At 57.3% G+C, this 54,926-nt stretch carries 58 protein-coding genes, 1 tRNA gene and 2 pseudogenes (1 of these 61 running past the window's edge); 16 read left to right on the top strand and 45 right to left on the bottom strand.

Annotated features, from left to right (window positions below; all coding sequences use genetic code 11):
* Positions 1-709, top strand: partial view of a DODA-type extradiol aromatic ring-opening family dioxygenase gene (locus ACIQYF_RS17845; protein WP_402864473.1) — the 3' portion only. Its footprint begins 59 nt before the window's first position; the window shows 709 of its 768 coding nt (coding positions 60-768); its start codon lies beyond the left edge, outside the window; the stop codon is at positions 707-709.
* A gap of 197 nt (positions 710-906) precedes the next feature.
* Here ACIQYF_RS17845 and ACIQYF_RS17840 read toward each other — a convergent pair whose 3' ends face one another.
* Together ACIQYF_RS17840 and ACIQYF_RS17835 are read right to left on the bottom strand one after the other, a co-directional pair.
* Positions 907-2,580: a DEAD/DEAH box helicase gene (locus tag ACIQYF_RS17840; protein ID WP_019409291.1), complete on the bottom strand. Its 1,674-nt coding sequence runs from the start codon at positions 2,578-2,580 to the stop codon at positions 907-909.
* 370 nt (positions 2,581-2,950) lie between these two features.
* Positions 2,951-3,706: a spermidine synthase gene (locus ACIQYF_RS17835; RefSeq protein WP_402864470.1), complete on the bottom strand. Its 756-nt coding sequence runs from the start codon at positions 3,704-3,706 to the stop codon at positions 2,951-2,953.
* A 160-nt stretch (positions 3,707-3,866) separates the two neighbouring features.
* On the opposite strand from ACIQYF_RS17835, the gene ACIQYF_RS17830 reads away from it, so the two are divergent.
* Positions 3,867-5,213 (top strand): class II 3-deoxy-7-phosphoheptulonate synthase, encoded by a 1,347-nt coding sequence (locus ACIQYF_RS17830; protein WP_402864468.1) that lies wholly within the window; start codon positions 3,867-3,869, stop codon positions 5,211-5,213.
* Positions 5,214-5,330: 117 nt separating this feature from the next.
* Here ACIQYF_RS17830 and ACIQYF_RS17825 read toward each other — a convergent pair whose 3' ends face one another.
* Positions 5,331-5,510: a DUF1127 domain-containing protein gene (locus ACIQYF_RS17825; RefSeq protein WP_402864466.1), complete on the bottom strand. Its 180-nt coding sequence runs from the start codon at positions 5,508-5,510 to the stop codon at positions 5,331-5,333.
* Positions 5,511-5,606: 96 nt separating this feature from the next.
* On the opposite strand from ACIQYF_RS17825, the gene ACIQYF_RS17820 reads away from it, so the two are divergent.
* The gene (locus ACIQYF_RS17820; RefSeq protein WP_402864464.1) at positions 5,607-6,464 is read left to right on the top strand and encodes a LysR substrate-binding domain-containing protein; all 858 of its coding nucleotides are present in this window, start codon (positions 5,607-5,609) and stop codon (positions 6,462-6,464) included.
* On the opposite strand, the gene ACIQYF_RS17815 is transcribed toward ACIQYF_RS17820, so the two are convergent.
* From ACIQYF_RS17815 to earP, 3 genes are all read right to left on the bottom strand, one after another.
* Positions 6,454-7,206 (bottom strand): sulfite exporter TauE/SafE family protein, encoded by a 753-nt coding sequence (locus ACIQYF_RS17815; protein WP_402864462.1) that lies wholly within the window; start codon positions 7,204-7,206, stop codon positions 6,454-6,456. The genes ACIQYF_RS17820 and ACIQYF_RS17815 overlap by 11 nt on opposite strands.
* A 142-nt stretch (positions 7,207-7,348) precedes the next feature.
* Positions 7,349-7,921, bottom strand: coding sequence for an elongation factor P (locus tag ACIQYF_RS17810; RefSeq protein WP_003446557.1), 573 nt, complete (start codon positions 7,919-7,921; stop codon positions 7,349-7,351).
* Between the two features lie 49 nt (positions 7,922-7,970).
* Positions 7,971-9,104 (bottom strand): elongation factor P maturation arginine rhamnosyltransferase EarP, encoded by a 1,134-nt coding sequence (earP, locus tag ACIQYF_RS17805; protein ID WP_402864459.1) that lies wholly within the window; start codon positions 9,102-9,104, stop codon positions 7,971-7,973.
* A 126-nt stretch (positions 9,105-9,230) separates the two neighbouring features.
* Between earP and ACIQYF_RS17800 the strand changes: the two genes are divergently transcribed.
* Positions 9,231-9,713 carry a transcription elongation factor GreAB gene (locus ACIQYF_RS17800; RefSeq protein WP_402864457.1) on the top strand — a complete coding sequence of 161 codons (483 nt, stop codon included), beginning with the start codon at positions 9,231-9,233 and terminating at the stop codon, positions 9,711-9,713.
* Between the two features lie 52 nt (positions 9,714-9,765).
* On the opposite strand, the gene ACIQYF_RS17795 is transcribed toward ACIQYF_RS17800, so the two are convergent.
* A complete protein-coding gene (locus ACIQYF_RS17795) occupies positions 9,766-10,017 on the bottom strand; it encodes a hypothetical protein (RefSeq protein ID WP_402864455.1) in 252 nt (83 codons plus the stop codon).
* Between the two features lie 178 nt (positions 10,018-10,195).
* Here ACIQYF_RS17795 and ACIQYF_RS17790 point away from each other — a divergent pair, with 178 nt between their 5' ends.
* The 4 genes from ACIQYF_RS17790 (at position 10,196) to ACIQYF_RS17775 (ending at position 12,702) form a co-directional block, all read left to right on the top strand.
* Positions 10,196-10,516, top strand: coding sequence for a YqjD family protein (locus tag ACIQYF_RS17790; protein WP_402864453.1), 321 nt, complete (start codon positions 10,196-10,198; stop codon positions 10,514-10,516).
* 151 nt (positions 10,517-10,667) lie between these two features.
* A complete protein-coding gene (locus ACIQYF_RS17785; protein ID WP_402864451.1) occupies positions 10,668-11,870 on the top strand; it encodes an MFS transporter in 1,203 nt (400 codons plus the stop codon).
* Positions 11,871-11,974: 104 nt separating this feature from the next.
* Positions 11,975-12,271 (top strand): DUF6388 family protein, encoded by a 297-nt coding sequence (locus ACIQYF_RS17780; RefSeq protein WP_402864449.1) that lies wholly within the window; start codon positions 11,975-11,977, stop codon positions 12,269-12,271.
* A gap of 122 nt (positions 12,272-12,393) precedes the next feature.
* Complete coding sequence (locus tag ACIQYF_RS17775) at positions 12,394-12,702, top strand: hypothetical protein (RefSeq protein WP_402864447.1); 309 nt, start codon at positions 12,394-12,396, stop codon at positions 12,700-12,702.
* A gap of 161 nt (positions 12,703-12,863) precedes the next feature.
* Here the strand turns inward: ACIQYF_RS17775 and ACIQYF_RS17770 are convergent, their stop codons facing one another.
* From ACIQYF_RS17770 to ACIQYF_RS17760, 3 genes are all read right to left on the bottom strand, one after another.
* Complete coding sequence (locus ACIQYF_RS17770; RefSeq protein WP_402864445.1) at positions 12,864-13,382, bottom strand: DUF4142 domain-containing protein; 519 nt, start codon at positions 13,380-13,382, stop codon at positions 12,864-12,866.
* A gap of 212 nt (positions 13,383-13,594) precedes the next feature.
* Positions 13,595-15,811 (bottom strand): OsmC domain/YcaO domain-containing protein, encoded by a 2,217-nt coding sequence (locus tag ACIQYF_RS17765; protein WP_402864443.1) that lies wholly within the window; start codon positions 15,809-15,811, stop codon positions 13,595-13,597.
* 295 nt (positions 15,812-16,106) lie between these two features.
* Positions 16,107-16,235 carry a hypothetical protein gene (locus ACIQYF_RS17760; RefSeq protein ID WP_402864597.1) on the bottom strand — a complete coding sequence of 43 codons (129 nt, stop codon included), beginning with the start codon at positions 16,233-16,235 and terminating at the stop codon, positions 16,107-16,109.
* Between ACIQYF_RS17760 and ACIQYF_RS17755 the strand changes: the two are divergent.
* Positions 16,182-16,337, top strand: a pseudogene (locus ACIQYF_RS17755) (integrase); the annotation flags it as partial. The gene ACIQYF_RS17760 and the pseudogene ACIQYF_RS17755 sit on opposite strands and share 54 nt — an antisense overlap.
* A 139-nt stretch (positions 16,338-16,476) precedes the next feature.
* Here ACIQYF_RS17755 and ACIQYF_RS17750 read toward each other — a convergent pair.
* Positions 16,477-16,566: transfer RNA gene (locus ACIQYF_RS17750), tRNA-Ser, on the bottom strand.
* 307 nt (positions 16,567-16,873) lie between these two features.
* On the opposite strand from ACIQYF_RS17750, the gene ACIQYF_RS17745 reads away from it, so the two are divergent.
* The 3 genes and pseudogenes from ACIQYF_RS17745 (at position 16,874) to ACIQYF_RS17735 (ending at position 19,607) form a co-directional block, all read left to right on the top strand.
* Positions 16,874-17,563 carry a crotonase/enoyl-CoA hydratase family protein gene (locus ACIQYF_RS17745; protein WP_402864441.1) on the top strand — a complete coding sequence of 230 codons (690 nt, stop codon included), beginning with the start codon at positions 16,874-16,876 and terminating at the stop codon, positions 17,561-17,563.
* A gap of 207 nt (positions 17,564-17,770) precedes the next feature.
* A pseudogene (locus ACIQYF_RS17740) lies at positions 17,771-18,552 on the top strand (lysophospholipid acyltransferase family protein).
* An 83-nt stretch (positions 18,553-18,635) separates the two neighbouring features.
* Positions 18,636-19,607, top strand: coding sequence for a magnesium and cobalt transport protein CorA (locus ACIQYF_RS17735; RefSeq protein WP_402864439.1), 972 nt, complete (start codon positions 18,636-18,638; stop codon positions 19,605-19,607).
* A 106-nt stretch (positions 19,608-19,713) separates the two neighbouring features.
* Here the strand turns inward: ACIQYF_RS17735 and ACIQYF_RS17730 are convergent, their stop codons facing one another.
* Positions 19,714-20,442 (bottom strand): amidotransferase, encoded by a 729-nt coding sequence (locus tag ACIQYF_RS17730; protein ID WP_402864437.1) that lies wholly within the window; start codon positions 20,440-20,442, stop codon positions 19,714-19,716.
* 742 nt (positions 20,443-21,184) lie between these two features.
* Here ACIQYF_RS17730 and ACIQYF_RS17725 point away from each other — a divergent pair.
* Positions 21,185-22,057, top strand: coding sequence for a c-type cytochrome (locus ACIQYF_RS17725; protein WP_402864591.1), 873 nt, complete (start codon positions 21,185-21,187; stop codon positions 22,055-22,057).
* Between the two features lie 84 nt (positions 22,058-22,141).
* On the opposite strand, the gene ACIQYF_RS17720 is transcribed toward ACIQYF_RS17725, so the two are convergent.
* From ACIQYF_RS17720 to ACIQYF_RS17675, 10 genes are all read right to left on the bottom strand, one after another.
* Positions 22,142-22,483 carry a ribonuclease E inhibitor RraB gene (locus tag ACIQYF_RS17720; RefSeq protein WP_019411241.1) on the bottom strand — a complete coding sequence of 114 codons (342 nt, stop codon included), beginning with the start codon at positions 22,481-22,483 and terminating at the stop codon, positions 22,142-22,144.
* 277 nt (positions 22,484-22,760) lie between these two features.
* Positions 22,761-23,366 (bottom strand): START domain-containing protein, encoded by a 606-nt coding sequence (locus tag ACIQYF_RS17715; protein WP_402864434.1) that lies wholly within the window; start codon positions 23,364-23,366, stop codon positions 22,761-22,763.
* 47 nt (positions 23,367-23,413) lie between these two features.
* Positions 23,414-23,668 (bottom strand): YkgJ family cysteine cluster protein, encoded by a 255-nt coding sequence (locus ACIQYF_RS17710; protein WP_402864432.1) that lies wholly within the window; start codon positions 23,666-23,668, stop codon positions 23,414-23,416.
* A 142-nt stretch (positions 23,669-23,810) separates the two neighbouring features.
* Positions 23,811-24,284, bottom strand: coding sequence for a translation initiation factor 2 (locus ACIQYF_RS17705; protein WP_402864589.1), 474 nt, complete (start codon positions 24,282-24,284; stop codon positions 23,811-23,813).
* Positions 24,285-24,388: 104 nt separating this feature from the next.
* Positions 24,389-25,828, bottom strand: coding sequence for a PLP-dependent aminotransferase family protein (locus tag ACIQYF_RS17700; protein ID WP_402864430.1), 1,440 nt, complete (start codon positions 25,826-25,828; stop codon positions 24,389-24,391).
* Positions 25,829-26,139: 311 nt separating this feature from the next.
* Positions 26,140-26,955, bottom strand: coding sequence for an OmpA family protein (locus ACIQYF_RS17695; protein WP_402864428.1), 816 nt, complete (start codon positions 26,953-26,955; stop codon positions 26,140-26,142).
* Positions 26,952-27,308 carry a DUF4398 domain-containing protein gene (locus ACIQYF_RS17690; protein ID WP_402864426.1) on the bottom strand — a complete coding sequence of 119 codons (357 nt, stop codon included), beginning with the start codon at positions 27,306-27,308 and terminating at the stop codon, positions 26,952-26,954. The genes ACIQYF_RS17695 and ACIQYF_RS17690 overlap by 4 nt, the downstream gene beginning before the upstream one ends.
* Before the next feature lie 9 nt (positions 27,309-27,317).
* Positions 27,318-28,136 (bottom strand): substrate-binding periplasmic protein, encoded by an 819-nt coding sequence (locus tag ACIQYF_RS17685; RefSeq protein ID WP_402864424.1) that lies wholly within the window; start codon positions 28,134-28,136, stop codon positions 27,318-27,320.
* A gap of 139 nt (positions 28,137-28,275) precedes the next feature.
* Positions 28,276-29,205, bottom strand: coding sequence for an electron transfer flavoprotein subunit alpha/FixB family protein (locus ACIQYF_RS17680; RefSeq protein WP_402864422.1), 930 nt, complete (start codon positions 29,203-29,205; stop codon positions 28,276-28,278).
* A gap of 2 nt (positions 29,206-29,207) precedes the next feature.
* Positions 29,208-29,957, bottom strand: coding sequence for an electron transfer flavoprotein subunit beta/FixA family protein (locus tag ACIQYF_RS17675; RefSeq protein WP_402864420.1), 750 nt, complete (start codon positions 29,955-29,957; stop codon positions 29,208-29,210).
* Positions 29,958-30,515: 558 nt separating this feature from the next.
* On the opposite strand from ACIQYF_RS17675, the gene ACIQYF_RS17670 reads away from it, so the two are divergent.
* A complete protein-coding gene (locus ACIQYF_RS17670; RefSeq protein ID WP_402864418.1) occupies positions 30,516-32,180 on the top strand; it encodes an electron transfer flavoprotein-ubiquinone oxidoreductase in 1,665 nt (554 codons plus the stop codon).
* Between the two features lie 159 nt (positions 32,181-32,339).
* Here ACIQYF_RS17670 and ACIQYF_RS17665 read toward each other — a convergent pair whose 3' ends face one another.
* Positions 32,340-33,230 (bottom strand): AraC family transcriptional regulator N-terminal domain-containing protein, encoded by an 891-nt coding sequence (locus tag ACIQYF_RS17665; protein WP_402864416.1) that lies wholly within the window; start codon positions 33,228-33,230, stop codon positions 32,340-32,342.
* A 180-nt stretch (positions 33,231-33,410) separates the two neighbouring features.
* Between ACIQYF_RS17665 and calA the strand changes: the two genes are divergently transcribed.
* Entirely contained in the window at positions 33,411-34,475 is a 1,065-nt protein-coding gene (calA, locus tag ACIQYF_RS17660; RefSeq protein ID WP_322239023.1) for a vanillin reductase, read from the top strand.
* Positions 34,476-34,489: 14 nt separating this feature from the next.
* Here the strand turns inward: calA and ACIQYF_RS17655 are convergent, their stop codons facing one another.
* From ACIQYF_RS17655 to ACIQYF_RS17555, 21 genes are all read right to left on the bottom strand, one after another.
* Complete coding sequence (locus ACIQYF_RS17655) at positions 34,490-35,302, bottom strand: IclR family transcriptional regulator (RefSeq protein WP_402864413.1); 813 nt, start codon at positions 35,300-35,302, stop codon at positions 34,490-34,492.
* Between the two features lie 63 nt (positions 35,303-35,365).
* Positions 35,366-36,670, bottom strand: coding sequence for an MFS transporter (locus ACIQYF_RS17650; protein WP_402864411.1), 1,305 nt, complete (start codon positions 36,668-36,670; stop codon positions 35,366-35,368).
* Positions 36,671-36,822: 152 nt separating this feature from the next.
* The gene (gene dgoD, locus ACIQYF_RS17645) at positions 36,823-37,971 is read right to left on the bottom strand and encodes a galactonate dehydratase (RefSeq protein WP_402864409.1); all 1,149 of its coding nucleotides are present in this window, start codon (positions 37,969-37,971) and stop codon (positions 36,823-36,825) included.
* A gap of 40 nt (positions 37,972-38,011) precedes the next feature.
* Positions 38,012-38,641, bottom strand: coding sequence for a 2-dehydro-3-deoxy-6-phosphogalactonate aldolase (locus ACIQYF_RS17640; protein ID WP_402864407.1), 630 nt, complete (start codon positions 38,639-38,641; stop codon positions 38,012-38,014).
* A gap of 1 nt (position 38,642) precedes the next feature.
* Positions 38,643-39,632, bottom strand: coding sequence for a 2-dehydro-3-deoxygalactonokinase (locus ACIQYF_RS17635; RefSeq protein WP_402864405.1), 990 nt, complete (start codon positions 39,630-39,632; stop codon positions 38,643-38,645).
* Between the two features lie 215 nt (positions 39,633-39,847).
* A complete protein-coding gene (locus ACIQYF_RS17630) occupies positions 39,848-40,414 on the bottom strand; it encodes a DUF1285 domain-containing protein (protein WP_402864403.1) in 567 nt (188 codons plus the stop codon).
* A gap of 15 nt (positions 40,415-40,429) precedes the next feature.
* Positions 40,430-41,035, bottom strand: a complete 606-nt coding sequence (locus ACIQYF_RS17625) for a DUF4823 domain-containing protein (protein WP_402864401.1) — start codon at positions 41,033-41,035, stop codon at positions 40,430-40,432.
* A gap of 121 nt (positions 41,036-41,156) precedes the next feature.
* The gene (locus tag ACIQYF_RS17620; RefSeq protein ID WP_402864399.1) at positions 41,157-42,125 is read right to left on the bottom strand and encodes a GTP 3',8-cyclase MoaA; all 969 of its coding nucleotides are present in this window, start codon (positions 42,123-42,125) and stop codon (positions 41,157-41,159) included.
* A 111-nt stretch (positions 42,126-42,236) separates the two neighbouring features.
* Positions 42,237-42,878 carry a TetR/AcrR family transcriptional regulator gene (locus ACIQYF_RS17615; protein WP_402864397.1) on the bottom strand — a complete coding sequence of 214 codons (642 nt, stop codon included), beginning with the start codon at positions 42,876-42,878 and terminating at the stop codon, positions 42,237-42,239.
* Positions 42,879-43,264: 386 nt separating this feature from the next.
* A complete protein-coding gene (locus tag ACIQYF_RS17610; protein WP_402864395.1) occupies positions 43,265-44,050 on the bottom strand; it encodes a TatD family hydrolase in 786 nt (261 codons plus the stop codon).
* 46 nt (positions 44,051-44,096) lie between these two features.
* Positions 44,097-45,083, bottom strand: coding sequence for a DNA polymerase III subunit delta' (locus ACIQYF_RS17605; protein ID WP_402864393.1), 987 nt, complete (start codon positions 45,081-45,083; stop codon positions 44,097-44,099).
* On the bottom strand, positions 45,076-45,708 hold the full coding sequence (tmk, locus tag ACIQYF_RS17600; RefSeq protein ID WP_402864391.1) for a dTMP kinase: 633 nt from the start codon (positions 45,706-45,708) through the stop codon (positions 45,076-45,078). Before tmk ends, ACIQYF_RS17605 begins: the two co-directional genes overlap by 8 nt.
* 22 nt (positions 45,709-45,730) lie before the next feature.
* Positions 45,731-46,834, bottom strand: coding sequence for an endolytic transglycosylase MltG (mltG, locus tag ACIQYF_RS17595; protein ID WP_402864389.1), 1,104 nt, complete (start codon positions 46,832-46,834; stop codon positions 45,731-45,733).
* A 3-nt stretch (positions 46,835-46,837) separates the two neighbouring features.
* Complete coding sequence (gene pabC, locus ACIQYF_RS17590; protein ID WP_402864387.1) at positions 46,838-47,656, bottom strand: aminodeoxychorismate lyase; 819 nt, start codon at positions 47,654-47,656, stop codon at positions 46,838-46,840.
* Positions 47,656-48,900: a beta-ketoacyl-ACP synthase II gene (gene fabF, locus ACIQYF_RS17585; RefSeq protein ID WP_402864385.1), complete on the bottom strand. Its 1,245-nt coding sequence runs from the start codon at positions 48,898-48,900 to the stop codon at positions 47,656-47,658. The genes pabC and fabF overlap by 1 nt, the downstream gene beginning before the upstream one ends.
* Positions 48,901-49,011: 111 nt before the next feature.
* A complete protein-coding gene (gene acpP, locus ACIQYF_RS17580; protein WP_004371293.1) occupies positions 49,012-49,248 on the bottom strand; it encodes an acyl carrier protein in 237 nt (78 codons plus the stop codon).
* A 191-nt stretch (positions 49,249-49,439) separates the two neighbouring features.
* Complete coding sequence (fabG, locus tag ACIQYF_RS17575) at positions 49,440-50,183, bottom strand: 3-oxoacyl-ACP reductase FabG (RefSeq protein ID WP_019411269.1); 744 nt, start codon at positions 50,181-50,183, stop codon at positions 49,440-49,442.
* Positions 50,184-50,205: 22 nt separating this feature from the next.
* Positions 50,206-51,144, bottom strand: coding sequence for an ACP S-malonyltransferase (gene fabD / locus ACIQYF_RS17570; protein WP_402864382.1), 939 nt, complete (start codon positions 51,142-51,144; stop codon positions 50,206-50,208).
* A 126-nt stretch (positions 51,145-51,270) separates the two neighbouring features.
* On the bottom strand, positions 51,271-52,281 hold the full coding sequence (gene plsX / locus ACIQYF_RS17565) for a phosphate acyltransferase PlsX (protein ID WP_402864380.1): 1,011 nt from the start codon (positions 52,279-52,281) through the stop codon (positions 51,271-51,273).
* A 4-nt stretch (positions 52,282-52,285) separates the two neighbouring features.
* The gene (gene rpmF, locus ACIQYF_RS17560) at positions 52,286-52,468 is read right to left on the bottom strand and encodes a 50S ribosomal protein L32 (RefSeq protein ID WP_003442519.1); all 183 of its coding nucleotides are present in this window, start codon (positions 52,466-52,468) and stop codon (positions 52,286-52,288) included.
* A 13-nt stretch (positions 52,469-52,481) separates the two neighbouring features.
* Positions 52,482-53,009: a YceD family protein gene (locus ACIQYF_RS17555; RefSeq protein ID WP_019411272.1), complete on the bottom strand. Its 528-nt coding sequence runs from the start codon at positions 53,007-53,009 to the stop codon at positions 52,482-52,484.
* Between the two features lie 105 nt (positions 53,010-53,114).
* Here ACIQYF_RS17555 and ACIQYF_RS17550 point away from each other — a divergent pair, with 105 nt between their 5' ends.
* A complete protein-coding gene (locus ACIQYF_RS17550) occupies positions 53,115-53,693 on the top strand; it encodes a Maf family protein (protein ID WP_402864377.1) in 579 nt (192 codons plus the stop codon).
* A gap of 6 nt (positions 53,694-53,699) precedes the next feature.
* Here ACIQYF_RS17550 and ACIQYF_RS17545 read toward each other — a convergent pair whose 3' ends face one another.
* The gene (locus tag ACIQYF_RS17545; RefSeq protein ID WP_402864375.1) at positions 53,700-54,416 is read right to left on the bottom strand and encodes a hypothetical protein; all 717 of its coding nucleotides are present in this window, start codon (positions 54,414-54,416) and stop codon (positions 53,700-53,702) included.
* Between the last annotated feature and the right edge of the window lie 510 nt (positions 54,417-54,926).

The raw sequence follows: 54,926 nt of genomic DNA, 5'->3' as shown, positions 1-54,926 counted from the left end.
AAGCGGCCCGGCATTGCAGCGACTGGCCGCTGAACTGCCCCAACCAAAAGCCATTGTCGTAGTCTCGGCCCACTGGGAATGCAACGACCTGCGGGTCACCAGCCATCCGGCGCCTGAGACCTGGCACGACTTTGGGGGATTCCCGCCTGAGCTGTTTGCCGTGCAATACCCCGCCCCCGGCGATCCTGTATTGGCGGCCCGCATCGTGCAACTGCTGATAGCGCACGGTATGCCCGCACAACTGGATGCCAAACGCCCTTTTGACCATGGCGCCTGGGTGCCGCTGTCGCTGATGTACCCGGCGGCCGACATTCCGGTGGTCCAGGTTTCGTTGCCCAGCCGACTGGGGCCGGTAGCTCAAACAGAAGTGGGCAAAGCGTTGGCCTCTCTGCGCGGCGAAGGCATCTTGCTGATCGGCTCAGGCAGCATCACGCACAACCTGCGAGAACTGAACTGGCAGGCCGGCCCTGAGAGCAGCGAGCCTTGGGCGCAGGCATTTCGTGACTGGATGATCGATAAGTTGGCCGCCGAGGATGAAGCAGCCTTGCACCAGTATCGCCAGCAAGCACCGTTTGCGACCAAAAACCATCCCAGCGAAGAACACCTTTTGCCGCTGTACTTCGCCCGTGGTGCGGGCGGGGAATTCAGCCTTGCTCACCAGGGTTGGACCCTGGGCGCGCTGGGCATGGATATTTACCGCTTTGGTTAACACGAAGGGGCTGACGCAAGCTGCGACCGTTTAAAAGATCAAAAGATCGCGAGGCAAGCTCGCTCAGCAGGCCGCGTTCGCCTCAGCGCTTTTGATCTAAAGCCCTCCCCCCTAAACCAGGCTGGCCGAACGCAGGCAAAAAAAAATCCCCGAACCAGTCGGGGATTTTTTTAGCGATCAATCACAGCACACTGTGATTAATCTTCGCGGTAGCGACGCAGCTTCAACTGCTTGCCAGCAACACGAGTGTCTTTCAACTTGGCCAACAGTTTTTCCAGGCCATCTTCCGGCAGTTCTACCAGGCTGAAGCTATCGCGCACTTGAATGCGACCGATGGCTTCACGTGCCAGACCACCCTCGTTGAGGATAGCGCCCAGCAAGTTCTTGGCAGCGATACCATCACGCGCACCCAGCGCAGTACGGCAACGAGCACGGCCTTCAGCCAATGGAACCGGAGCACGACGCTCACGATCACCACGATCTGGACGATCGCCAGTACGCTCGGACGAACGCTCACGCGGTGCGCTGTTCGGCACCAGTGGACGCTCGCGCTCGATAGCAGCCAAGGTCAGGGCCTGACCGTTGGTGGCTTTGCGCAACAGGGCAGCGGCCAGAGCACGTGGGCTGCAACCGATATCGGCGGTCAGGCGGTCCAGCAGGTCGCCGTGGGTCGATTCAGCATCAGCAACCAGTGGCGCCAGGCTGTTGGTCAGTTTCTTGATGCGAGCATCGAGAACTGCCTGAGCATCCGGCAGGCGGACCTCAGCAACCTTTTGACCGGTTACACGCTCGATCACTTGCAGCATGCGGCGCTCACGAGGAGTCACCAGCAGCAGTGCACGACCTTCGCGACCCGCACGGCCAGTACGGCCGATACGGTGAACGTAGGACTCTGGATCGTAAGGCATGTCAACGTTGAACACGTGAGTGATACGCGGAACGTCAAGACCACGAGCGGCTACGTCGGTCGCTACAACGATGTCCAGACGGCCATCCTTGAGGGAGTCGATAACGCGCTCGCGCTGGTTCTGAGCAATGTCACCGTTCAGCGCAGCAGCTTTATAGCCTTTGGCTTCCAGGGCACTGGCCAGGTCCAGGGTCGCTTGCTTGGTGCGCACGAACATGATCAGGGCGTCGAAGTCTTCAACTTCCAGCAGGCTCAATACAGCCGAGGTCTTCTGGTCAGCGTGAACCAACAGGTGAGCCTGTTCGATCGCGGTAACGGTCTGAGTCTTGGTCTGGATTTTTACGTGTTGCGGATCGCGCAGATGGCGCTCAGCAATGGCACGGATCGACTGCGGCAAGGTTGCCGAGAACAATACGGTCTGACGAGTAGCAGGCAAAGCCTTGAAGATCACTTCAAGGTCATCCATGAAGCCCAGCTTGAGCATTTCGTCAGCTTCGTCGAGAACCAGGTGGTTCACGGTCGCCAGTACTTTTTCGTCACGACGCAGGTGGTCGCACAGACGGCCCGGAGTGGCGACCACAATTTGTGCGCCATTACGGATTGCTTTCAGTTGTGGGCCCATAGGCGCGCCGCCGTAAACGGCCACAACGGTAACGCCAGGCATTTGCTTGGCGTAGGTTTCAAAAGCGGTTGCTACTTGCAGCGCCAACTCACGGGTTGGCGCCAGGATCAGGGCTTGCGGCTCGCGCTTAGCAGGATCGATGCGATGCAGGATAGGCAGGGCAAATGCGGCGGTTTTACCCGTACCGGTTTGCGCCTGACCAATCATGTCGTGACCGGCCATAATGATCGGGATCGATTGCTGCTGAATAGCCGAAGGTTCTTCGTAGCCAGTCGCGATGACAGCTGCAAGAATGTTCGGATTAAGATTAAAAGCGGCGAAGCCGCCGGTTTCCTGGGTCATGGGTCTGCCTCTAAGTGCATCCGCAAAGACCCATGCTCCAAAGCTGCGCATGCCGTGTAAGACTCAAGAGTCGCCCTGGCTGCTTTGTCGGCGGGGATTTGCGAAAACGTTAAATGAATGGAGCGTTCAGGGTAGTCCGCGAAACGGACGAGCAGCCGAAGCGTGCTTCGGGAAATGCAACACCTAAACGTGGCCCGGCTAAAGGCCGGCGCGCACTATACCGGATTTATCAAAAAAAAGAAGCGCTTTTTTAGTGCGCTATCGTCTGTATGCCTCTATAGGCCGGGCTTTAGCGATATTTTTGGCTTTGCAAAATCGTTTCGCGCCCGGCCACTCTGGGGCAATCGCTAAAACGATTAATCACGACGCCTCAAGTTGCAGGACGAATTGCCTTGATCAACGATTCCAGCGAATACCCCAAACGGGGTGCCAACGCCTGCGCACGCGCCGTCAATGCCTCCATGTCCAGGGTCTGATCCAGGTCGCCAGGCACCAGCAAGATCACATTGCCCTCTTTGACCGGCAGCTCCCAATAGTGGCGATGGTACAAGCCCCTCAACAACGCAGCCCCCAGCGGCTTGCCGTCATCGGTGGCCCATTGGTTGATCACCAGCCAGCCGTTGGTCGACAGTTTTTTCTGGCAGTTTTCGAGGAAGGTCCAGGCCAGATGACCTGCAGCCGGCCCCAAGTCGTTATACAGGTCGACGAAAATCAGATCAGCCGGCTCTGCACTAGGCAGCAATTGCACGGCATCGCCAATGCGGATGTACAGCCGCGGGTCATCGTCCAGCCCCAGGAGCTCAATGGCCAGACGTGGCACATCCGGGCGCAGCTCAATGGCTTCAACATCATCAAGCGCCAGGAACTTAAGGCAGGCCTGGGTCAGGGTTCCAGCGCCAAGCCCCAGGAACAAGGCGCTTTCAGGCGCCTCATGGCACAGCGCACCGATCAGCATGGCACGGGTGTAGTCGTACTCCAGCCAGCTGGGATCCGCCGTGAACACGCAGCTTTGCTCAATCGCATCGCCAAATTCGAGGAAGCGGTAATCTTCCACTTCCAGCACTCGAATCATGCCGAAGTCATCATGGACTTCAGCGAGCAGGCGCTCAACGCGCTCCTCAGACATTGCCTCTCCTTCCCGCGGCCCGGCACACATCGGGCAACGCGCTAAAAACGACCACTCGGTGTCGAGCACAAAGGCGCAATTGTCGGCCATTGCAGCGCAACAGGTCACGTACTAATTGCTGATAACATGCGCCATCCCCTTCCCACTACTAGAGTCTGCGATGAGCCAACCCTGGAGCCCTGACAGCTGGCGCGCCCTGCCAATCCAGCAGCAACCCCACTACCCCGACGCGGCACATTTGCTGCGCGTTGAACAAAGCCTGGCGAGCTACCCGCCGCTGGTATTTGCCGGTGAAGCCCGCGAGTTGCGCCGTCAATTTGCCGAGGTCACTCAAGGGCGGGCGTTTCTGTTGCAGGGCGGTGATTGCGCGGAAAGCTTTGCTGAGTTTTCAGCGGCCAAGATCCGCGACACCTTCAAGGTGTTACTGCAAATGGCCATCGTCATGACCTTTGCGGCGGGCTGTCCAGTGGTCAAGGTGGGGCGCATGGCGGGGCAGTTCGCCAAGCCACGCTCGGCCAATGATGAAACGATCAACGGTGTGACGCTGCCGGCTTATCGCGGCGACATTGTGAATGGCATCGGTTTCGATGAAAAAAGCCGCGTGCCCGACCCGGAGCGCTTGCTGCAGTCTTACCACCAGTCCACGGCGACCCTGAACCTGCTGCGCGCCTTTGCCCAGGGCGGCTTTGCCGACTTGCACCAAGTGCACAAGTGGAACCTGGACTTCATCGCCAACTCAGCGCTGGCTGAAAAGTACAGCCAATTGGCCGACCGCATCGACGAAACCCTGGCCTTTATGCGCGCCTGCGGCATGGACAGCTCACCGCAACTGCGTGAAACCAGCTTCTTTACCGCCCATGAAGCGTTGCTGCTGAACTACGAAGAAGCCTTTGTACGCCGCGACAGCCTGACCAATGATTACTACGACTGTTCGGCGCACATGCTGTGGATTGGCGACCGCACCCGCCAACTGGACGGTGCCCACGTCGAGTTCCTGCGCGGGGTGAACAACCCGATCGGAGTCAAAGTTGGCCCGACCATGAACACCGAAGATCTGATCCGCCTGATCGACATCCTCAACCCCGACAACGACCCAGGCCGCCTTAACCTGATCGTACGCATGGGCGCCAACAAAGTGGGCGACCATTTGCCGCAACTGATACGCGCGGTTGAAGGCGAAGGTAAAAAGGTGCTGTGGAGCAGCGACCCCATGCACGCCAATACCATCAAGGCCAGCAGCGGCTACAAGACCCGTGACTTTGCGCAGATCCTGGGCGAGGTGAAGCAGTTCTTCCAGGTCCACGAAGCCGAAGGCAGCTACGCGGGCGGGATCCATATCGAAATGACCGGGCAAAACGTCACCGAATGCATAGGCGGCGCCAACCCGATTACCGAAGACGGCCTGTCAGATCGTTACCACACCCACTGTGACCCGCGCATGAACGCGGACCAGTCGCTGGAACTGGCGTTTTTGATTGCCGAGACGCTAAAGCAAGTCAAACGCTAAAATCTGCCGCCATAAACCCCGTGGAAGCGGGCTTGCTCGCATTTGAAGCGCCTCGATGCTCAGGTAGATCGAGGTGATGGAATCGCGAGCAAACCCGCCCCCCCATAGCGAGATCGCTCACTTCCTCAACGGGTCATCCCAAAACGCCCGATGGCTTTCAGTTTCGATGTCCGCCCTGCTAAGGCCCAGGTCCTTGAGCGCCGCATCGCTGATTCGGCGCAAACTCGAGCGCTCTTGCGACAGTTGATACCAACGCGCAATACGCGCCCACCACTGCACTCCTCTTTGACCTTTCATCACTTGAAACCTCCTTGGGGATGGCTCAAGTCTCGGCCCCGGAATAAGATCAATCCAACGAATGTTTCTTATGTGACACATCTGCGAGATTGATCAATGGCCGAGTTCCCCAGTATCGATACCGACCTGCTGCGCACCTTTGCCGCGATTGCTGATCACGGTGGTTTTACCCGCGCCGCCGAAGTCGTCAATCGCACTCAGTCGGCGGTCAGCATGCAGATGAAGCGGCTGGAGGAGGATGTATTGCAATGCGCTCTGTTCAAGCGTGAAGGCCGCAGTGTCAGCCTCACACCCGAAGGCGTGCTGCTGCTCGGTTACGCACGGCGCATTCTCAAACTGCACAGCGAGGTGTTCAGCACGCTGCGCAAGCCGCACATGGTTGGCACGGTCAGAATCGGCTCGCCGGATGATTACGTGATGCGTTTTTTACCCGGCGTGCTGATGCGCTTTGCTCAGGATTACCCGCTGATCGATGTTGAAGTTCATTGCGAGCCGTCCGCCCAACTGCTGCAACGCAACGATCTGGACCTGACGATCGTGACCCGTCAGCCGGGCAATGAAATGGGCCAGTTGCTGCGCCACGAACGTTTCGTGTGGATGGTGGCTCAAGGCTTCTCACCCCACGAACAAATGCCCCTGCCTCTGGCCATGTTCAACACCGACTGTTTTTGCCGGACCTGGGCCTGCAATGCGCTGGATATTCAGCAGCGCGAATACCGGGTCGCTTACACCAGCGCCAGCTTGGCGGCGATCAATGCCGTGGTCAGTACCGGACTGGCCGTGACCGCCCAGCTGGAAAGCCTGCTGACCCCGGATTTACGCATCATTGGCGAGGCCGAGAACCTGCCGACACTGCCTTCGGCCAGCATTGTGCTGATCCGCAAACACAGCGGCGCGGCCTCGCCGATCATTGAGTGCTTTGCCGAGTACATCGTTGAAGGCTTTAAGCTTTGACCGCCAGCAACACCGCACACAGCAGCAGAAAACAGCAGTACAAGCCACGCAGCAGGCGTTCAGGCATGGCATAGGCCACCTTCACGCCCCAACTGATACTCAACAAACCGCCCACAGCCATCGGCAACCCCATCAACCAGTTGACCTCACCATGCGCGGCATAGGTCAGCAAGGTGACCGTGGTGCTCGGTGCTGCCAGCGCCAGAGACAGGCCTTGAGCCACGACCTGGCTGGTTCCGAAGACACTGGTCAGCACAGGCGCGGCAACCACGGCCCCACCTACACCGAACAGCCCGCCCGTGGTGCCTGCCAGCACACCCAGCGCGCCGTAAGCGGGCCAGCCAAAGCGCGAGCCGTTAACCGGCTGCCGGGCAGAGCCATACAGTTTGAACACGTTGTAAAAGGTGATCGCCAGCAGAAAGCCAATAAAGCCCCAGCGAATCAGGCCCGCATCCACGCCGACAGCCAGCATGGCGCCGAGCCAGGCAAAACAAAAACTCATCAACACCAGCGGCAATGCCTGACGCAGCTCGATTTTGTTGCGTTGATGGTAGCGATACAACGCGAGATACACATTGGGTACGGACATCACCAGAGCCGTGCCTTGCGCCATTTGCTGATCGAGACCAAACCACATCCCCAGCACCGGGATCGCGATCAAAGCGCCACCAATCCCGAACAGCCCGCCCAACGCGCCCAAAACGACACCCAACGCCCCGTACATCGCAAAATCAATCAGCATTACCACCCCTCAGTCAGAACGGCCATGCTAACCAGTCACTGCTGTGCGGCAAAGCCTTAAACCGCCCCGCGGGCATGTTTTCATGGGCCAAAAAAAACCCGACGTCGAGTCGGGTTTTTTCATCGTGCGGTTAACGCAAGGTTTAAACCTTTGCGCGGCCCTTGTAAGAACCACCGTCACGGGTGTCGATCTCGATCCAGTCGCCGATTTCTACGAAATCTGCAACGCTCAGCTCAGTACCGTTTTTCAGTTTGGCAGGCTTCATCACCTTGCCCGAAGTGTCACCGCGAGCGGAACCTTCGGTGTAGTCAACCTGACGCACGATCGTGGTCGGCAGCTCTACGGAAACCAGACGCTCTTCAAAGAAGATCGCTTCGCAAACGTCGGTCATGCCTTCTTCGATGAATGGCAGAACGGCTTCGATGTCTTCAGCGTTCAGCTCGTACATGGTGTAGTCAGTGGTGTCCATGAACGTGTAGGTGTCGCCGCTGATGAAGGACAGGGTCGCTTCTTTGCGATCCAGGATCACGTCTTCCAGCTTGTCGTCGGCGCTGTATACGATTTCAGTCTTGTAGCCAGTCAGCAGGTTCTTCAGCTTGGTCTTCATGATTGCGCTGTTACGACCTGACTTGGTGAACTCAGCTTTCTGAACCAACCAAGGGTCGTTTTCGAGCTTGATGACAGTACCGGGTTTAAGCTCTTTACCAGTTTTCATTACGAATATCCGAATTTGGATTGAGATTTACAAAAATCTAGGCCGCGTATCATATCCAATTTCTATAAAACAGTACCAGCGCTTGCGCAAGATCAGCCTGCAATGACTGTTCCAGACACCATTGTTCCGCGTGTTCGCTGAGCTCTTGCCAGTATTGCTGCACGTCATTCCAGCTTTGCGCCATGTCGCAACCGCCATTCCAGGCGTGCCACAGCCCGGTGAACGCCTGCGCAGCGGCGGGCGAAAGGCCTTTTACATACAACGCCAAGAAGGCATTGAGCTTGATCCAGTGCGCGCCTTCTTCCTGTTCATAGATGTGCCACAGCAGCGGCCGCCCGGCCCATTGCGCGCGCACAAACGAGTCTTCGCCGCGCACCGCATTGAAATCACAGCTCCACAAGAGGCGATCGTAATCTTGCTGACGGACGAATGGTAACGACTGAACGGTCAATGACCCACGCTGCTCAACACGCCCCAGCGCCAGCTCATCAATCCCAAGCCAGCGCAGCAGATCGCCCATGATCCGGCCCTGCGGTACCAACAGGTGGGTTGCCGTATTGCCCGTCGCGATGGCGTCCAGCCAACTGGCCAGCCCGCTGTTCTCATAGGCAAACAGGGAGATCAGCCGCGCACTGTCCGCCACAAAAACCCCCAGCCCCTGCAAGAACGCCTGTCGGGCCTGCGGGTTCTGCTCAAAGGTGCGGCGCTGCGCCAGCAAATCAGCCTCGCGCAACAGGCCGCCGGTTCCGGCATCAAAGCCTGGGAAAAAGAACATTCGCTTCAAGCCATCCGGTCGCAATGAAGGCAAGCCATGGCAGCCGCTGACCCAGTCTTCGGCACTTAAATATTCAAGGTTTATCCACAGCACCGGGGTTTCCCGCGCCTTCATGGCCTGACGGTAACTGTCCGGCAAGGTGCAGGCGAAGGCTTCGATCACCACATCAGCGACCTCCACCGGCTGCCATTCCTTGGGCCACACGCGCACCTCTACGCCCTGTTGCCATTGCTGAGCGGCGCTGGCATCGGCCTCGGGGCAGAGCGGTACAAACGCCTGCAAATCATCGACCCACAACCGAACGGGCACCTGATGCTCAGCCACCAACTGGCGAGCCAAACGCCAGGTCACACCAATGTCGCCGTAGTTATCGACCACACTGCAAAAAATATCCCAGGAGGCTTTCATTCCGGGCTCCGACATTCAAAGGGCTGATTGTCCGTATAAATCAACGCGTACAGAAGGCTTAAGGCGGATTAATCTGCCGAAGAGTCGTGCGACAATCGCCGCTCGTCTCTATCAAGCCCCCACCTTATGAACAAGACCGCCGTGTACCAGCAGATGCTGGAAAAACTCGCCATCGACCTCGACGTGCTCCAGCGGGCGGCGCAAACCGCTTATGAGGCCGCGACCCACGAAGAGAACATCGCCGAGAACAAGTACGACACCCTTGGACTTGAAGCGTCCTATCTGGCAACCGGCCAGGCACGCCGGGTCGAAGAGATTCGTCAGGCGCTGAAAAACTGCCAGGCCATGCCCCTGACGCCGTTTAACCCGACGCAAGGGATTCAGCTCGGGGCATTGGTGAGGCTTGAAGCCGAAAATGGCAGCGCGCAGTGGTTATTCCTGGCCCCGGAAGCCGCCGGACTCAAGCTCGACCATGACGGGCACACCGTGACCGTCATCACCCCGCGTGCACCGCTGGGCGCTGCGTTGCTCGGCAAGCAGGTGGAGGATGAGGTGCAGATCAATGTGGCCGGTGCAGTGCAGGGGTTTGTTGTTTGCGAGGTTGATTAACGCACACCTGTAGCCGCTGCCGCAGGCTGCGACAGCGGCTGGACATTTGAGGTTACTTGGCCGCCATCAAACGGTTCACTTCACTGCGCACCATATTGGCGTATTCGGGGCCAGACATCGCGTCCAGCTCCGAACGCACCCACTCCGACCACTTGCCCTTGCGCTTGGCGCGCTCCCCGAACAGGCGCGCCGCGTCTGCTTTGGCTTTGCCCAAGTTACTCTGCCAAAGCTCGTACAAACGAGACTTTTCATCTTCAAGCGCAGCCCGCTCAGCGAGTGACTTATTGGCGAGGTTAAAGCTCATGAGATTTTCCTGCGGCGTAAATTAGGCGACATCTTACACCTTCGAAAGACGTGTCTCAGTCTGGATTTTAACTACGCTCACACCTCAGCGTCACAATCCATTTAAAAACAGATGCAACTTTTTAGCATGGGGTTGACTCCATTAGTCATCACCCTATTCACCTGCAAGGAGTACCGCAATGGCTCGAAAAAATGCCGTACAAGCCGCTGAAGATCAAATCAAGGATCAAGCATTCAGCGAGCTTCAAGACCTGATTAGCGAATCTGAAAAACTACTCAAGGACAGCGCGTCTCTGCTCGGCGAAGAAGGCGAGACCCTGCGTGCGCAGGTCGGCTTGAAACTCAAGCAAGCGCTGGATTCCGTGAGCAACGTGCGTGAGCGCAGCAAACCCGTGGTCGATGCGACCGAAAACTATATCGGTGGGCACCCGTGGCAAACCGTGGCCATCTCGGCCGGTTTCGGCCTAGTGGTCGGCCTGCTGCTGGGACGCCGCAACTGATTCAATGGCAACGCCCGCAAACCAAGCCCTCTCGCTGTTATGGCGAGGGGGCTTGGTGGTTTTAAAAATCAAAATCTTTGACATATTCAGTGACATTGCGCTCAGGCATTACGGATACTTCGCGGCACACCCCATGCCAACGAGACAGTCAATGTCCGATTCCACTGTTGCTACAAAACCTTTAAGCACTGCCCTGATACTGCTGATGGCGATTGCCACCGGCCTTGCTGTTGCCAGTAATTACTACGCACAGCCTTTGCTGCACACCATCGCCAAAGAGCTTGGCTTAAGCATGGAAAGTGCCGGCACGGTGGTGATCACCGCTCAACTGAGTTACGGCGCCGGGCTGTTATTGCTGGTGCCGCTGGGCGACTTGTTTGAACAACGCCGCCTGATCGTCACCATGACCGTGCTCAGCGCCTTGGGCCTGCTGTTAAGCGCTTTCGCCCCGTCACTGACCTGGCTGTTGATCGGCACCGCCGTCACCGGGCTGTTCTCGGTGTCGGCCCAGGTGCTGGTCCCAATGGCCGCCAGCCTGACCGACCCGCAAAGCCGCGGTCGCGTGGTCGGTACGCTGATGAGTGGCCTGCTGCTGGGTATTTTGCTGGCCCGTACCGTGGCCGGGGCGCTGTCATCGGCCGGTGACTGGCGGGCCATTTACCTGCTGGCGGCGGCCCTGATGCTGATCAGCGCCCTGTCCTTGTTCTGCGCCCTGCCCAACCACCACCACAGCGCTGGCCTGAGCTACCCCAAGCTGCTGAGGTCAGTGTTCACGCTGTTTGTCGAAGAACCGGTGCTGCGCTTGCGCTCATTGTTGGGCCTGCTGACCTTCTCACTGTTTGCCTTGTTCTGGACACCGCTGGCGTTTTTGCTGGCCGTGCCGCCTTACAACTACTCCGACGGGGTAATTGGCCTATTTGGCCTCGCAGGAGCGGTGGGGGCAGTGGCCGCCAACTGGGCCGGACGCATGGCTGACCGTGGCCGTGGGCAAATCGCGACGACCGTCGGTCTGCTGGTGCTGCTGGCCTGCTGGCTGCCCATGGCGTTTGCCGGTCACTCATTGATTGCGCTGATTATCGGCGTGCTGGCCCTGGATTTTGCCGTGCAACTGGTACACGTGAGCAATCAGAACGCTGTGTTTCAGGTCCGCCCTGCGGCGCGTAACCGCTTGAATGCCGGTTACATCACCTGCTATTTCGTTGGCGGTGCACTGGGCTCTTTGATCGGAGCACAAACCTACCCAGTCTATGGCTGGAGCGGCATCGTGATCGTCGGCGCCGTCATCGCAACCCTGGCGCTGGCCATCTGGGGCTATGTGCTGCAACGCGAAAGCAAGCTGCAAGCCGTCGGCTAACGGGCCATGTAGCGCTTTTCATCACTTGGCGAACTCGCTAGCATGCAAAAAACGCCCTGAAGACGGTCTGCCGCGCAGACCGTCCTAACCATCCGAGACGCCATATGATCCCTAAAGAATCCCGTAACGAACTGGCCCTGGATACCTTCATCAAGGCGCACCCTGATCTGCTCGAAGAAATGAAAGACCTGAGCGCCGAAGACCGCCAACAACAGATTTTATGGGCCTTTGAAGACGAAGCTGAAGCGCAGGGTCTTGAAGCCTGGGAGTTGGCACTGGAGCTGATCGCACGCTCACCCGAAGAACTCAAGGCCATGCGCCTCGAAGTCCATCAGGAAGTGGCCGAGGCCCTGGACATGAGCTGGGAAGAGTACTGCGGATTCAACGACATCGCTGTCTAAGCCCATCTGATCCACAAGCGATGCACGGCCCGCTCGCCGCCGTTCGTCGCTTGCATCGCACTAAACGCCCTCGCTGCTAGACCAATATCAGGTACGACTCCCCATTGTCTGGAGACGCAACCATGATGAATTCGCCGATTAAAACGTTGTCGTTAGCCGCTGCACTGTGTGTGATGTCTGCTACCAGCTTTGCCGCGTCCTCTACCGGGCCGACCATGCCCACTAAACCGGTAGAACCGCCCTACGGCCAGGATGTAAAACCCACGATTAATCAAGACTCCAAAATCCACAACGATGCGGACGTGCCGACACACCCGTCTGTGGACCCGCGTACTCAGGGCAATGACCCTGGACGCCAGGGCGGCATGAACACGGATGGGAATGGGCCGGTGGGTGGCGATGACAACCCGCCCGGAACGCTAAAACCCTAAGCTCAGCACACGTAGGTTCACGGTTGGGTAGGAGCGCAGAGCGGCTGCTCCTACCGTTGAGTGAATGCGCCATCACTGAGTGAGCGAGTCCCCCCGGTGACATCGACTCAGACGCCTGGCAGCCACGAGCCGTCAGCCAGGGCTCATGGTTCAAGATTGAGTCAAGACTCGCTGTAGGTGCGCGCCAGCGACTTCGCCACCGTCAGATTGCTTTCCAACTTCGGCAAGTACTTCTGGGCAAAAGCTTTGAGCTCAGGTGAATCACTGTTGTTGGCCTCCTGCTTATAAAGCGCGATGGCCGCCTCCTGAGCGTTCACTTGGTTGGCTATATAAGCCGCATCAAAGTCAGCGCCTTCTGGCACTTGAAGCATTAACGCCTTCGCCTTGCTGGCTATCTGGTCGTCACTCGACATCGGCAGATCATGCTTTTTCACGAGTTCCTTGAGGTCCCGATTCACGTCCGTGTAGTCCTTGATGATCTCCACAGCAAAACTGTTTATGCCCGTCGAGGAAGTTTGGCTGATCGCCATTCGGCTGGTTTCAATCTGGGCAATCGCGGCGGCGGATGCCTCGTCAACAAAATTAGCCGAACTGGCAGCCACAGCGTTGCCCGCCAAGGCCAAGGCCAAGGCCAAAGCACAGCCTGCGACGAAGCGTTGGGGGCCAATCAGGGTTTTCATAACGTCCTCCAGAAAAAGGCAGGTTTATTCCCTGCACAGAATCTGAAGGCCTGTGTCCGCAAAGGTTTAGATAAAAGCAGTATTTCTGACCAGCGGTTTTACGAGGCGCGCACAATCAAGTTCGCGCCAAAGAGGGCATCGCCGCGGCGCAACGGACAAACCACGTTGTTCGCATCGCTGGCAAGCCAGGCCCCCACACAGTGGGTCGCTTGTTACAGCGACACACCCGCCGCCCTGGCCCGTGCCGCATGCAGTTTTTTGTAGCTGTCGATCAGGCGCAAGTGTCGGTCCAGGCCTTCCAGCTTCATGCTGGTCGGCGTCAGACCATAGAAACGCACGCTGCTGTTAACCGAGCCGATCGCCGCGTCCATCCGCTCGTTGCCGAACATGCGACGGAAGTTGGCTTCGTAGTCTTCCAGCTGCAAATCTTCGTCCAGGTGCATTTCCAGCACGGCATTTACCGCTTGGTAGAACAACCCACGCTCAACGGTGTTGTCGTTGTACTGCAGGAACATTTCAACGGCTTCCTTGGCCTCTTCATATTGCTTCAAGGCCAGGTAAATCAGCAGTTTCAGCTCCAGGATCGTTAACTGACCCCACGCGGTATTGTCGTCAAACTCGATGCCGATCAAGGTGGTGATATCGGTGTAGTCATCCAGTTCACTCTCGACCAGACGCTCAACCAAGCTTTCAAGACCGGCCTCGTCCAGGCTGTGCAGGTTCAAGATGTCTTCACGGAAAAACAGCGCCTTGTTGGTGTTGTCCCAGATCAGGTCGTCCACCGGGTAGATCTCGGAATAATCCGGCACCAGAATGCGGCACGCCTTGGCACCAATGTGCTCGTACACCGCCATGTAGACTTCCTTGCCCATGCCTTCAAGAATGCCGAACAAGGTCGCGGCTTCCTCGGCATTGGAGTCTGCACCTTGGCTGGTGAAGTCCCATTCCACAAATTCGTACTCAGGCTTGGCACTGAAGAAGCGCCATGACACCACGCCGCTGGAATCAATGAAGTGCTCGACGAAGTTATTCGGCTCGGTCACCGCGTGGCCTTCAAACGTCGGCTGCGGCAAATCGTTCAGCCCCTCAAAACTGCGGCCTTGCAGCAGTTCCGTCAGGCTGCGCTCCAGCGCCACTTCCAGGCTTGGGTGCGCGCCAAACGAGGCAAACACGCCGCCGGTACGCGGGTTCATCAAGGTCACGCACATGACCGGAAACTCCCCGCCCAGCGACGCGTCCTTCACCAGCACCGGAAAGCCCTGCTCTTCCAACGCCTGAATACCCGCCAAAATGCTCGGGTATTTCGCCAGCACTTCTTGCGGTACGTCCGGCAGCGCGAACTCACCTTCGATGATTTCGCGCTTAACCGCACGCTCAAAAATCTCGGACAGGCACTGCACCTGGGCTTCAGCCAGGGTATTGCCCGCGCTCATACCGTTGCTCAGGTATAGGTTTTCGATCAGGTTGGACGGGAAATACACCACTTCGCCGTCTGACTGACGCACGAATGGCAGCGAGACGATGCCGCGCTCTTCATTGCCGGAGTTGGTGTCGATCAGGTGCGAGCCCCGCAACTCCCCTTCGCGGTTGTAAATCTTGAGGCAGTAAGCGTCGAGGATTTCAGTCGGCAGCTCATCGTTGCGCCCCGGTTTGAACCAGCGCTCTTCTGGATAATGCACAAACGCCGCGTTGGCGATGTCTTGTCCCCAGAACTGATCGTTGTAGAAGAAGTTGCAGTTTAGGCGCTCGATAAACTCGCCCAACGCCGAGGCCAATGCGCCCTCTTTGGTCGCGCCCTTGCCGTTGGTGAAACACATCGGTGAATGCGCGTCGCGGATATGCAGCGACCAGACGTTGGGCACGATATTGCGCCATGAGGCGATTTCAATCTTCATGCCCAAGTCAGCCAACATGGCCGACATATTGGCGATGGTTTGCTCCAGCGGCAGATCCTTGCCCGCTATATAAGTGCCCTCTGTTGGAGCCCCATCTGAATCTGACGCAGGCATCAGCAATGCTTGAGCATCGGCGTCGAGGTTTTCCACCTCTTCAATCACAAACTCAGGCCCGGCTTGCACCACCTTCTTCACCGTACAACGCTCGATGGAGCGCAAAATGCCCTGGCGATCCTTGTCGCAAATGTCAGCGGGCAACTCGACCTGAATCTTGAAAATCTGGTTATAGCGGTTTTCCGGATCAACAATATTGTTCTGCGACAGACGAATATTTTCGGTCGCAATATTGCGCGTCTGGCAGTACAGCTTCACAAAGTAAGCCGCACACAATGCCGACGAAGCCAGAAAATAATCAAACGGCCCCGGCGCCGAACCATCGCCCTTGTAGCGAATCGGTTGATCGGCCACCACCGTGAAATCATCGAACTTGGCTTCAAGTCGAAGGTTGTCGAGAAAGTTGACCTTAATTTCCATGGGGAATTACCAGCATAACGGCTAAAAATATGGGCGCCATTATCCGATTTTTCAGCAGGAAGTCCCGCGCTTTTGCGACAGAGCGCTGATTCCCCACACGCATTCGGCGGTTGATTCAGTCGCAAATTACAGCTTGGGGATTTGCAGCGATAAGGGCTAAAACCTTAGGAGCACCCAACTGTCTAGCATCGAGGCATTGGCAGGCAAACGTTTCAATGACGACAAACACATATTTCAACTCACCTGCAACGTGAGCTGAAATACGGCCTCTGATAACTCACGTAGCGGGTACCGATCAAACCCCACTGGAAAGCCCTGCTTTTCTTTCTACAAAAAAACGAAAGCGATGCTGATGGCCCTGGTTGGTCGGATTGATGGTCGTAAATTTGGCTATGGCCGCCACTTCGCCACGGTCAAAGCTCATAGCGATTGCTGGCAGCGTTCGTGCGTTGGTGTCGGTTAGGACGGTCCCGGTTACAACGATGCGCGCAAGATCGATCGACGGACACTGCCGGACTACACCGCTTAGAAATTGTCGGAAAAATTAGCCTTTGGTCGTAAAGCCCCGAGCCATCCAGGGTATGGGGCAAAGCATGGGCTGGGATTTTTTTCAGAAACGCAGAAACGAAAAAGCCCTGAATAATCAGGGCTTTAACGTATAAATGTGGCGGTGAAGGAGAGATTCGAACTCTCGATACAATTTCTTGTATACACACTTTCCAGGCGTGCTCCTTAAGCCACTCGGACACTTCACCGTATCTCTTCAAACATGTTCTGTCTGTCGAGGCGCGCTAATGTAGTCGAAAGCTTTCGATATGACAAATGTTTTTTTAGAATTTTCATGCGCTTACGGGTTTTGCCATGTTTTAGCCACGCACCGTGCGGGTGAATCTGCCAATTTCCAGCCTTGGCAGTGCAGCGTCTGGACTGCACACATCAGGCGCGCTGGCGTCTATATAGAAGGTGCTGGGTATTTGCCTGACTCATCAGTCAGCCTCCGCGCTTTACCTGCGCCGTGTGGCTGGTTAACGTCTGCCTCACTTAAATACAAGGAATTGCGCCATGAGTGACTTGATTGCTTATCAGCTGGAAGACGGTATCGCTACGCTGACCCTGAGCAATGGCAAGGTGAATGCTATTTCTCCGGATGTGATCGCTGCCTTTAATGCAGCGCTGGATCAGGCCGAGCAAGATCGGGCGGTGGTGATTATTACCGGCCAGCCGGGCATTCTGTCGGGCGGTTATGACTTGAAGGTGATGACGACAGGTCCACAGCAGGCCATAGATCTGGTCACTAAAGGATCGACGCTGGCTCGTCGCCTGCTGGCGCATCCTTTCCCGGTAGTGATTGCCTGCTCTGGTCATGCAGTTGCCAAAGGTGCGTTTCTGCTGTTGTCGGTGGATTACCGCATCGGCGTCGAGGGCCCATTCAGTATTGGACTCAATGAAGTGCAAATCGGTATGACGATGCACCACGCCGGAATTGAGTTGGCCCGCGATCGGTTGCGCAAGTCAGCGTTCCATCGCTCGGTGATCAATGGCGAGATGTTTAACCCACACTCCGCGGTAGACGCAGGCTTCCTCGATCGGGTGGTCAAGCCCGAGGAATTGCAGGCGGCGGCCCTGGAAGTGGCCCGCCAGTTGAAGAAGATCAATATGAAGGCGCACAAGAACACCAAGCTGAAAGTGCGCAAAGAACTGTTGGAGACGCTGGACAAGGCAATCGAGCTGGATCAACACCACGTACTCTGAATCTGTCTGCCCCGGCTGCCCATTACGGCCGGGGCAATCTCCTGCCCCGCCCCTGCTGTTTTCCCGCTAACACCTCTACGACGTACCTCACAGCCTGCCGCGAAACATATGCTTAAACATCAGCAATCTCCTACGTGTATCGGGGTAATTGCCGAATACAGTGCACATCCGTACACTGCGCCACCTTTTGTTTTGGCGTATCTGTAAATGCTACTTTCGTTTCGTATGTTGTTGATGAGTCTGCATTTTGTCGCGGCGGGCGTGCTCGGCGTGCTGCTGGGCATATGCCGGCCCTTCAATCCCGACAACAGTCGATTATGCGCCCGGCTTTATGCCTGGCCGGCGAAATGGATCCTGGGCTATAAGCTCAAGACTGAAGTCGGGCCATTGATGGATAAACCTCAGAGCTGCGTGGTCGTGGCCAATCATCAGTCCAATTACGATCTGTTTGTGTTCGGCAATGTTGTGCCGCGCCGCACAGTGTGTATTGGCAAGAAGAGCCTGAAATGGGTGCCGCTGTTCGGCCAGTTGTTCTGGCTGGCGGGCAATGTGTTGATTGATCGCAGCAACGCTCAAAAAGCCCGTAAATCGATGCTAACCACCACCCGCACCCTGCAAGAAAAGGACACCTCTATCTGGGTCTTCCCGGAAGGCACACGCAACCTTGGCAAAACCTTGCTGCCTTTCAAAAAGGGCGCATTCCATATGGCTATCACTGCCGGGGTGCCGATTGTGCCGGTGTGCGTCAGCACCTATAGCCAGCATCTGAAGCTCAATCGCTGGCACAGTGCTGATATTCAAATCCGCTCGTTGCCTGCCATTCCCACTGCCGGCTTGACCCTGGATGATCTGCCCCAGTTGATGGAGCACTGCCGCGAACAGATGAACGCGTGCATCGAGGCGATGGACCGTGAGTTGCTGGCAGAGCAAAAGCGTCGCCTGCCGCCTCTGCCCGCTGACAAGGCGACAGCTCTGACCCGAACCTCTGAACGTTTGTAACGTCGAAGTGCCGGAATGCACGCTAAGCTGCATCTTCGAGCCATAACCCTTTGATGAAGAAGCGATTAGAACTATGGGCAGAGTTGTTGCTGCTGCGGTATATAGCGAAGGCAAAAAGATCACCAATATCACTCTGGACGAAGGCAGTGCCTGGGCTGAAAAGCCCAACCACTTCGTCTGGATTGGTCTGGAACAACCCGATGCACAAGAGCTCAGCAATTTGCAGCGCCAGTTCAATCTGCATGAACTGGCTATCGAAGATGCCCTTGAACAACACAGCCGGCCAAAGCTTGAGACCTTTGGCGATGCGCTGTTTATCGTTATCTACTCGCCGATTCGCCATGAAGGCAAACTGGAGTTCGTTGAAACCCACATCTTTGCGGGCAATGGCTACATCATCACCAGCCGTAATGGCCACTCCGCTTCGTACCGGGCCGTGCGTCAACGCTGCGAGGCCCGGCCACTATTGCTGGAGCACGGCGAGGACTTCGTGCTGTATGCCCTGCTCGACTTTGTGACCGAGAGTTATCAGCCCGTCAGCGTAGCCATTCACGCCGAAATCGAGCAACTGGAGCGCAGCATCATGGGCAATGCACTAAATGAAGCGGACATCATTCAATTGCACGAATTACGCCGCGATGTGCTGCGATTACGCCGCTACGTGGCGCCTATGGTCGAAATCAGCGAAGAATTGCAGCGCCTGACCTTCCCCTTTATCGACAAGAACATGCGCCCGTATTTCCGGGATGTGCAGATTCACGTCACTCGGCAAATGGAAGACCTGACGACCTTGCGCGACATCGCCAGCCAAACGATTGAGATCGTTGTGCTGCTGGAGTCTTCACGCCAGAGCATCGTGCAGCGCAAGTTCGCCGCCTGGGCCGCCATTCTGGCGTTCCCTACGGCGGTGGCGGGTATTTACGGGATGAACTTCCAGAACATGCCGGAACTGAGCTGGCATTACGGCTATTTCGGGGTGCTGGGCTTTATTGGGGTGGGCGTGACAGGGTTGTGGGCGAGCTTCAAGCGTTCTGGCTGGTTGTAGACCAGTAGCCGATGCCGCAGGCTGCGAAAAGGCCCGTAGGACCTTCAACATCTGGGGGCCGCTGCGCACCCCGTCGCAGCCTTGGGCAGCGGCTAAAGGAGTGGGCTTATACCGCTGCGACCGCAGGCTTGTTTGAAACAAAACGCATCATCCACTCGGCAACGGTCGAGCCGTGGTGGTCTTGCTCCAGGCTGGCGATGCCGCTGCTGTAGATCGGCTGCCCCAATTGCTCCTGACGCAAATCAAGCAACGCCCGTGAGTAGTCGTGAATAAACTCAGGGTGCCCCTGGAAGCACAGCACCTGATCATTGATGTGGTAAGCCGCGAATGGGCAGAACTCGCTGGAGGCCACCACTGTTGCGTTTTCCGGCAAGGCCGTTACTTGATCCTGGTGGCTGATCAAAAGGGTAAGATCTTCCAGCACCGGGCTCATCCACGGGGCTTTGGCCGCCAATTTGTATTGGTGGGTGCCCACGCCCCAGCCCTGAGTCGCCCGCTCACTCTTGCCACCCAACAGCAACGCCAGCAGCTGGTGGCCGAAACAGACGCCGAGCAACTTGTCGCCACGCTCATAGCGGGTCAGCAAGTAGGCTTTAAGGGTTTCGATCCAGGGATCGGTGCCGAACGAGTCCGCCTTGCTGCCGGTTACCAGATAGGCATCAAACACTTCATCATCCGATGGGTATTGGCCGTTCATCACATTGAAGATTTTGAATTCAGCGGGGATGGGCTGCTGGGAGAACAGGCGTTTGAACATCTGCCCGTAGCCCTGGTATTGATCAATAAACTCTGGACGCAGGATGTCAGTTTCCAGAATGCAGATGCGTAGCGACATAAAAATACCTGGCACGATAAAGACGAAAGTAATAACGGCAACCTAGGGTCTGTTCCCGCTTCATTGCAGCTGCGACGAAAGCCCGCGTGGGCTTTTGCCCCTAGGGGCCCGTATCAAATTTAGCCAGGCGGTGTTGCAGGGCTTGAGATGGGAACAACCATTCCCTTCGCTCTGCGCCTTGCCTGGCTAAATTTGACCCAGCGACGCAGCTTGCAATGAGACGGGAACAGCCCCTAGAGCCTGCCTTGAAACAGTCATTAATGGCAAGCACTGGACACTACTGAGTGTATTGAAACCTTGGACATAGCCCTTAGCCAGGCGTTTGGCGCCTGAATAATGCTCCCGGACGAACGGTAGGGCGCTAATAATCGCCCTCTCCAAGCGCCCATTGCGTCTAGCTACGGGCTGACAGGGCACGCTCATAAAAGCTAATAGCGTTTTAGAAACCTAATGCACTTGGATGATGTAAAAGGGTTCTAAGCCATGTGTTATGAGGCCTCTAAGGTTAACTCTGTCAACGGGCAAGGCGCTTTTTAAGGATGGGCGCACTTACCGTGGAGCATTGGGGTTCTGGAATAACAACAAAAGGCAGGTCGCCATGTTCAAACATACTAAAATCCGTCAAGCCGGGCTTATTCTACTCGCAACCACCTTGCTGTTGATTTTGCCGAATCTGACCAAGGTTATCGGCTAAGGTGTCGTCTACCCGTTCGAGTCGATGCACTCAGCCCCACGACAACCCATAACAGCAAACCTATTGAAACTACTGACGCTCTTCATCATCACCTTATTCAGCCTGCCAGTGTGTGCTGCCCAACTCACCCTCGATGTGGGCAGCAGCATCCAGACTTGGCAAACCGCCGAGCTGTTGCAACACCCAGCGGCGCAAACCCTGCATGTCATTGATGATGTGTCTTACAAACGGGACATGACTTACCGCGCCGTTCCGCTGGCCGCATTGCTTGAAGGCATCAAGCCCGACGACCATCTGCAGGCGGTCGCCCTGGACGGCTTCGCGGCTGAACTGGCGGCTGCCCCATTGCTGAGCCAAACCGGCGCCAAAGCCTGGCTGGCGATTGAAGACCCCGCTCACCCATGGCCACCTCTGGGCGCGGGCAAGCACACAGCCGGGCCGTTTTATCTGGTATGGACCGACCCTCAAGCGGGCCATATCAGCCCCGAGCAATGGCCTTATGCACTGGCCACCCTGAAACGCCTGCCCTCGGTCGCTGTGCGTTTCCCGGCCTTGCTACCCGATCCGGCGCTGGCGCCTGATTCACCGATCAATCAGGGCTTTGCGCTGTTTCAAAAAAACTGCCTGGCGTGCCATCGCCTCAATGGCGCAGGTGATGCGCAGTTCGGTCCCGATCTGAACATCCCTTACAACCCGACCGAGTACTTTGGCGCCGACTTCCTCAAGCGTTACATTCGCGACCCGCAAAGCCTGCGCCAATGGCCGCAGGCACGCATGCCCGGCTTTGCGCCCAACGTGCTGACTGACACAGAGCTGGATCAGCTGATCAGCTACTTGCAGCACATGACCAAGCGCAAAGTCACCCCACCGGAACAACAGAAAACCTTGCACAAGATTCAAAACAGCCAGCCAAAAGACTAGGGTCTGTTTCCGTTTCATTGCAGCCGTGGAGCGGCTTGCAATGAAACGGCAACAGACCCTGGCCGTACGTTGCGTTAATGGAAGTCAGTTCAGCAGCCCACGCACCTCCTGCTTCACGCCCCAACCTTCGATAACCCCACCCAGCGGCACGACGACCGCTTCGAAGTCCTGCTCAAAATCACCAATGCCACCATACGTTGCGTACATCACCTTGCTTAATTCCAAATGCCAGGCACCGTCATCCCGCACGTTGATCTGGGCATTTAGGGACTCACCACAAAATTTACCTGCTGCTCTGCGCGCCCGCTCCTCATCCGGGAAGATGGCGTAAAACTCAATGGGATGGATACGTGCAAAGTCAAAACCGCCTTCTTTCATGCGGCGCAGCACATAGCTGCTGAGGTCTTCTTGATGGGCTGTGCTCATGAAACGTCCTCCTCGCAATGGATAGACATTCAGCGCTCTCGGTAGCGCAGTCAAAGTGCCGTGGCCGAGAGAAATAAGCATGTAGCGAACAAGATCAGAGCCAGTCGATTACTTCGCTGGTCTGGGTGCAGAGTAGACCTGTCGGATATTCTCTGCCAAGAGGGAAATAAAATTTAATGCTTTTACATGGCGACTGATAACACTCAAAAAACCAGGGCCAGGCCCCTGGACAGATGCGCTGCCCAGGACCAAGCCCGACACTCCTGCTGCCCGCGCGTTACTTCTCGGCGAGCGCTCGTAGCCCTTTGAGGGTATTGAACGGCGCATCAACCACGAACTTGTTAGCGACAAATGAAGGCACGCTGCCCCCAGGCTCGGTGTGCACCTGATACGTCACTTCGGTCAGGTTGTCGCCTTTAGGCACCAGCTTCCAGAAACCATCAACCTGAGCCACTCGAACAAAGCCCTTTTCTGGCGCAGCATAGGTTGGCAAACCTTTAAGGGTACGCGTCAAGGTGCCATCAGGTGCCACGGTGGACGTCACCAGCAAAATCGAGTCGCGGGGAGTGACAGGCCAAGGCGTATTGAACTGAGTGTAGGTCCAGCTCTGGTCGCCTTCAGTCTTGAGCAGCTTTTGAGATTTACACTCATGAATCCAGGCACAAGCCCCGGCTACGTCTTCTTGCAGTGCCTTGATTTTAGCCAGCGGAGCCTTGATGGTGGTCACGCCCTGATAAGCCTTGTAGTCGGAGCCAGACACAGGGCTCAACGAGACTTTGATCCCGTCTTCATTTTTCGCCACTGTCCAGTCTTCTGCGTGAGCCACGCCCACCAGCAGTACACTCAAACCACACGCCAATGCCACTCGATGCAACGAACCCATTGTCTTATTCCTTATTGTTGAAGGTCTGTTCATGGAACATGAACGCACTATGCCGCCGTCATCTGTTCCCACCAGCCGATCAGGTTGATGGCTTCTTCCCGGTTGCTGCCGCACACCTCTATGTCTGCCTGAAACGAACCACACACGGCGGGACGCTCTGGCCGGCCGAACAAACCACACAAGTAGTCGACAGATAGATGCAGGCAGCGTTCCCCGGCAGGTTTGCCATTGGGCATGCCAGGAATCGGTGTACTGATGGAGGGGGCTATACAACAAGCGCCACAGCCTTCACGGCAGTTCATGACGTTAGCTCCTCGTTTGGGGCAAAGTGCGTTGATGACAAGGGATAGTACTCGCTGGAACGGGCGTTTGAAATTGGCCGTTCAGCAGAATATGCGGTGACTGAACAGTCAGTTTAGAAGTCGGCTTTCAGGGATTAGGCACTTATTGTTTGAATTCAAAATCAAGTGCCGCCCCCTCGATTTCATTCTGCCGGGCTTCGTTGCGCAACTGCAGGCCCATTTCATTGCTGAGCAAACGCCCATTCAACTGAAAAGGGCTTTCTTCGGCAGATTTTTCGCCAAACATATTAGGCAGCAATGGCTTGTGCTGAGGCATGGGAATGGTGCCCAGAGGTCGCAGCTCTCGGACCATATCGGGCGGCAGGCTCAAATCAAGCCTGGCGGCCGGCAAGCGCTTTTGGGCGACTTCGTGCGCTGACTTGGATTTTGAGGCCATCGGCGCGCGCCTGGGGGCCGGTTTTTTTTTCGCCGCGGCGCCAGGTTTGTCCGGGGTATGAGCGATTTGAGACTTCGTGGTGACGGTCTCGGACTGTGATTGATTTGCAGGTGCCGCTACCGCGAACAATGCAGTTAAAACGCCGACCAACATGAACCCCACACCATATTTCGCTCTCATAACTCCCACAGTCTTTATAAGTAAGGCGCACATGCTCGCGCTTTAGGCACGCTGAGACAAGCCGAATATGACCAAATGGCTATCACGCATACCGTTCAGCCCCCTCAATAAAGGTTTGCCGTTTCCTGGCAGAGCTGGCTGGCAAGCATGCCTAACGTCATCAGGGCCCGTTCAGCCTCTTTGTTCCAGGGCGTACCGCAGTTCAAGCGGATGCAGTGATTGAATTGCTCGGTGTTACTGAAGATTAGCCCCGGCGCGATGCTGATCCCTTGCTGCAACGCGCGCACGTGCAACTCTTGAGTATTGACCCGGCCCGGCAAGCTCACCCACAAAATGAAACCGCCACTGGGGCGCGACATTTGCGTGCCTTGCGGGAAATATTGCTGAACCGCCAGTTGGAACGCGCTCAGATTCTTACGGTATTCCTGGCGTATGTAACGTAGATGACGGTCGTATCCACCGTTTTCAAGGTAAGCCGCCACGCCCATTTGCGTCACACTGCACGCCGAATGCGTGGTGAAGGTTTGCAAGCGCTGGATCTCCTGCTGATATTTCCCAGCAATCATCCAGCCGATTCGCACACCCGGCGACAGCGTTTTGGAAAAGCTGGAGCAATAAATCACACGGTCCAGACGATCGAAGGCTTTCAGGGCCTTGGTGCGACCCACTTCAAACATCAACTCGCCATAAATATCGTCTTCAACCACCTGGATATCGAAGTCCGAAGCCAGGCGCAGCAGTTGCTTTTGCCGCTCTTCCGGCATCGTGCCGCCCAGTGGATTGCTCAGGCGCGTGGTCAGCACCAGCGCCTTGATCGACCATTGATTAGCCGCCAATTGCAGAGCCTCAAGGCTCATACCGATGGCCGGATCGCTGGGGATCTCGATCACTTTCAAGCCCAACAGATCGGCCAGTTGCAACAAACCGTAATACGTTGGCGATTCCGCTGCGATCAAGTCCCCCGGCCGGGTCAGCACCCGCAGTGACATTTGCAGGGCGTCGACACAGCCGTGCGTAATGATCACTTCCGAAGGGTCGACCACCACCCCGGCATCGCGCATGCGAATCGCCACCTGACGGCGCAACGGCTCAAAACCGGGGCTGAACATGTAACTGAAAGCGCGCGGGCTGTGGAAGCGTGTGACCTTGGACAATTGCTGATGCAGCGCACGCACTGGCAAGTAATCGACGCTGGGCACCGCAGCGCCCAAGGGGAAAACGCCTTCACGGCGCGACTCGACCAATACCTGTTGAATGATGCTGCTACGGGTGACCAGCCCTGGGCGCTCAACACGGGCGATGTCTGGCGTGGGCGCCGTGAGGGCCGGAGTCTGATGCACATAGTAGCCAGACTGCGGCCGCGCGCGAATCAAGCCTTGGTCTTCAAGGTTGGCGTAAGCTTGTAACACCGTCGCATGGCTGACATTCAACTGCGAGCTCATCTTGCGCACCGACGGTACACGCTCGCCCGGCTGATAGACGCCGCGCCGAATATCCTCAGCCAATTGCTGAGCGATACGTTGATAAAGCAAAAGGTTGGTCATGGCGCGGCACTCGATGTTCAGGCATTTTTTTTATATGAAGCATTTTTGTGATGAACAATACCGGAACAGTTTAGAAGTGTACGGGCACAGTTGCCACTCATCTGAGCCGTACAGTGCAGAGGCGGGATTAACTGTATGGGTGCGCGAGGGGGGCGGAGCAGGATTTGTAAGCGGTAAATAACCTGCGCGAGCCTGGCTTGCCAGCGATGCAGACGATGCGGTTTGTCTGTTAAACCGCACCGATCAAATCGCGGCCAAGCCCGCTCCCACAGAGACAGGCGCAAGCCAGCCTCCACAAAAAAGTGCAGGGCTTAGCGAGCGGCGCCCAGTTGGCCTTTTTCGTCGGAAAAGACGATTTCTACCCGACGATTCTGCGCCCGGCCGCGCTCTGTGGCATTGACGTCCACAGGGTACTGGTCACCGTAACCCGCCACTTGAATGCGCTTTTCGTCGATGCCCAGGTCAACCAGCACGTCCGCTACAGTCTGGGCACGCGCCTGCGACAGTGCGAGGTTGTCTTCGGTGCCACCCGTGTTATCGGTGTAGCCCTCGATCCGCACGATCCGCTTAGGGTTCAATTGCAGGAACTGGACCAGCTTGAGCACCGTCCGGTTAGCCGAGTTTTTCAAGTCCGCCTCGCCCGTATCAAACAGCACATCCCCCAGGGTCATGACCAACCCACGATCAGTGTGCGTCGTGGCCAGGCTGATAATTTGTTCTTCCAGCCATTTGCCCTGCTGTTGAACGCTCAACAATTTGGCTTCGCGCAAGGCCAGTTGCAGGCGCTGACGCTCCAGTTCAAGCTTGGCAGCCCGCTCTTCGTTGAGCACTTTCTGAGTGTGTTCGCGGGCAATTTCGCTGTAGCGCTGGCTCAGATAAGCGTAATGCTCCACGTCTTCGCCACTGCCCCAGAAGCTGGACAGCCGATCGGCACGGGCCAGCGACTCACCGGCGCGGATCACGTCCTTGGGGGCGATGCGCAGCACATTGCTGTCTTCTTTGACCGCCTGAAAGTCACTCGTGGCTTGCTGCATGGCCTGATCGCTGGCGTGATGCCCCGCGCAACCGGCCAGGCTGATGCTACCGAGCAGTACCGCACTGCTGAAAACACTGGACTTGAGCCTCATTGGGTCTGCGCCAGTTGTTTGCGCAAACGGGTAATGCGGATATTGAGCACGTTCAATTGTTCCTGGCTTTTTTGCGTCAGCACGCGGGCTTCGGCCAAGCGCGCATCAAGTTCGGCTTGTTCGGCCTGAATGCGGGCGTCTTTGTAGGACTCTTCAACCATATCGGCCTGAGCTTGGGCTAGCTTGTTTTCGGCTTGTTTGAGTTCAGGCATGTCATCGGCGTTCGCGCCTACTGCCTTGGCTTGCTCCAGGGCTCGTTCAGTCAAGCGTATTTGTTCATTTGGCGCAGGGTCGGTTGCACAACCCGCCAGAGCCAGAACAGCCAGGGCTGCGAAAAGAGGTCGAATCGTCACTAAAAATTCCTACTGTTTTGGGACGCTGAGCGGTTGCTGCAGTTGTGTCTTCCACCGCTCAAGATTGCGTTGTAATGCTGCCTCGGCCAGGCCGGAGGCGGGCAATTCTGTCATCTTTTTGGCGAGCTGTCCGCGCAACCACGGCTCATTGCAGGCCGAGTCATGGGAGATCGCCAGAAACAGCCCTGGCTGATCAATGGGCTGTGAATGTGCCTGCAGGTCCTGGGCGATGCCCAAGGTTTGAGCGGTGGCCATTGCGGCATAGCGGCCGGCCAGCACATATTCGACCTGTCCCAGCAACAGCTTTTGAAGCGCCTGAGTCAAGCTGGGCTGAGGCTTGAGGGTTAACTGATGCTGAGCAAAGGCATCAAAGGCTTCAGTCAAGCGGGCCTTTTCCGACAGCGCCCCCACGTGCCCATGCAAATCGGCGGGCGTTTCGTACTTCAAGGTCGAGTCTTTGCGCGTCCACACCAGGTAGTCGTTGCGCACCAACGGCGGGTGGATGTAGTCCAGCGAGGTCAGGCCGGCCAATGTCAGCGGCGCATCGAGCAGCATGTCCATGCGTCCGGTGCGCACTTCGTCCTGTGCCTGGGAGCGTTTACCGGCATACAGCACATCAACCTTGATACCGAGCTCTTCGCCAGCCTGGCGTAATAAGTCAGCACTGGCGCCGATCAGGTGCGCAGGGTCAGCTGGATCTCGCCACAGATAAGGGGGCGCATCAGGGCTGCCGGTAACGATCAAGCGTTCGCACTTGCCCGCAGCCTCTGTCAGCAGCGGCAAAAATGCCAGCCCCAATAACAACCTGCCTACCTGTCGAACACCCATATCCCTATACCCCATCCACTCAGTTCAAACGCATAAAAAAACCCGGTCATTCAGGCTGAAAGCAAGGAGCAGGACACTCAGTGCCCAGCCCTTCCCAACAGCCCGCAGAACCGGGCTCTTTATAAGTGAAGCGACTGGATTAAACCAGTTTCTCCAACTCGGGGACTGCTTCGAACAAGTCCGCTACCAGACCGTAATCGGCTACCTGGAAGATGGGAGCTTCTTCGTCCTTGTTGATCGCAACGATCACTTTGGAGTCTTTCATACCTGCCAAGTGCTGGATCGCGCCGGAGATACCGACCGCGATGTACAGCTGTGGCGCAACGATTTTGCCGGTCTGGCCGACCTGCATGTCGTTCGGTACAAAACCTGCGTCGACCGCTGCGCGGGAAGCGCCAACCGCAGCGCCCAGCTTGTCAGCCAGTGCGTACAGGTGTTTGAAGTTATCACCGTTCTGCATGCCACGACCGCCGGAAACGACGATTTTAGCAGCCGTCAGTTCTGGACGGTCCGACTTGGCCAGCTCTTCACCCACGAACGACGAAGTGCCTGCATCGTGAACCGCTGCAACGGCTTCAACCGCAGCCGAACCCCCTTCAGCAGCAACCGGGTCGAAACCGGTGGCACGCACGGTGATCACTTTGACCGGCGCCGTCGACTGCACGGTAGCAATGGCGTTACCGGCATAGATTGGGCGGGTGAAAGTGTCAGCGCTGACGACCGAGATGATCTCGGAGATCTGATCAACGTCCAACTGGGCAGCAACGCGCGGCAGGATGTTTTTGCCGTTCGAGGTAGCAGCAGCCAGAATGTGGCTGTAGCCCTTACCCAGCTCAGTGACCAGTGGGGCAACGTTTTCTGGCAGTTGATGTGCGTAAGCGGCGTTGTCAGCCACCAGCACTTTAGTCACGCCAGCGATTTTCGCGGCCGCTTCAGCCACAGCACCAATGCCCTGGCCTGCAACCAGAACGTTGATGTCGCCACCGATTTTGGCAGCGGCGGCTACGGTGTTCAGCGTAGCCGGAGCCAGCGTTTTACCGTCGTGTTCTGCGATTACCAAGATAGTCATGATTAGATTACCTTCGCTTCGTTTTTCAGTTTCTCGACCAGTTCAGCCACCGACTTAACCTTGATACCTGCACTGCGAGCAGCCGGCGCTTCAACTTTCAAGGTTTTGTTGGTCGAAGCAGTCGACACGCCCAACGCGTCTGGCGTCAGCACTTCAAGCGGCTTCTTCTTGGCCTTCATGATGTTTGGCAGAGACGCATAACGCGGCTCGTTCAAACGCAGGTCGGTAGTAACAATGGCCGGCAGGCTCAGCGAAACTGTTTGCGCGCCGCCGTCGATTTCACGAGTCACAGCAACCTTGTCGCCCGCCACTTCAACTTTCGAAGCGAAGGTGCCCTGACCGTAGCCGGTCAGTGCAGCCAGCATTTGGCCAGTTTGGTTGTTGTCGCTGTCGATGGCCTGTTTGCCCAGGATCACCAACTGAGGCTGCTCCTTGTCAACCACAGCCTTGAGCAGCTTGGCCACGGCCAGCGAGGTCAGGTCTTCGGCGGATTCGACGAGAATGGCGCGATCTGCACCCAGAGCCAGCGCGGTGCGCAGTTGCTCTTGAGCGGTGGTCGGGCCGATGGAGACGACGACGATTTCAGTCGCAACGCCTTTCTCTTTCAGGCGTACGGCCTCTTCCACAGCGATTTCGCAGAAGGGGTTCATCGACATCTTGACGTTGGCGAGGTCAACGCCGGAGTTGTCCGCTTTGACGCGCACTTTAACGTTGTAATCGACCACTCGTTTGACAGCTACAAGAACCTTCATGGATTCCTCGTTACTCTCCGGTGAAAAGAAAGTCGCCTAGGCGAACCTGGCGGTTGATGCTCAGCGGCACAAGGGCACCTCCAAAGATCGTTGCAGTGCCCTTCTTATATAAAGAATGACGAGTGCCAAATACTTCCCGTGCGACCGTCTATCAGGTGTGACTCACAAGTCATCCACCAAAAGGACGTGTAAACTCCGCTCAAAAAATGGCAGGCTCCTATAGGCTTTTGCCTATGCCCTGTCTTTAGAGGTGCTCTTGAAACCAACAATCAGCCTACGGCGAGCGCAAAACCGCCCGTATCTTGACCGGAACGCCTATTGCGGTCAATACAGCAAATCGGCCACTTTTGAGCCGCGCGTCTTTGATTTGTCTGGCTTGCAGCGAATTCAAACAAACGTTTGTATTGGACGCTGCTAGTGGTGTAGATATAATGCGCGCCCATAGAGAGAGCGGCGCCTCATCCATTGAGTCTTCGACGACCGGTCGAGGGAATAATGGATGAAACGCCAAACCTCCAATTAGAAAAATACCGTTGAGCCTTGAGTAGGAGAGAACCTGTGGAACGCGAATACATGGAATTCGACGTGGTCATCGTCGGCGCCGGCCCTGCCGGTTTGTCCGCCGCCTGCCGTTTGAAGCAGAAGGCCGCCGAAGCCGGTAAAGAAATCAGCGTCTGCGTGGTTGAAAAAGGCTCCGAAGTCGGCGCTCATATTCTGTCCGGCGCGGTATTTGAACCCCGCGCCCTGAACGAATTGTTCCCGGACTGGAAAGAGCTGGGCGCACCGCTCAACACCCCGGTCACTCGTGACGACATTTATGTGCTGCGCAGTGACAGCACTGCGACAAAAGTACCTGACCTTTTTGTGCCTAAAACCATGCACAACGAAGGCAACTACATTATTTCGCTGGGCAACCTGTGCCGCTGGCTGGCCCAACAGGCCGAGAACCTGGGCGTAGAAATCTACCCCGGCTTTGCTGCTCAAGAAGTCCTGTTCGACGAAAACAACGTGGTCCGCGGGATCATCACCGGTGATCTGGGCGTTGACCGCGAAGGCAACCCCAAAGAAGGCCTGTACACCCCTGGCATGGAACTGCGCGGCAAGTACACCTTGTTCGCTGAAGGCTGTCGCGGCCACTTGGGCAAGCAACTGATCGAGCGTTTCAAGCTCGACAGCGAAGCTGACAGCCAGCACTACGGCATCGGCCTTAAAGAAATTTGGGAAATCGACCCGGCCAAGCACCAACCCGGCCTGGTCGTTCACACCGCGGGTTGGCCGCTGGATGTGATGGCCAACGAAAACACCGGCGGTTCTTTCCTTTATCACCTGGAAAACAATCAGGTGGTGGTCGGTCTGATTGTGGATCTGTCATACAGCAATACCTTCCTGTCGCCCTTCGACGAGTTCCAACGCCTCAAGCACCACCCGGTACTCAAGCAGTACCTGGAAGGCGGCAAGCGCATCAGCTACGGCGCACGCGCACTGGCCAAAGGCGGCCTCAATTCGTTGCCAAAAATGGTCTTCAATGGTGGCGCACTGATCGGGTGCGATCTGGGCACCATGAACGTGGCCAAGATCAAAGGCAGCCACACCGCCATGAAGTCCGGCATGCTCGCTGCCGAGGCCGTGGCTGAATCACTGTTTGCAGGCTCCGAGGGCGGTGAGGCGCTCAATACCTACGTTGAAGCCTTTAAAGCCAGCTGGTTGTTCGACGAATTGTTCGCCAGCCGCAACTTCGGCCCGGCAATGCACAAGTTCGGCCCGATCATGGGTGCGGGGTTCAACTGGATCGATCAGAACATCTTCAGCGGCAAACTGCCGTTCACCCTGCACGACACCAAGCCAGACTACGCTTGCCTGAAGCTGGCTAAAGACTGCAAGAAGATCGACTACCCGAAGCCGGACGGCAAACTCAGCTTCGACAAACTCAGCTCGGTCTTCCTCTCCAGCACCAACCATGAAGAAGAGCAGCCGTGCCACCTCAAGCTGCGTGATGCAAGTATTCCGATCAGCGTTAACCTGCCGCTCTACGATGAGCCAGCGCAGCGTTACTGCCCGGCCGGCGTCTATGAAGTGATCACACAGGAAAGCGGCGAGAAGCGTTTCCAGATCAACGCGCAAAACTGTGTGCACTGCAAAACCTGCGACATTAAAGACCCGTCGCAAAACATCACCTGGGTCACTCCGGAAGGTGCTGGCGGCCCGACTTACCCGAACATGTAAGTCAAAAGATGGCTCCTCTGTAGTCGCTGACGAGGAGCGAAGCTGAGATGGGCTGCGAAGCGGCCCCGGTGTACAGAAGGCCCTCGGCCCCTTATCTCAGCCTCGCCCCTCATCAGCGACTACAAGGCCAAAGCCACGTTTGAAAACCGGCTTGTCCCTTTAGCACGCCGAATTTTCGTGGCCCGGGCTGCGCTCAAAATAGCGTTTGTACTCGCGACTGAATTGCGAGGTGCTTTGGTAACCCACCCGCTCCGCCACTTGGGCAACGCCCAGCCCTTCGCTCAGCAGTAATTGCTGCGCCCGCAACAGGCGCAGGCGTTTGAGGTACTGCACCGGCGACAGCAAGGTGCTGCGCTTGAAATGCTCATGAAAGGTCGACGCACTCATGTTTGCGCAGCGGGCCAGGGTCTCGACATTAAGCGGCTCGGCAAAGTGCTCATGCAAATGATTGAGCGATGCCGCCACCCGTGCAAACTGCCCTTGCTGCTCGACCAACGCCCGTAACACACCGGCCTGCGGGCCACGCAATGCGGCAAAGAGCACTTCGCGCAAACGCGCGCGCCCCATAATTCGGCATTCCAGCGGGTCATGCAGGCAACGCAACAGCCGCTCCACCGACTGACGCATGTCGTCATCCAGCACCGCCGAGGTCATAGATTCCGGGGTTTGCGCAACACTGCGCTCAGGATCCAGGCCCATTGCCAGCACCAACTCGCCCAACACCGCGCGGTCAATACTGATGGCCACGCCCAGCAAGGGAATGTCTTCAGAGGCAAAGGTTTCGCACTCAAAAGGCACCGACAAGGCTTGCACCAGGTAATGCCCTGCGCCGTATTCCATCGTGCGCGGCCCGAGATAGGCCACCTTACTGCCTTGAGCGATCACCATTAGGCTAGGCTCATATATCTGCGGCATCCGGGCCACAGCGTTACAGGCCGAAACCACCCGCACCTCAGGCATCAAGGTGTGAACAAAGCCCAATTGGGTGGCCAGCGGTTTGATAAGTGACACCAGTATGGCGTTCTCATCGCGATGACGCGTCAAAAACATGGAAGAGATTTCGCATGAGAGATAGATCGCCGCATCTTCGCAGAATGGGTCAAAAAAGCGACAGTTACTCCGCGACTCCGGACGAATAGGCATGACAGGCGGAGGAATCGTCATAGTCCTGAAAGCACCACAAGCGCACAATTGCGCCCTGTTCACTGTCAACGCTACTCGAGGTTCTCCATGTCTAACGTCACTTACAACGCCATCGGTTATGCCGCTCAAACCTCCACTGCGCCTCTTGCGCCGATGAAGTTCAACCGCCGCGCCCCACGCCCGGACGACGTGGCCATTGAAGTTCTGTACTGTGGCGTTTGCCACTCAGACATCCACCAAGCTCGTAACGAATGGGGCTTCGCCGTTTATCCGGTCATGCCGGGTCACGAAATCGTCGGCAAGGTTACAGCGGTCGGCGACAAGGTCACTAAGCATAAAGTCGGCGATCTGGTCGGTGTTGGCTGCATGGTCGATTCATGCCGCGAGTGCTCGGCATGCAAAGAAGACCTGGAGCAATACTGCCTGGAAGGCGCGACCATGACCTACTGCACGCCCGATCGGGTTGATGGTACCAACACCATGGGCGGCTACTCGGACAGCATCGTGGTCAGCGAGCACTTTGTGGTGCGCATCCCTGAAAACCTTGACCCAGCTAGCGCCGCACCGCTGTTGTGTGCCGGTATTACCACCTACTCGCCACTGCAACACTACGGCGTAGAAGCAGGCGATAAAGTCGGCATTTTGGGCATGGGCGGCCTGGGCCACATGGGCATCAAGTTCGCCAAAGCCATGGGCGCAGAAGTGACCCTGTTCACCCGTTCGGCCTCCAAGGCAGAAGAAGCATTCAAGCAAGGTGCCGACCACGTGATCGTGTCCACCGACCCGGAGCAGATGAAAGCCGCTGCTGACAGCTTCGACTTCTTGCTGGACACCATTCCGGTGCCGCACGACTTGAACCCCTACCTCGAAACCCTGCGTTTCGACGGCGTGCACATTCTGGTAGGCCTGATCGAACCGGTCGACCCTGCACTGAATGCCTTTAACCTGGTATTCAAGCGTCGCGTACTGGCTGGCTCGTTGATCGGCGGTATCGCAGAAACTCAGGAAATGCTCGACTTCAGTGCTGCCAACGGCATCACCTGCGACATCGAAATGCTCGACATCAAAAACATCAACGAAGCCTTTGAGCGCGTGGTCAAAGGCGACGTGAAATACCGCTTTGTCATCGACATGAAAACGCTAAAGGCTTAAAAGCAGCGGCAAGCTTATAACTTGCAGCCTGCAGCTGCTGAGCAGTAGCCCAATTCTGCCGATATTTGTTGCGCCGCATGGGTAATGACCGGGATCAACCCGGTCATTTTCTCCAGTGACATATAAGGCACGGTGCTAGCAATGCTGATGGCGGCCACGATTTTGCGGCTGGCATCACGAATAGGGGCGGCCACACAACGGATCGACGGTTCGTTGTCTTCCAGATCGAACGCATAACCGCCAGCCACGTAGCTGCGCATCCGCTGCTCGAACACCTCCCACGTCACTTCCTGATGATCCGGCCACAGCGGATTTTTTCCGCCCACCGGGTGACTCTTCTCATACAAGCGCCGCCATTCACCCAGCGGCGAATCCAGCAACATAGCTTTGCCGATCCCGGTACGCGCCAACGGCATTCTGTGCCCTACCCGCGAACGCATTTCCGGGCCATTGCGCCCCGGATTCTTGTGCAGGTACAGCACTTCATCGCCTTCGCGCACGGCCAAGTGAATGGTGTCACCGGTCAAACCCGACAACTCGTCCAGGTAAGGCCCGGCCAAGGTCACCAGCGGCAGTTCTTCACGGGCCTGAAACCCCAACTCGATCAGTTTCGGCCCCAGCAGGTAGCCCACCTGCGGTAACACCCGCAGGTAACGCTCATCGACAAGACAACTGGCCAGTCGGTGCGTGGTGCTGCGCGTGGTGCCGATGGCACGGGAGATGTCTTTGAGGTCACGCGCGCCATTAGCCACAGCGTGTACAACAGCCAGCCCGCGCAACAGGGTTTGGGTGCCGGTAGGTGCGGTTTTCACAGAGTCGTCCTGCATAGCCAGCCTTTGCATAGAAGGGAGAGAACCGGGCGGCATTATGGTCGCCCGGCTGCCTGGCGGCTACAGTTCGATGCGCTCTACTTTGCCCACCAGCAAGATGTAGGACAACGCCCCCAGCAACGCCAACACCGAAATATAGGTGATGGCCGGGGCAAACGAGTCACCGCTGGCCAAAAAGCCAATCACAATCGGCGTGGTAATCGCAGACAAGTTACCGATGAAATTGAACACCCCGCCGGTCAGGCCCAACAATCGCGCCGGGGCCAGGGTCGACACCAGCGACCACGTGATCGAGGCCAGACCGTTGCCGAAAAACGCCAAGGCCAGAAACGCAATCACCAGCGGCGTGGACTCGACAAAGTTGGCGCCAATGATCGAGGTCGAAATCAACAACCCGCCAATGATCGGCAACTTACGGGCAAAGCCTACCGAATAGCCGCGCCGAATCAGCCAGTCAGAGAAGAACCCGGAGCACAGCACGCCGACAAACGCCGCCAGAAATGGCAACGATGCCAACAGACCGGACTTGATGAAGTCCATGCCACGATATTTGACCAGATACGTCGGGAACCAGGTCAGGAAGAACCACAACGTCGAGTTCAGGCAGAACTGCCCCAGGTAAATACCCCACAACTTGCGCTTGCTGAGCACGATACCCAAGTCCAGCCAACTGAACGGTGCTTTGCGCTTGGCGGTCTGGCTTTGAATGTCCACCAGAGCGCCACCTTCGGCAATCAGGTCGATTTCTGCCGCGTTGGCGCCTTTGAAGTCACGCGGCTCGCGATACACCGCGTACCAGATCCCGGCCCAGATAATGCCTACGGCACCGGTGCAGACAAACACCATGTGCCAGCCCCACTGATGTTGCAGCCACGCCAGCACCGGGGTCAGGAACGCCAACCCGACAAATTGCCCGGAGGTGTAAAAACCGATGGCGGTAGCCCGCTCACGCTCAGGGAACCACGTAGTCACTACGCGGCTATTGATGGGATACGCCGGAGCTTCCAGCGCACCGACCGCCATGCGCAGTACGAACAACGCAATAAAGCTGGCGGCAAACCCGAGCATTACGGTGGCCAACGACCACAGCAGCAACGCCACGCTGTAGAGAATGCGCGGCGGCACACGGTCCACCAGCCAACCGCCGGGGATTTGCATGGCGGCGTAGGTCCAACCGAATGCCGAGAAGACCAGTCCGACGTGAATCGGATCAATCCCCAGATCGCTGGTCAGCGCAGGGGCTGCAATCGACAGGTTGCTGCGGTCCAGGTAGTTGATCACAACGGTGATAAACAGCAAGACCATGATGAAAAAACGCTTGCGACTCGGCGCCACCAAGGACGCAGACGCGACAGTGCTAGTCATGAGACATGCCTCTTTTTTATGGTTATTGAGGTCAATATTGAGTGCGTAGTCGCTGGTGCAGGCTGCGAAGCGGCCTGCGGGGAACTCAAGAGCACGGATTGCTTGGCAACCCTTCGCAACCTTGAGCAGCGACTACGCCGTGGCGGGTTAACTCACCATTCGGCAAAGCTGCCATCGGCGTGGCGCCAGATCGGGTTGCGCCAGCGGTGACCGACTATCGCGCGCTCACGCACGTATTCTTCGTTGATCTCGATGCCCAGCCCCGGGCCGTTAGGGATTTTGACGAAGCCTTTGTCGTAGTCGAACACAGCCGGATCCTTGACGTAGTCCAACAGGTCATTGCTTTCGTTGTAGTGGATCCCCAGGCTTTGCTCCTGGATGAAGGCGTTGTAGCAAACCGCGTCCAGTTGCAGGCATGCGGCCAGTGCAATCGGCCCCAACGGGCAGTGCAAGGCCAGTGCAACGTCATAGGCTTCGGCCATGTTGGCGATTTTGCGGGTTTCAGTGATGCCGCCAGCGTGCGAGGCATCGGGTTGAATGATGTCGACATAGCCTTCGCTGAGCACACGCTTGAAGTCCCAGCGCGAGAACAACCGCTCACCCAGGGCAATCGGGGTGCTGGTCAACGGCGCCAGTTCTTTAAGCGCTTCGTAGTTTTCGCTGAGCACTGGCTCTTCGATAAACATCAGCTTGTACGGGTCCAACTCTTTCATCAGCACTTTGGCCATCGGCTTGTGCACACGGCCGTGAAAGTCCACGCCGATCCCCACGTTCGGCCCTACCGCATCACGCACGGCCGCCACGTTGGCCAGCGCCAGGTCGACTTTTTCAAAGCTGTCGACAAATTGCAGTTCTTCGGTGCCGTTCATTTTGACCGCAGTAAAACCACGGCTGACCGCTTCTTTCGCGGCTTTGGCGGTGTCGGCCGGACGGTCGCCGCCGATCCAGGAGTACACGCGAATCTTGTCGCGCACCTGGCCACCCAGCAAATCACTGACCGAAACGCCCAATGCCTTGCCCTTGATGTCCCACAACGCCTGATCAATACCCGCCAGCGCGCTCATGTGCACGGCGCCGCCCCGGTAGAAACCGCCGCGATAGAGCACCGTCCAGATGTCTTCGATGTTGCGCGGGTCTTTGCCGATCAAATAATCCGACAGTTCGTCCACGGCAGCAGCCACGGTGTGGGCACGGCCTTCGACCACGGGCTCGCCCCAGCCGGTCACACCCTCATCGGTTTCAATCTTCAGGAACAACCAGCGCGGCGGAACTAGGTACGTTGTGAGCTTGGTAATTTTCATCGCTTTGTCTCTCTTGTTCGATGGGAGGCGCAAGCGCCAGTCAATCAGCCTGACGCCCTGCATCCCAGGCGTGCATATAGGCCTTGGCGCGAACCGCCACGTCTTCAGGGCTCATGCCGGGCTTGAACAGCCCCGAACCCAAACCAAAACCGGACACCCCTGCATCAAGAAATACCTGCATGTTGTCCGGGGTAATCCCGCCGACCGGGATCAATAAGGTTCCAGCAGGCAACACGGCGAGCCAGGCCTTGACCACGGCCGGGCCCATTTGCTCGGCCGGGAACATTTTCAGTACGTGTGCCCCTTCCGCCAACGCAGCAAAGGCTTCGGTTGGCGTGGCAACGCCCGGCGACAGGTACAATCCCGCCGCCTTGGCGGCACGCAAGACCTTCGCATCGCTGTGGGGCATCACAATCACCTGCCCTCCTGCGGCCTTGACCAGGTCCACCTGCTCAGGCGTTAACACGGTGCCCGCCCCCACCAGACAATCGGCGGGCAAGGTGTCGCGCAACAGGCGGATGCTGTCGTAAGGCTGTGGAGAATTGAGCGGGACTTCGAGGGTTCGAAAACCGGCGTCGTATAACACTTTGCCGATGGCCTGCGCCTCTTGCGGACGTATACCCCGAAGAATTGCGATCAGTCCGTTCTTTGCCAGTGCTTGCTTGAGCATCTCAGCCCTCCGTTTGCATGTGGTGGAGTAACCCGGCGGCGTGGGCCAGGTGCCATAAACCCTGTTCGGTGGCTTGTTCAGCCAGGCGCACGTCTGCGAAACCGCAGGCATCCAACGCCCGCTGGTAGCGCTCACAGAGTTGGGAATTGCCAATCAGAATGATCGCCGGCAACGGCTGGCTGCCTCGGCGTTGGCGCAACACTCGGCCCAAGGCTGAGAGTTCATGACCGATTAACAGGCCAGAAACGTAATCAGGTTGTTCCATGGGCGTCAGTTGCCCGGTCAGCCCGAGCGTACGGGCACTGAATAACGTCGACAGCGGCCCGAGTTGCCCGTCTGGTGACAGTGCCACTTGCACGCCACGCTCGAAGGCTGCGCTATCAAATTGTCCGGAGTGCTGCTGGGTGCGTCCCAGAATGGTGTGTTCACACGCGGCGGCGTACAACTCGCCGGTCATGAAGGTATCGAAATGCACCAGACAGCCGTCCTGCACCTGCACCCATTTGGAATGGCTACCGGGCAAGCCGATCAAGCAGTCGTTGAGGTGTGACTGGCTTTGCATCACACCCAGCACTTGGGTTTCTTCGCCACGCATCACATTGGGCAAGGCCGAGCGCTGAATCACCCCTGGCACGATGTGCACATCCACCCCGCGCACGCTGCGCACGGTTTGCAACGCGGTACTCAAGGCATTGAGGCTGGCCGGGGTGTCGCGATATGGGGCCTCGCGCCAGCCTTGGGCGCTGCCAACCATGCCACAGGCAATCACCGGAATGCCGGGGTTAGCGTCTAGCCAGTCGCCGCACGCCTCGTCGAAAGCCAGTTCAAAGCCGTCAGCGCATGGCTGGCCTGCCACCTGGCGAGGCGTCGTCGGCAATTGCATGATCCCGCACGCCAGCGAGCGCATGTTCTGCACCTGCCCTGCGGGACCGAGTAAGTAAGCACGAAGGGAAGTGGTTCCCCAATCGAGCGCGATCAATTGCGCCTGCATCGCTTCACCTGTTTTGTTTTTAGCAGTGAATGCTGTGAATCAGTGCGGGCGACTATAAACCTGAGTAGAGATAAATCTCAATATATAAATACAACTCCCATATATTGGGATTTTTGACGCGTAAAAGTTTTGTTGGGACGAGCTGGATCGCGATCATTTAAAAATCAAAAGATCGCGAGGCAAGCGCGTTCCTACAGGGAGGGCGTGTGTGTTTTTTAGACCGGCTCGGGGCCGATGGGGAAGAATTCGCCGCTGCTCCACACGCCCAGCCAGGCCTGGCCGTCGATGGTCCGCGATACGGCCAGTTCGATCAGTTGGTAGAACACGTTGCGATGGATCAGCGCTTCAAGGTTACGTCGCACCAGCAGGTAGGGCGCCGGTTCCTGGGTGTGGGGGTCGATCACGACGCGCAAGGGGTGTTCGCTGTCGGCGATGATCTGCTCATCCACGTTAGTGGTAAACCGCAGCACTTGCTGCTCGCCCTGCCCTTCAACATCCAAGGTCACCGCAACAAACGGTGCGTCATCGACTTTGATCCCGACTTTTTCCACCGGGGTGATCAAAAAGTAATCATCGCCGTCACGGCGAATGATGGTCGAGAACAGTTTGACCATTGGCTTGCGCCCAATCGGCGTGCCCATGTAATACCAGGTGCCATCACGGGCGATGCGCATGTCGATGTCGCCGCAAAATGCCGTGTCCCACAGATGAACCGGTGGCAGCCCCTTGTCAGCTTTGGGGATTTGCGCCAACAGGTTACTGACGTCTACCGGCTCACTCATGCTGTTCTCCTCGACTTATTGATCGCTCAAGCCTATCAAGCTGCGCGCGTACTTAGCCAGCGGCGGGCCAATCAGGTCGGCCGGCTTGTTGTCATGGAACGTCAGTAAACCGCCACGACTGCGGATGGTTGCCGTGTCAATCAGGTACTGGGTGCTGGTTTCGATCAGCATCACCTGAATCACCCCGCTGTCGATGCCCAAGCGGCTAATGTCTTCTTGGTCGAGCCATTCGTCGCTGTTGCCGATGCGATCGTCGGCCCGGGCAAAACGTGTGTACAGCAAGTAATGCGCGCCGAAGCCACGGGCTTCGGCCATCGCTTGATCAAGCCCTAGCGGCGCCTTGGCCCGGCGCACCATCGGGAAGTATTCGACGAAACCGTTAAACGCTTCTTCGGCCACAATATTGGGCCGTACGTAAGGGTCGCCTATAGGAGCAAAAGGCCCTTGGGCGATGTAGATAAAGGAGTCAGGCTGGATACGCAGCGAGTTCGTGCGCCGTGTGTTGCTGTGATCGAGCAGACCGGCGTCGCTCATTTGATAGCGGGCGCCCTCTCCCATATCACTGACCGTCATACAGCCGCCCAGCGCTAAACAAGCCAGCACCCCAAACAGACTACGCATCCCATTCTCCCGATGGCCGGTGACAGAAAACCGGCGAATAGTCGCGTAATGCAGTTTGCGCGCCAATTTGACTCTGTTAGACCGCGCAGATGCAATCGCGGGCATGCCCGCTCCCACACGGTTAACCGCCGATAATTTTCATCACGGTGGCGCCGCCCGAGAATGCGACGTCCTGTTTGTCACCCAAGGCTTTCATCAACAGACCTTGAAGCGCCGGCAAGGCTTCATGACGCGGTTTGTTCAGCAGGTCACCCACATAGTGACGATTACTCGACGACAAGCAGCCGTGCAGCCAGCCAGTCGAGGACAAACGCAAACGCGAGCATGTTCGGCAAAATGGCACGCTTTCGTTGGCAATGACGCCAAAATAGCCGTAACCCGGTATGTGATAACGCACCGCCGTGGCGTCTATTGGCGCATCGGCTTGCTGATATTCGTAGCGCTCGCCGATCAACGCCAACAGTTGTTGCAGGCTGACAAACTGTTGCAGGAAGGCATTGTTATCGCTGGCCAAGTGCCCCATGCGCATCAGCTCGATAAACCGCAGTTCGTACCCGCGCTCCAGGCAGAACTCCAGCAACGGCATGACCTGATCAAGGTTTTGCCCGCGCAGCGGTACCATGTTGACCTTGATTTTCATCCCGGCGGCGCTGGCTTGCCGCATGCCGTCCAGCACCGTCGGCAAGTCACCGCCGCGGGCAATGCTGCGAAAGGCTACCGGGTCGAGGGTATCGAGGGACACGTTGAGCCGACGAATGCCGGCATCGAGCAATAACGGCAATTTGCGAGCAAGTAACTGGCCGTTGGTCGTCAAACTGATGTCACTCAAGCCCAACTGCCCGACGTCATGCATAAAGGTTTCAAGTTTTGGACTGACCAGCGGTTCACCGCCAGTGATGCGCAAGCGCTCAATCCCCGCCGCCTCAATCAGATAAGCCACCCCGCGCACCAACGCTTGGGCCGACAGCTCGTCCTGCGCCGCCACCAGCCGCTTGCCGTTGGGCACGCAGTAGGTGCAGGCGTAGTTACAGGCAGACGTCAGACTGATACGCAAATTGCGAAAGCGTCTGCCTTGGCGGTCAACAATCATGGACAACTCCGACGCGAGGGGCACAGGCCGCGCCAGAACGTCATTGAAGAATCACGTTCTGGCAGGACCCAAGCCTGAGTATAGGCCTCACGGCAATCGGCTAGGAAAAACCTACTCGAGCGCAGGCGTATCAGTGTCACGCTTGCGCTTGTTGCCCATGCGCACACCGATGTCCATCAGGAACTGGAAGAAACCTTCCTGATCTTCCAGCACATTGCTCCAGAACGGCGAGTGATACAGCGCCACGGCACCGTGTACCAACGCCCAGGCGGCGCAATAGTGGAAGTAAGGCGGCACGTCTTCAAGCTTGCCTTCACTGATCCGGCCCTTGATCAACAAGGTCAAGCGTTCAAAGTTGGAGGCACGGATCTTGTGCAGCTCTTCAACCAGCTCAGGTACTTGATTGCCTTTGACGACCTTCTCTTCCAGGCGATCGAACAAGCGATAACGCTGAGGGTCGCGCATGCGAAATTCAAAGTAGGCGCGTGACAGCGCTTCTTTGTCTTTATCAACGTCAGCGGAATGCAGCAGCTCGTTCAAGTCACGCTCATAGTCGAGCATCAGGCGCAGATAGATCTCGGCCTTGGACTTGAAGTGCTTGTAGATCGTGCCTTTGCCAATACCGACGGCATCAGCAATCATCTCGACGGTGACACTGTCTTCACCTTCTTCGAGGAACAGCTTGAGCGCGGTATCGAGAATTTCTTGCTCGCGGCGACGAAACTCACGGACCTTACGGGGTTCTTTGTGCATAAGAAAAGGTCTGTAGGGGTCAAAATAGAAGCGCAGTATTATGCATTAGTCACGCTAAATTGCACGGACCATCCTGCATGCCGATTTTTGCAGATGAATTCAGACACCCACATTGAGCACTCAAGCGAATCACGGGTATTCCAAATCTGTTTAAAAAACGATCAATCGGCCACTGGACGTTCGACAAAGCTGACCAATACTTAACATGTCGGCGTTACATCCCCCCCAAGTGCCACGCCGACGATTAAGGCAGCATTGGATGTGTGCCTTTGCTTTACTCCTAATGGTCTTAACCCGGATTCCCCAGAGTCCGGGTTTTTTTTGCCTATCGCTGATGCCGCAATCGGCAGGTTTAACTGCAGGGGCGAGCGCCTACAAAAGCAGGATTAGGCTTTTACGCGCGCCAGCGGGAACAGGCGCTTGAAGTTTTCAGTGGTCTGTTCGGCAAAGTGCTCGTAGGACTCGCCACGAAGCATGGCCAGAAACTCAGCCACTTCACGCACGTATTGCGGCAGATTCGGCTTGCCGCGATAGGGAATCGGGGCCAGGTAAGGCGAGTCGGTCTCGACCAGCAGACGGTCAGACGGCACCTTGCTGGCCACATCACGCAAGGCATCGGCGTTGCGGAAGGTCACGATCCCCGACAGCGAGATGTAATAGCCCATGTCCAGTGCAGCCTTGGCCATGTCCCAGTCTTCAGTAAAGCAGTGCAGCACGCCTGCCTGGGGCAGCGCCGCTTCACGCAGCAAGGCCAGGGTATCGGCGCGAGCGCCACGGGTGTGGATAACCACAGGCTTGCCGGTCTGCTGGGCCGCCTCCAGGTGAACCCTGAACGACAGTTGCTGCAACTCAGCCGCTTCGGGCTCGTAGTGATAGTCCAGACCGGTTTCACCAATCGCAACGACCTGCGGATGGTTCAATTCGCCGAGCAACCAATCCAGCGCAGGCGCGGCGCCTGGCTGAACGTCCAGCGGGTGAACCCCCACCGAACAATCCACATCGCTATAGCGCTCGGTCAGGGCTTTGACGTCAGCGGCGTTGTCGGCACTCACGCCAATGCACAGGAAATGTCCGACACCGCGCTGACGTGCAGCGTCAAGGGCAGCGTCCAGCGAGCCGTCATGGGCGCTCAGATCAAGACGATCGAGGTGGCAATGGGAGTCAACCAACATACACAATTTACCTGCCTACTTTTTGATAGAGCATATTTCAATCAAATCAGCGCTGGCCGGGCAGGCTTGCCCATTGCACCAGTAACGCTTCGACTAACAAATCACGATTAAGGTTGGCCTTGTTCAACACTTTTTGGCGCTGGGCAAGAATCCAGTCCTGAATCGTCAGAACCTTGTCCTGCGCAGTTTTCTGCGCCAGGTATTGCAGCACTTTGCGCATGTCCTCCAGCCCGAGACCGTTTTCGTCCTCAGTCAGCTGATAACGCAGGAGCAGGCTCGACCAGTCGCAAAACCAGTCAAACAGCAACAACAGCGGGATAGCTTTCCAGCTTTCAGCCAACTGACTGGCTGACAGCTCGCGCTTGAGCAGCTTCTTAACGCCCTCAACCACGGCCGCACGCTGTTCGCGCACGCCCTGCGCCTGCAACTTCACAGCGGCCAACGGCGAGCCCGCCGCCAGTGTCAGCAATTGCACGCGTTCGTCGGCGCTGCATTCTGGCAAAGCCTTGGCCAGCCACTCCAGGCTCATGACCTCGCTGGGCAACGGGCAGGCTTGCTGCACGCAGCGGCTGCGAATGGTCGCCAGCAAACGGCTCGACTGGTGGCTGACCAGCAGCAACACCGTGTCGCCAGAAGGTTCTTCGAGGCTTTTGAGCAATGCGTTGGCGGCATTGATGTTCATCGATTCGACCGGCTCGACCAACACCACCTTGCGCCCACCCAACTGGGCGGTCTGCACCACAAAGCTGACCAGATCGCGGACCTGATCGACCTTGATCGCCTTGTCAGCCTCTTCGGGTTCAAGGATGTAGTTGTCGGGGTGGCTCCCGGCGGCCAGCAGCGAGCAGGACTTGCAACTGCCGCAGGCCTCAAGCCCGACCGGCGATTTGCACAGCAGGCTGGCCATCAGGCGCTCGGCCAGCGCCCGCTTGCCAATGCCCGCGGGCCCGTGCAGCAAATACGCGTGCGCATGCTGAGCGCGGCCCGCCAACTGCTGCCAAAGGCCGTCCTGCCACGGGTAGGCCTCAGCCACGGTACAGATCCAGCAATTGCGGCAGCAGAGTGTCGAGCTGCACCTGAACGTTCTCCAGCGATTGCGCCGCATCGATCAGGCGATAGCGCTCGGGAGCCGCTTCAGCCCGCTTGAGGTAGGTGCTGCGCACGGCATCAAAGAAGGTGCGGCCTTCCTGCTCAAAACGATCCAGCCGCCCGCGGGCGCTGGCACGCGCCATGCCCACTTCAATCGGCAGATCAAACACCACGGTCAAATCAGGTCGCAACGCCCCCTGAACAAAGGTTTCCAGTGTGGCGATGCGCTCTTGAGGCAAGCCGCGACCGCCGCCCTGATACGCATAGGTGGCATCGGTAAAGCGATCACACAACACCACCGCACCCCGGGCCAGCGCCGGGCGGATCACTTGCGCCAGGTGTTGGGCACGGGCCGCGAACACCAGCAACAGCTCGGTATCAGCACACATGGCTTCTTCACTGGGCGCCAACAGCAACTCGCGGATTCGCTCGGCCAGCGGCGTGCCGCCGGGTTCGCGGGTCAACACCACGTCGATACCCGCCGCGCGCAGACGCTCGGCCAAGTATTCGCGATTAGTGCTCTTGCCCGCGCCTTCGGGGCCTTCCAGGGTAATAAACAAGCCAGTCACAGGCAGCAATCCTTAATCAGTGTCATTGCGGGCTTGGCACGTCGGCCGGAGCAGGCGCAGTCTCAGTCTCAGCAGCCGGCTCTGCCGCAGGTGTCGGCGCAGGGCTTGAGCGATAATCAGCCCGGCGTTTGATCTGGAACTCGCGCACCGCATTGTTGTGCGCATCCAGACTATCGGAAAACGTATGGCTGCCATCGCCTTTGGCCACAAAGTACAAGCTGGTACCGCTCACCGGGTGCAAGGCGGCATAAATCGCTTCACGCCCCACCATTGCGATCGGGGTCGGCGGCAAGCCGGGAATGGTGTAGGTGTTGTAGGGCGTAGGCTCGCGCAAATGGGCCCGGGTCAGCTTGCCATTGTAGCGTTCACCCAGGCCGTAGATCACGGTCGGATCGGTTTGCAGGGGCATGCCGATTTTCATCCTGCGCACAAAGACGCCAGCAATTTGCCCACGCTCTTGTGGCACGCCGGTTTCTTTTTCAACCAGCGAGGCCATGATCAGCGCTTGATACGGGTCGGCATAGGACACTTCAGGGTCGCGCTGCTCCCACTCCTGAGCCAAGACTTTCTCCAGGCGGTCATAGGCTTTTTCCAGCAACTGGGCATCGGTCATGCCGCGCACGAAACGATAGGTATCAGGAAAAAAGCGGCCTTCGGGAAATTCACCCGGATGCCCCAGTTTGGCCATGACTTCGCTGTCGCTCAGACCATCCAGGGTCTGCTCGATCTTTTCATGCTTGGCCAATGCGCTGCGCACCTGCCGAAAGTTCCAGCCTTCAACCAGGGTCAGGCTGTATTGCACCACTTCGCCCCGCTGCCACAAACCAATCAGGTCTTTCGCAGTCATGCCGGGGGTCATGCGGTATTCGCCACTGTGCAGGGGTTGGCCGTCCAAATTGAAACGCCAGTACAGACGAAGCCAGAACGCGTCTTGCAGCGTATCGCTGGCCTCTAGACGGTTGAATGTACCGGTCGGGGTAGCGCCTGTCGGAACGTCGAGCAGTTGCTCTTGCGTCAGGTTAAGCGGCTGCTCCAGCGCCGAATTGAGCTTCCAGGCGCTTACGCCCAGCACCAAGCCCGCCAGCACCAGACCCATCTCCAGCAGCACCAAGAATTTACGTTTCACGAATCAAACATCCAATAGGGTGCGAGCAATGCCTTGCAGTTTACGGGTGAGCGGCCCCACCGGCCAGCTCAGGTCTGCATACGCGCGCACGGGCCAAATGCCATACACGCTGTTGCAGAGAAAGACTTCATCGGCCTGCTGCAGCTGCGCAAGGCTGATGTCAGTGACTTGATACGCCATTGCCAGCCGCTCAGCCTCAGCCAGCAGCGCAGCACGCATCACACCGGCCACACCGCAACGCTGCAGATCAGCAGTGATCAAGACTCCGTCACACACCAAAAACAGGTTGCTGAACACCCCTTCAATCACCCGCCCCGAAGTATCGCGCATCAAGCCCTCGGCATAGGCCGGGTCTTGCCATTCGGAGCGCGCAATCACTTGTTCAAGACGGTTAAGGTGTTTGAGCCCCGCCAACAGCGGCTGTTCGGCTAAACGTGTGGCGCAGTCAAACAGCCGAACCCCGTGCAAGGCATAAGCCTGCGGGTAAGCGGCGGCAGGGGTGGCTTGAAGAATTCGTCGAGGCTGAGCCTCGGGAGACACACTGTAACCCCGCTGGCTGTCGCCACGGGTCAGGATGAGCTTGAGGACGCCCTCGCCCATCGCTTGCGCAAAGGCCAGCAATTCGCTGCGAATCAAGGCGTGATCGGCAACCATCGCCAGCCGGGAACAACCGAGCGCCAGACGCTGCAAGTGCAGGTCCAGCAGCAGCGGCTGGCCTGCACTGACCGCGATGGTCTCGAACAGACCATCGCCGTAGGCCAGCCCACGGTCTTTGAGCGACGCCAAGGCGCTCGCTGGCTGACCGTCGACCCAGCTTTGCATCAGTCGGCGTACCGGCGGAAAACCAGCGAACCGTTGGTACCGCCAAAACCGAAGGAGTTGGACAACACCACATCAATCGGCATTTCGCGCGCAGTGTGGGCCACGAAGTCCAGATCACAGCCTTCATCCGGCTCATCAAGGTTGATGGTCGGCGGGGCTACCTGACTGTTGATGGCCAGCACGCTGAAGATCGCCTCAACCGCGCCCGCAGCACCCAACAAGTGACCGGTCATGGACTTGGTCGAACTCACCGCCAGCTTGTAGGCGTGATCGCCAAACACCGACTTGATCGCAGACACTTCAGCCAGATCGCCGGCAGGCGTCGAGGTGCCGTGAGCATTGATGTACTGCACTTGATCAGCGTTCACTTTGGCGTCGCGCAAAGCATTGGTGATGCAGCGAGCTGCACCCGCACCATCCGCCGGAGGCGACGTCATGTGGAACGCATCGCCGCTCATGCCAAAGCCAATCAGCTCGGCATAGATGGTGGCGCCACGCGCCTTGGCGTGTTCAAGCTCTTCAAGCACCAGAGCACCAGCGCCATCAGACAGTACAAAGCCATCACGGCCTTTATCCCACGGACGGCTGGCACGGGTCGGGTCGTCATTACGCGTCGACAGTGCACGCGAGGCGCCAAAGCCGCCCATGCCAAGACCGCAGGCTGCCATTTCGGCCCCGCCGGCAATCATCACGTCAGCTTCGCCATAGGCGATGTTGCGCGCCGCCATGCCGATGCAGTGCGTACCCGTCGTACACGCTGTGGCAATAGCGTAGTTAGGCCCCTGTGTACCCAGGTGGATAGACAGGAAACCGGAAATCATATTGATGATCGAACCTGGCACGAAGAACGGGGAAATCCGTCGCGGACCTTGCTCGTGCAAGGTGCGGCTGGTTTCTTCGATATTGGTCAACCCGCCAATACCTGAACCCATCGCCACACCAATGCGCTCACGATTGGCATCGGTCACTTCAAGCCCGGCGTTACGCACCGCCTGAAAACCAGCTGCCAAACCGTACTGAATAAACAGGTCAAGTTTGCGGGCCTCTTTGACGGAGAGGTAATCCTCAACGTTAAAGCCCTGAACCGAGCCGCCAAATCGGGTGGAATAGGCAGAAAGATCCGTGTGTTCGATCAGACCAATGCCACTTCGGCCTGCCAGAATGCCTTGCCAGGTGCTTGGTACATCCGCTCCCAGTGGCGACAACATCCCCATACCGGTGACTACGACGCGTCTACGCGACACAGCACTCTCCTTTATTCTATTGACGACACTTTGCAACACGCCTAAAGAAAAAACCGCACGCCATAGCGGCAGTGCGGTTTTTCCATGACAGCGCGCAGCGATTACAAACTATTAAGCCTGGTGGCTAGTAACGTAATCGATAGCGGCTTGTACAGTAGTGATCTTTTCAGCTTCTTCGTCAGGAATCTCAGTCTCGAATTCCTCTTCCAGAGCCATCACAAGCTCAACGGTGTCAAGGGAGTCGGCACCCAGGTCTTCAACGAAGGAAGCGCTGTTGGTCACTTCTTCTTCTTTAACGCCCAGTTGCTCGGCAACGATTTTCTTGACGCGTTCTTCGATGGTGCTCATACCTTGTTTTCACTCCTAATGGACAAATTCAGGCAGCTGGCCAGTGGGCAAGTGTATCGAAAGGCTTTTCAGTTTTTCAACTGAAAGCTTTGAACTTACCCATCAATAACCGACTACCTATAAATAGATTGCAGCTTTATAACGGATTTTAGACAGCTCGTATGACATTTTTTTGAAGCAATCCGTCACATTTAACTCATGTACATCCCGCCGTTGACCGGAATTGTAGCTCCAGTCACGTAGGCTGCACCGTCTGAAGCCAAGAAAGCGACCACGCTTGCGATCTCTTGAGCCTGACCCAAACGGCCCAGCGGAATCTGCGCCTGCAAGGCTTCACGCTGTGCCTCTGGCAACTCACGGGTCATATCGGTGTCGATGAACCCTGGTGCAACCGAGTTGACAGTGATCGAGCGCGAGCCCACTTCACGGGCCAGTGCACGGCTAAAACCTTCAAGGCCGGCCTTGGCGGCCGCATAGTTTACTTGGCCTGCGTTGCCCATGGCACCCACAACAGAGCCAATACTGATAATTCGTCCCCAACGGGCTTTGGTCATACCGCGCAAAACACCCTTGGACAGACGGAACAGACTGTTCAAATTGGTATCGACAACGTCATGCCATTCGTCATCTTTCATGCGCATCATCAGGTTATCGCGGGTGATGCCAGCATTATTAACCAAGATAGCCGGCGCACCGAACTGCTCCTGAATGCTCGCCAACACCGCCGCAACGGATTCATCGCTGGTGACATTGAGTTCCATGCCAGTGCCCTGAATACCGTTTTCTTTCAGGGTGGCAGCAATACGCTCGGCACCGGAAGCCGAAGTCGCAGTGCCAATAACCACGGCGCCCTGACGACCCAACTCCAACGCGATAGCCTGGCCAATACCACGGCTAGCGCCCGTTACCAGTGCAACTTTACCTTGCAAGCTCATGCAGGCTTCTCCTAATTCAGATTCAGGCCAGCGCTGCGCGAGCGGCAGCGAAGGCATCTGGGGTATTCAAATTGTGCGTCGTTACGCCATCCGCGCAACGCTTGCTGATGCCAACCAGGACCTTGCCCGGACCGCACTCAACCAACTCAACCGGACCATTGGTCGCCAGGTACTGAACCGACTCAACCCAACGCACGGGCTTGTACAGCTGCTCAAGCAGATCGCGCTTGAGAGTAGGCAGATCTGCAGCAACGCCAGCACTGACGTTTTGCACCAGCGGGATTTGCGGCGCTTGCCAGTCGATCGCTTCGATGGACTCGGCAAAACGCTCAGCTGCAGGACGCATCAGCTCGCAGTGCGACGGCACGCTTACCGGCAACGGCAAGGCACGTTTGGCGCCGCGCGCCTTGCAGTTTTCCATGGCGCGATCAACAGCGGCCTTGGCACCGGCGATAACAACCTGACCTGGCGAATTGAAGTTCACGGCACTGACCACTTCGCCCTGAGCGGCTTCAGCGCAGGCTGCCAGCACATCAGCATCGTCCAGCCCCAAAATCGCAGCCATGGCGCCCTGCCCGGCCGGCACGGCTTCCTGCATCAAACGGCCACGACGCTCAACCAGCTTCACAGCATCTGCCAAGCTCAGGCAGCCGGCCGCAACCAACGCGCTGTACTCGCCCAAGCTATGGCCCGCAACGAAGTCAGGACGCTTGCCACCCTCAGCCAGCCACAGACGCCACAAGGCAATCGAGGCGGTCAGAATGGCCGGCTGAGTAATATCGGTTTGGTTAAGCTGTTCAGCAGGACCGTCCTGGGTCAATGCCCACAGGTCGTACCCTAAAGCGTCAGACGCTTCTTTGAATGTTTCCAGGACCAGCGGATGTTGCGCGCCCAGCTCGGACAGCATGCCGAGGGACTGCGAACCTTGCCCTGGAAAGACGAATGCGAGGGATGTAGACATGTAACAAGCCCCTAATGATCTTGTCGTCGGTGAGTTGACGTCGCGCACTGGCGGACGCAAGAAACTGACAGTTGGATGGCAGATTGGACTGTGCGGTCACATTTAAGCAATCGCCCGATCAATCGCCTACGGTAACAACCCTTCAAGGCGCCCATGCAAGCGCTTTGGCAGGTCTTCATGAATTTCAATCAATGCGCGTTCTATCGCACTTTGAAAGCCCTGAGCACCTGCCGAACCGTGACTCTTTATTACAATGCCCTGCAACCCCAAAAAGCTTGCCCCGTTGTGCCGCGCGGGCGCCAGATCAGCCTGTAGACGACGCATCAGCGGCAATGCCAGCGCACCGACCAATCGACTGAACAGCGTGCGTTTGAACACCGCTTCGAGGCGAGTCGAAATCATCGTCGCCAGGCCTTCGCTGGATTTGAGCAAGATATTGCCGACAAATCCGTCGCACACCACGACGTCTGCCTCACCCCGGTAAACCCCATCACCCTCGACAAAGCCGATGTAATGCAGACTGGACGCAGCTTGCAATAAAGTCGCTGCTTCCCTGACCTGCTGATTACCCTTGACGTCTTCGGTGCCGATGTTGAGCAAAGCGACCCGAGGACGAAGAACACCCAGCGCCTGCGCAGCCACCGACCCCATGACTGCAAACTGAAACAGCTGTTCGGCTGTGCAGTCAACATTGGCACCCAAGTCCAGCACCTGACAATAGCCGGCCTGTGTTGGAACGGCGGCCACCATCGCCGGACGATCAATGCCCGGCAAGGTTTTAAGCACATGCCGCGACAACGCCATCAGCGCACCGGTATTGCCGGAACTCACACAGGCCTGGACCTTACCGTCACGCAACAGCTCCAATGCCACCCGCATCGAGGAATCCGGCTTGCCACGCAAGGCGTGCGAAGGCCGCTCACCCATGGAGATAACTTCAGAGGCTGGGGTAATGGTCAGGCGCGCGCGATCCACAGCCGCATGGCCACTGATCAATTCTTCAAGCAAGGAGGGTTGACCGACGAGGGTCAGGTGAAGCGAGGGCGTAGCAGAAAGGCATGCAATGCAGGCCTGAACAATGCTGCGGGGACCGAAGTCCCCGCCCATTGCGTCGATCGCGATGACCTGAGCGGACAAGTGATTACTCGTCAGCGCCCTTGTCGATCACTTTACGACCACGGTATACGCCTTCTGGCGATACGTGGTGACGCAGGTGAATTTCACCGGTGGTTTTTTCTACAGACAGCGTGCTAGCCGAAAGAGCATCGTGCGAACGACGCATGTCACGGGCAGAGCGGGATTTTTTGTTCTGCTGAACAGCCATAATTGATTAACTCCTAAACGTTTGGGTCACGCTTTAACTGCGCCAATACACTGAACGGGTTGGACCGCGTTACCTCGTCCTCGCCTGGTTCGGGCTCATCGAGACCCGCCGGCTGCTGGCATTCTTCCGGATGATGAGCAGGCACAATGGGCAAGGCGAGCAAAAGCTCCTCCTCGATCAGTGACTGCAGATCCAAAGGATCTTCGCCCAGTTCCAGCACGTCATAACCTTTCGGTAACGACTGGGTATTCGCACCCTCTTTCACCACAGCATAACTGCACTCGCTGTGGATCGGCAGGGTGACCAGCTCAAGACAACGCTGGCAAACCATCTTGACCTCGACGTCGATGGAGCTGTGTATAACCACAGATCTTCGCTCGTCGCGCTCAAAAACAAATTTAGCCTGGACCACACCGACATTGTCGGAAAGCGGGTCGCAGAGTCTCTCCAAATCAGCTAGCAGCACTTCACCTTGAAGGGTAGTGCCACGATCAGCTAATTTGCGCGGGTCAACGTGAGGTGGAATCGGGTCATTCAACATAGGCGCAGCATTCTAGGGACGACCCCCTCACGTGTCAAAGGAAATTGTGCCTGTGCGACAACCGATACTCTCGCTAGAATTCCCGGCCGCCTACAGGAGTCGCGCATGCTACCTCTATTACTCGCTTCAAGCTCGGTTTATCGCCGCGATTTACTGTCGCGCCTGCGACTGCCTTTCAGTTGTAGCTCGCCCAACATCGACGAGAGCCACCGCCCTGGCGAGTCCGCCCTTGAGCTGGTAAAGCGTCTGTCCCTGGAAAAAGCCCAGGCCCTGGCTGGCAGCCATCCCGCGCACCTGATCATCGGCTCCGACCAGGTTGCCGTGCTCAACGAGCAGATCATCGGCAAGCCTCACACCTTCGACAAGGCCCGCCAGCAACTGCTGAACGCCAGCGGCGCCAGCGTGACCTTCCTCACCGGCCTGACCCTGCTCAACAGCCAGACCGGCCGCTCCCAGACTGACTACGTGCCTTTCACCGTACACATGCGCACACTCACTACAGAACAGATCGAGCGCTACCTGCACACTGAAGAGCCCTACGACTGCGCAGGCAGCTTTAAAGCGGAAGGTTTGGGCGTGAGCCTGTTCCAGCGCACCGAAGGCGATGACGCCACCAGCCTGGTGGGCTTGCCGCTGATACGCCTTGTCGACATGTTATTGGCGCAAGGGGTTGATATACCGTGACCCAGATCACTGGCGATACACCTCGGCAAACACTTCAGTAATCGACTTGCGTGGCGAGCGCTTGATCAGGGCTTTAACCTTGGCGCTCAAGCGCAGTAATTCAGCGCTGGGCTTGGCCCATTGCTCCGGCGGCAAGGGTTCGGACCATTCACGCATGGCCTGCGGCAGCGCCCGGCGGCCGACTTTGGCGATGCGTTTTATCTCCCACTCCACCAGATGATTGGGCAAGGTCCATAACGTCATCACGTGGTAGACGTACCAAAAGAAGCCATAGATCCAACCCACTTCTTTCGCGCGAATGCGCCGATGCAAACTGGCGCGGGCGTTGCGGAAGGTGTGCAAACCTTCGTGGGAAGGGTCGCCGGGCTCATGCAGTTCCAGCGGGTCTTGAATGGCTTGCAGGTCGTTGAGTTCGTACTCCATGTAACCGCGCACCGCCTCCCAATTGGCGATTGCCAGCTGCAAGGCGCCGCATTGGAACTCGACACGAACCCACTCGCCCTCATGCTCAAACCCCATGCCCATTCCGTAGTGGCGAGTGACGCCGTATTGGCTCGCGCTTTGGCCTTGAACGATCCAGGCAGAGAGGGATTCCCAGGGGACGAATAAAGGCTCTGTGACGCCGTCGGGCATAAAGCAGACTTCGCGGCGCTGGCGATTGAAACGGGTGGGGATGACGCTGGTGAAAAGTTTGTGGGCTCCTAGCCAGACGTAAAAGCACATGGCTGATCCAGCGAACCACATGAAAGCTGAGAGCTTCCAAGCAGACAAAAAATAGCTCACCGAAAATTCCCAGCTTTCTGTCGCGCTATCTCCCAGAGCCAAAGCCATTAACCAAACTAATAGTGAGCCTCCCAAAGACATCAGGCAGGCAGACGTAAACGGCACTCCCAACCATATTTGATACGAATAAACATTCGGCTCACCTCCTCCAAAATCCAAATAAGTGTCGTTGTAATCACTGATATACGGACAACAAGGCTCGGCCTCGGTAGGCAGGGGCAAGGGAGCTAAATAGGTCTGTCCACCACCAGGAAAAAGCTCAATGTCACCCGCTTTCTTTAAAACGGGTGGTAGTTCGTCGATTTGAATAGCCATCAGAGTTCACCCCCCTCGTCGCGAGTTGGCGTCGCCGCGATACACCTCGGCAAATATCTCGGTGATCGGCTTTCGGGGCGAGCGCTTGATCAGGGCTTTAACCCTGGCGCTCAAGCGCAGTAATTCAGCGCTGGG

Origin of the sequence: Pseudomonas sp. NPDC096917, assembly GCF_044762555.1 — a bacterium.
GTDB lineage: Bacteria > Pseudomonadota > Gammaproteobacteria > Pseudomonadales > Pseudomonadaceae > Aquipseudomonas.
The sequence above is the reverse complement of the archived record's forward strand: the minus strand, read 5'-3'. Positions and strand labels throughout refer to the sequence as shown.

Coding starts and splice junctions, on each gene's coding strand:
- ACIQYF_RS17840 (WP_019409291.1), bottom strand. CDS start 2,580: ATGACCCAGGAAACCGGCGGCTTCGCCGCTTTTAATCTTAATCCGAAC.
- ACIQYF_RS17835 (WP_402864470.1), bottom strand. CDS start 3,706: ATGTCTGAGGAGCGCGTTGAGCGCCTGCTCGCTGAAGTCCATGATGAC.
- ACIQYF_RS17830 (WP_402864468.1), top strand. CDS start 3,867: ATGAGCCAACCCTGGAGCCCTGACAGCTGGCGCGCCCTGCCAATCCAG.
- ACIQYF_RS17825 (WP_402864466.1), bottom strand. CDS start 5,510: ATGAAAGGTCAAAGAGGAGTGCAGTGGTGGGCGCGTATTGCGCGTTGG.
- ACIQYF_RS17820 (WP_402864464.1), top strand. CDS start 5,607: ATGGCCGAGTTCCCCAGTATCGATACCGACCTGCTGCGCACCTTTGCC.
- ACIQYF_RS17815 (WP_402864462.1), bottom strand. CDS start 7,206: ATGCTGATTGATTTTGCGATGTACGGGGCGTTGGGTGTCGTTTTGGGC.
- ACIQYF_RS17810 (WP_003446557.1), bottom strand. CDS start 7,921: ATGAAAACTGGTAAAGAGCTTAAACCCGGTACTGTCATCAAGCTCGAA.
- earP (WP_402864459.1), bottom strand. CDS start 9,104: ATGAAAGCCTCCTGGGATATTTTTTGCAGTGTGGTCGATAACTACGGC.
- ACIQYF_RS17800 (WP_402864457.1), top strand. CDS start 9,231: ATGAACAAGACCGCCGTGTACCAGCAGATGCTGGAAAAACTCGCCATC.
- ACIQYF_RS17795 (WP_402864455.1), bottom strand. CDS start 10,017: ATGAGCTTTAACCTCGCCAATAAGTCACTCGCTGAGCGGGCTGCGCTT.
- ACIQYF_RS17790 (WP_402864453.1), top strand. CDS start 10,196: ATGGCTCGAAAAAATGCCGTACAAGCCGCTGAAGATCAAATCAAGGAT.
- ACIQYF_RS17785 (WP_402864451.1), top strand. CDS start 10,668: ATGTCCGATTCCACTGTTGCTACAAAACCTTTAAGCACTGCCCTGATA.
- ACIQYF_RS17780 (WP_402864449.1), top strand. CDS start 11,975: ATGATCCCTAAAGAATCCCGTAACGAACTGGCCCTGGATACCTTCATC.
- ACIQYF_RS17775 (WP_402864447.1), top strand. CDS start 12,394: ATGATGAATTCGCCGATTAAAACGTTGTCGTTAGCCGCTGCACTGTGT.
- ACIQYF_RS17770 (WP_402864445.1), bottom strand. CDS start 13,382: ATGAAAACCCTGATTGGCCCCCAACGCTTCGTCGCAGGCTGTGCTTTG.
- ACIQYF_RS17765 (WP_402864443.1), bottom strand. CDS start 15,811: ATGGAAATTAAGGTCAACTTTCTCGACAACCTTCGACTTGAAGCCAAG.
- ACIQYF_RS17760 (WP_402864597.1), bottom strand. CDS start 16,235: ATGAGCTTTGACCGTGGCGAAGTGGCGGCCATAGCCAAATTTACGACC.
- ACIQYF_RS17745 (WP_402864441.1), top strand. CDS start 16,874: ATGAGTGACTTGATTGCTTATCAGCTGGAAGACGGTATCGCTACGCTG.
- ACIQYF_RS17735 (WP_402864439.1), top strand. CDS start 18,636: ATGGGCAGAGTTGTTGCTGCTGCGGTATATAGCGAAGGCAAAAAGATC.
- ACIQYF_RS17730 (WP_402864437.1), bottom strand. CDS start 20,442: ATGTCGCTACGCATCTGCATTCTGGAAACTGACATCCTGCGTCCAGAG.
- ACIQYF_RS17720 (WP_019411241.1), bottom strand. CDS start 22,483: ATGAGCACAGCCCATCAAGAAGACCTCAGCAGCTATGTGCTGCGCCGC.
- ACIQYF_RS17715 (WP_402864434.1), bottom strand. CDS start 23,366: ATGGGTTCGTTGCATCGAGTGGCATTGGCGTGTGGTTTGAGTGTACTG.
- ACIQYF_RS17710 (WP_402864432.1), bottom strand. CDS start 23,668: ATGAACTGCCGTGAAGGCTGTGGCGCTTGTTGTATAGCCCCCTCCATC.
- ACIQYF_RS17705 (WP_402864589.1), bottom strand. CDS start 24,284: ATGAGAGCGAAATATGGTGTGGGGTTCATGTTGGTCGGCGTTTTAACT.
- ACIQYF_RS17700 (WP_402864430.1), bottom strand. CDS start 25,828: ATGACCAACCTTTTGCTTTATCAACGTATCGCTCAGCAATTGGCTGAG.
- ACIQYF_RS17695 (WP_402864428.1), bottom strand. CDS start 26,955: ATGAGGCTCAAGTCCAGTGTTTTCAGCAGTGCGGTACTGCTCGGTAGC.
- ACIQYF_RS17685 (WP_402864424.1), bottom strand. CDS start 28,136: ATGGGTGTTCGACAGGTAGGCAGGTTGTTATTGGGGCTGGCATTTTTG.
- ACIQYF_RS17680 (WP_402864422.1), bottom strand. CDS start 29,205: ATGACTATCTTGGTAATCGCAGAACACGACGGTAAAACGCTGGCTCCG.
- ACIQYF_RS17675 (WP_402864420.1), bottom strand. CDS start 29,957: ATGAAGGTTCTTGTAGCTGTCAAACGAGTGGTCGATTACAACGTTAAA.
- ACIQYF_RS17665 (WP_402864416.1), bottom strand. CDS start 33,230: ATGTTTTTGACGCGTCATCGCGATGAGAACGCCATACTGGTGTCACTT.
- calA (WP_322239023.1), top strand. CDS start 33,411: ATGTCTAACGTCACTTACAACGCCATCGGTTATGCCGCTCAAACCTCC.
- ACIQYF_RS17655 (WP_402864413.1), bottom strand. CDS start 35,302: ATGCAGGACGACTCTGTGAAAACCGCACCTACCGGCACCCAAACCCTG.
- ACIQYF_RS17650 (WP_402864411.1), bottom strand. CDS start 36,670: ATGACTAGCACTGTCGCGTCTGCGTCCTTGGTGGCGCCGAGTCGCAAG.
- dgoD (WP_402864409.1), bottom strand. CDS start 37,971: ATGAAAATTACCAAGCTCACAACGTACCTAGTTCCGCCGCGCTGGTTG.
- ACIQYF_RS17640 (WP_402864407.1), bottom strand. CDS start 38,641: ATGCTCAAGCAAGCACTGGCAAAGAACGGACTGATCGCAATTCTTCGG.
- ACIQYF_RS17635 (WP_402864405.1), bottom strand. CDS start 39,632: ATGCAGGCGCAATTGATCGCGCTCGATTGGGGAACCACTTCCCTTCGT.
- ACIQYF_RS17630 (WP_402864403.1), bottom strand. CDS start 40,414: ATGAGTGAGCCGGTAGACGTCAGTAACCTGTTGGCGCAAATCCCCAAA.
- ACIQYF_RS17625 (WP_402864401.1), bottom strand. CDS start 41,035: ATGCGTAGTCTGTTTGGGGTGCTGGCTTGTTTAGCGCTGGGCGGCTGT.
- ACIQYF_RS17620 (WP_402864399.1), bottom strand. CDS start 42,125: ATGATTGTTGACCGCCAAGGCAGACGCTTTCGCAATTTGCGTATCAGT.
- ACIQYF_RS17615 (WP_402864397.1), bottom strand. CDS start 42,878: ATGCACAAAGAACCCCGTAAGGTCCGTGAGTTTCGTCGCCGCGAGCAA.
- ACIQYF_RS17610 (WP_402864395.1), bottom strand. CDS start 44,050: ATGTTGGTTGACTCCCATTGCCACCTCGATCGTCTTGATCTGAGCGCC.
- pabC (WP_402864387.1), bottom strand. CDS start 47,656: ATGCAAAGCTGGGTCGACGGTCAGCCAGCGAGCGCCTTGGCGTCGCTC.
- acpP (WP_004371293.1), bottom strand. CDS start 49,248: ATGAGCACCATCGAAGAACGCGTCAAGAAAATCGTTGCCGAGCAACTG.
- fabG (WP_019411269.1), bottom strand. CDS start 50,183: ATGAGCTTGCAAGGTAAAGTTGCACTGGTAACGGGCGCTAGCCGTGGT.
- fabD (WP_402864382.1), bottom strand. CDS start 51,144: ATGTCTACATCCCTCGCATTCGTCTTTCCAGGGCAAGGTTCGCAGTCC.
- rpmF (WP_003442519.1), bottom strand. CDS start 52,468: ATGGCTGTTCAGCAGAACAAAAAATCCCGCTCTGCCCGTGACATGCGT.
- ACIQYF_RS17555 (WP_019411272.1), bottom strand. CDS start 53,009: ATGTTGAATGACCCGATTCCACCTCACGTTGACCCGCGCAAATTAGCT.
- ACIQYF_RS17550 (WP_402864377.1), top strand. CDS start 53,115: ATGCTACCTCTATTACTCGCTTCAAGCTCGGTTTATCGCCGCGATTTA.
- ACIQYF_RS17545 (WP_402864375.1), bottom strand. CDS start 54,416: ATGTGCTTTTACGTCTGGCTAGGAGCCCACAAACTTTTCACCAGCGTC.